At 71.9% G+C, this 40,763-nt stretch carries 35 protein-coding genes, 1 pseudogene and 1 riboswitch (1 of these 37 only partly in view); of the genes and pseudogenes, 17 read left to right on the forward strand and 19 right to left on the reverse strand.

The annotated features are described in order from the left end of the window. Window positions 1-944, forward strand: partial view of a DUF222 domain-containing protein gene (locus ACGFIQ_RS32415; protein ID WP_393249506.1) — the 3' portion only. The gene continues 307 nt to the left of window position 1, outside the view; only the last 944 of its 1,251 coding nucleotides appear in the window; its start codon lies off the left edge, out of view; the stop codon is at window positions 942-944. 171 nt (window positions 945-1,115) lie between these two features. On the opposite strand, the gene ACGFIQ_RS32420 is transcribed toward ACGFIQ_RS32415, so the two are convergent. Together ACGFIQ_RS32420 and ACGFIQ_RS32425 are read right to left on the reverse strand one after the other, a co-directional pair. Beyond that, window positions 1,116-1,946, reverse strand: coding sequence for an NAD-dependent epimerase/dehydratase family protein (locus tag ACGFIQ_RS32420; protein WP_393249508.1), 831 nt, complete (start codon window positions 1,944-1,946; stop codon window positions 1,116-1,118). Then, the gene (locus ACGFIQ_RS32425) at window positions 1,943-2,323 is read right to left on the reverse strand and encodes a nuclear transport factor 2 family protein (protein WP_393249510.1); all 381 of its coding nucleotides are present in this window, start codon (window positions 2,321-2,323) and stop codon (window positions 1,943-1,945) included. Before ACGFIQ_RS32425 ends, ACGFIQ_RS32420 begins: the two co-directional genes overlap by 4 nt. Window positions 2,324-2,458: 135 nt before the next feature. On the opposite strand from ACGFIQ_RS32425, the gene ACGFIQ_RS32430 reads away from it, so the two are divergent. Continuing rightward, window positions 2,459-3,034, forward strand: coding sequence for a TetR/AcrR family transcriptional regulator (locus tag ACGFIQ_RS32430; RefSeq protein WP_393249512.1), 576 nt, complete (start codon window positions 2,459-2,461; stop codon window positions 3,032-3,034). Window positions 3,035-3,082: 48 nt separating this feature from the next. Here the strand turns inward: ACGFIQ_RS32430 and ACGFIQ_RS32435 are convergent, their stop codons facing one another. After that, window positions 3,083-3,271, reverse strand: a complete 189-nt coding sequence (locus ACGFIQ_RS32435) for a hypothetical protein (RefSeq protein WP_393249514.1) — start codon at window positions 3,269-3,271, stop codon at window positions 3,083-3,085. Continuing rightward, window positions 3,250-3,915 (reverse strand): helix-turn-helix domain-containing protein, encoded by a 666-nt coding sequence (locus ACGFIQ_RS32440; protein ID WP_393249516.1) that lies wholly within the window; start codon window positions 3,913-3,915, stop codon window positions 3,250-3,252. Before ACGFIQ_RS32440 ends, ACGFIQ_RS32435 begins: the two co-directional genes overlap by 22 nt. A 376-nt stretch (window positions 3,916-4,291) precedes the next feature. Here ACGFIQ_RS32440 and ACGFIQ_RS32445 point away from each other — a divergent pair. Both ACGFIQ_RS32445 and glgB read left to right on the forward strand, forming a co-directional pair. Further along, a pseudogene (locus ACGFIQ_RS32445) lies at window positions 4,292-6,367 on the forward strand (maltotransferase domain-containing protein); the annotation flags it as partial. Between the two features lie 233 nt (window positions 6,368-6,600). Next, the gene (gene glgB / locus ACGFIQ_RS32450) at window positions 6,601-8,703 is read left to right on the forward strand and encodes a 1,4-alpha-glucan branching protein GlgB (RefSeq protein ID WP_393249518.1); all 2,103 of its coding nucleotides are present in this window, start codon (window positions 6,601-6,603) and stop codon (window positions 8,701-8,703) included. Window positions 8,704-8,724: 21 nt separating this feature from the next. Here the strand turns inward: glgB and ACGFIQ_RS32455 are convergent, their stop codons facing one another. Next, a complete protein-coding gene (locus ACGFIQ_RS32455) occupies window positions 8,725-9,765 on the reverse strand; it encodes an App1 family protein (protein WP_393249520.1) in 1,041 nt (346 codons plus the stop codon). Between the two features lie 208 nt (window positions 9,766-9,973). Between ACGFIQ_RS32455 and ACGFIQ_RS32460 the strand changes: the two genes are divergently transcribed. The 4 genes from ACGFIQ_RS32460 to ACGFIQ_RS32475 all read left to right on the forward strand — a co-directional run bounded on the left by ACGFIQ_RS32460 (window position 9,974) and on the right by ACGFIQ_RS32475 (window position 14,275). Further along, on the forward strand, window positions 9,974-11,593 hold the full coding sequence (locus tag ACGFIQ_RS32460) for an ArnT family glycosyltransferase (protein ID WP_393249522.1): 1,620 nt from the start codon (window positions 9,974-9,976) through the stop codon (window positions 11,591-11,593). 52 nt (window positions 11,594-11,645) lie between these two features. Next, window positions 11,646-12,443, forward strand: a complete 798-nt coding sequence (yaaA, locus tag ACGFIQ_RS32465) for a peroxide stress protein YaaA (RefSeq protein ID WP_393249524.1) — start codon at window positions 11,646-11,648, stop codon at window positions 12,441-12,443. A gap of 109 nt (window positions 12,444-12,552) precedes the next feature. Further along, window positions 12,553-13,215, forward strand: coding sequence for a hypothetical protein (locus ACGFIQ_RS32470; RefSeq protein WP_393249526.1), 663 nt, complete (start codon window positions 12,553-12,555; stop codon window positions 13,213-13,215). Window positions 13,216-13,312: 97 nt separating this feature from the next. Further along, complete coding sequence (locus ACGFIQ_RS32475) at window positions 13,313-14,275, forward strand: TAXI family TRAP transporter solute-binding subunit (protein WP_393249528.1); 963 nt, start codon at window positions 13,313-13,315, stop codon at window positions 14,273-14,275. A 9-nt stretch (window positions 14,276-14,284) separates the two neighbouring features. On the opposite strand, the gene ACGFIQ_RS32480 is transcribed toward ACGFIQ_RS32475, so the two are convergent. From ACGFIQ_RS32480 to ACGFIQ_RS32490, 3 genes are all read right to left on the reverse strand, one after another. Continuing rightward, window positions 14,285-15,751, reverse strand: coding sequence for an ATP-binding protein (locus ACGFIQ_RS32480; RefSeq protein WP_393249530.1), 1,467 nt, complete (start codon window positions 15,749-15,751; stop codon window positions 14,285-14,287). Window positions 15,752-15,760: 9 nt separating this feature from the next. Then, window positions 15,761-16,417, reverse strand: coding sequence for a response regulator transcription factor (locus ACGFIQ_RS32485; protein WP_393249532.1), 657 nt, complete (start codon window positions 16,415-16,417; stop codon window positions 15,761-15,763). Window positions 16,418-16,500: 83 nt separating this feature from the next. After that, window positions 16,501-16,812 (reverse strand): hypothetical protein, encoded by a 312-nt coding sequence (locus ACGFIQ_RS32490; RefSeq protein ID WP_393249534.1) that lies wholly within the window; start codon window positions 16,810-16,812, stop codon window positions 16,501-16,503. A gap of 113 nt (window positions 16,813-16,925) precedes the next feature. On the opposite strand from ACGFIQ_RS32490, the gene ACGFIQ_RS32495 reads away from it, so the two are divergent. Next, window positions 16,926-17,264 (forward strand): DUF952 domain-containing protein, encoded by a 339-nt coding sequence (locus ACGFIQ_RS32495; protein WP_393249536.1) that lies wholly within the window; start codon window positions 16,926-16,928, stop codon window positions 17,262-17,264. Window positions 17,265-17,398: 134 nt separating this feature from the next. On the opposite strand, the gene ACGFIQ_RS32500 is transcribed toward ACGFIQ_RS32495, so the two are convergent. The 3 genes from ACGFIQ_RS32500 to ACGFIQ_RS32510 form a co-directional block, all read right to left on the reverse strand. Beyond that, complete coding sequence (locus tag ACGFIQ_RS32500; protein WP_393249538.1) at window positions 17,399-19,162, reverse strand: CDP-glycerol glycerophosphotransferase family protein; 1,764 nt, start codon at window positions 19,160-19,162, stop codon at window positions 17,399-17,401. A gap of 229 nt (window positions 19,163-19,391) precedes the next feature. Next, entirely contained in the window at window positions 19,392-21,515 is a 2,124-nt protein-coding gene (locus ACGFIQ_RS32505) for a DUF6077 domain-containing protein (RefSeq protein ID WP_393249540.1), read from the reverse strand. 122 nt (window positions 21,516-21,637) lie between these two features. Beyond that, window positions 21,638-22,276, reverse strand: a complete 639-nt coding sequence (locus ACGFIQ_RS32510) for a TetR/AcrR family transcriptional regulator (RefSeq protein ID WP_393249542.1) — start codon at window positions 22,274-22,276, stop codon at window positions 21,638-21,640. A gap of 179 nt (window positions 22,277-22,455) precedes the next feature. Between ACGFIQ_RS32510 and ACGFIQ_RS32515 the strand changes: the two genes are divergently transcribed. The 4 genes from ACGFIQ_RS32515 to ACGFIQ_RS32530 all read left to right on the forward strand — a co-directional run bounded on the left by ACGFIQ_RS32515 (window position 22,456) and on the right by ACGFIQ_RS32530 (window position 27,535). Further along, window positions 22,456-23,349, forward strand: coding sequence for an ABC transporter permease (locus ACGFIQ_RS32515; RefSeq protein WP_393249544.1), 894 nt, complete (start codon window positions 22,456-22,458; stop codon window positions 23,347-23,349). Between the two features lie 34 nt (window positions 23,350-23,383). Next, complete coding sequence (locus ACGFIQ_RS32520; RefSeq protein ID WP_393249576.1) at window positions 23,384-24,160, forward strand: ABC transporter ATP-binding protein; 777 nt, start codon at window positions 23,384-23,386, stop codon at window positions 24,158-24,160. Window positions 24,161-24,294: 134 nt separating this feature from the next. Next, window positions 24,295-25,812, forward strand: coding sequence for a D-ribitol-5-phosphate cytidylyltransferase (locus ACGFIQ_RS32525; protein WP_393249546.1), 1,518 nt, complete (start codon window positions 24,295-24,297; stop codon window positions 25,810-25,812). 34 nt (window positions 25,813-25,846) lie between these two features. Then, window positions 25,847-27,535, forward strand: a complete 1,689-nt coding sequence (locus tag ACGFIQ_RS32530; protein WP_393249548.1) for a CDP-glycerol glycerophosphotransferase family protein — start codon at window positions 25,847-25,849, stop codon at window positions 27,533-27,535. 34 nt (window positions 27,536-27,569) lie between these two features. On the opposite strand, the gene ACGFIQ_RS32535 is transcribed toward ACGFIQ_RS32530, so the two are convergent. From ACGFIQ_RS32535 to ACGFIQ_RS32555, 5 genes are all read right to left on the reverse strand, one after another. Then, complete coding sequence (locus tag ACGFIQ_RS32535) at window positions 27,570-28,316, reverse strand: alpha/beta fold hydrolase (RefSeq protein ID WP_393249550.1); 747 nt, start codon at window positions 28,314-28,316, stop codon at window positions 27,570-27,572. Between the two features lie 132 nt (window positions 28,317-28,448). Then, on the reverse strand, window positions 28,449-29,291 hold the full coding sequence (locus tag ACGFIQ_RS32540; RefSeq protein ID WP_393249552.1) for a C39 family peptidase: 843 nt from the start codon (window positions 29,289-29,291) through the stop codon (window positions 28,449-28,451). 232 nt (window positions 29,292-29,523) lie between these two features. Beyond that, window positions 29,524-29,665, reverse strand: a riboswitch (cyclic di-AMP (ydaO/yuaA leader). 266 nt (window positions 29,666-29,931) lie between these two features. Next, window positions 29,932-30,720 (reverse strand): hypothetical protein, encoded by a 789-nt coding sequence (locus tag ACGFIQ_RS32545; RefSeq protein ID WP_393249554.1) that lies wholly within the window; start codon window positions 30,718-30,720, stop codon window positions 29,932-29,934. A gap of 134 nt (window positions 30,721-30,854) precedes the next feature. Further along, window positions 30,855-31,238 carry a hypothetical protein gene (locus ACGFIQ_RS32550; RefSeq protein ID WP_393249556.1) on the reverse strand — a complete coding sequence of 128 codons (384 nt, stop codon included), beginning with the start codon at window positions 31,236-31,238 and terminating at the stop codon, window positions 30,855-30,857. A 92-nt stretch (window positions 31,239-31,330) separates the two neighbouring features. Continuing rightward, complete coding sequence (locus ACGFIQ_RS32555) at window positions 31,331-32,545, reverse strand: acyltransferase family protein (RefSeq protein WP_393249558.1); 1,215 nt, start codon at window positions 32,543-32,545, stop codon at window positions 31,331-31,333. 277 nt (window positions 32,546-32,822) lie between these two features. Between ACGFIQ_RS32555 and ACGFIQ_RS32560 the strand changes: the two genes are divergently transcribed. Together ACGFIQ_RS32560 and pseI are read left to right on the forward strand one after the other, a co-directional pair. Next, window positions 32,823-33,986, forward strand: coding sequence for a glycosyltransferase family 2 protein (locus ACGFIQ_RS32560; protein WP_393249560.1), 1,164 nt, complete (start codon window positions 32,823-32,825; stop codon window positions 33,984-33,986). Between the two features lie 136 nt (window positions 33,987-34,122). Next, the gene (gene pseI, locus ACGFIQ_RS32565) at window positions 34,123-35,175 is read left to right on the forward strand and encodes a pseudaminic acid synthase (protein WP_393249562.1); all 1,053 of its coding nucleotides are present in this window, start codon (window positions 34,123-34,125) and stop codon (window positions 35,173-35,175) included. Between the two features lie 293 nt (window positions 35,176-35,468). Here pseI and ACGFIQ_RS32570 read toward each other — a convergent pair whose 3' ends face one another. Then, window positions 35,469-35,741 (reverse strand): hypothetical protein, encoded by a 273-nt coding sequence (locus tag ACGFIQ_RS32570; RefSeq protein ID WP_393245797.1) that lies wholly within the window; start codon window positions 35,739-35,741, stop codon window positions 35,469-35,471. A gap of 334 nt (window positions 35,742-36,075) precedes the next feature. Between ACGFIQ_RS32570 and ACGFIQ_RS32575 the strand changes: the two genes are divergently transcribed. Together ACGFIQ_RS32575 and ACGFIQ_RS32580 are read left to right on the forward strand one after the other, a co-directional pair. After that, window positions 36,076-36,372, forward strand: coding sequence for a Scr1 family TA system antitoxin-like transcriptional regulator (locus ACGFIQ_RS32575; protein WP_393249564.1), 297 nt, complete (start codon window positions 36,076-36,078; stop codon window positions 36,370-36,372). Beyond that, on the forward strand, window positions 36,363-36,554 hold the full coding sequence (locus ACGFIQ_RS32580; protein WP_393249566.1) for a DUF397 domain-containing protein: 192 nt from the start codon (window positions 36,363-36,365) through the stop codon (window positions 36,552-36,554). Before ACGFIQ_RS32575 ends, ACGFIQ_RS32580 begins: the two co-directional genes overlap by 10 nt. Window positions 36,555-36,913: 359 nt before the next feature. Here ACGFIQ_RS32580 and ACGFIQ_RS32585 read toward each other — a convergent pair whose 3' ends face one another. Continuing rightward, window positions 36,914-37,333: a hypothetical protein gene (locus tag ACGFIQ_RS32585; RefSeq protein WP_393249568.1), complete on the reverse strand. Its 420-nt coding sequence runs from the start codon at window positions 37,331-37,333 to the stop codon at window positions 36,914-36,916. Beyond that, window positions 37,330-40,763 (reverse strand): DUF6531 domain-containing protein (locus ACGFIQ_RS32590; RefSeq protein WP_393249570.1); only part of this gene is annotated, 3,434 nt, incomplete at its 5' end. The genes ACGFIQ_RS32585 and ACGFIQ_RS32590, both read right to left, overlap by 4 nt.

The raw sequence follows: 40,763 nt of genomic DNA on the forward strand, positions 1-40,763 counted from the left end.
TGGCCGGCGGGGCGGTCGACGTGGAGCAGGTCCGGGTCATCGCCACCACGGTCGAGACAGTCCACACCAACGCCGGCGCGGAGGCTGCCGACAAGGCCGTCGGCGTCCTCGTCGAGTGGGCGGCGCAGTTCGACGCCACCCTGCTACGCAAACTCGGCACCCGCATCCTCGACCACGTCGCCCCCGAGGTCGCCGACGCCGCCGCCGAAGCCGCACTGCGGGCACAGGAGTCACGGGCCGCCCGGGACCGGCACGTCACCATCAGCGAGCAGCCCGACGGCCGGCTACGCCTCACCGGCATCCTCGACACCGAGGCCGCCGCCACCCTGCGGGCCGCCATCGACCCACTGACCGCTCCCAGCGGCCCCGACGACACCCGCACCCCAGGCCAACGCCGCCACGACGCCCTCGGCGACGTGTGCCGGCTGGCCCTGCGCACCGGCGAGCTACCCGACAACGGCGGAGACGTCGCCCAGATCGTCGTCACCACCAGCTACGACGGGTTGACCCAGCAGTTGGGCACCGGCGCTCTCGACATCGGCGCACACCTCACCCCCGAGGCCGTGCGTCGGCTCGCCTGCGACGCGGCGGTCCTGCCGGCCGTCCTCGGTGGTTCCGGCCAACCCCTCGACGTCGGCCGACAACGCCGCCTCGTCACCGGGCCGCTACGACGGGCCCTGGTGCTCCGAGACCGGGGCTGCGCGTTCCCCGGCTGCGACCGCCCGCCCCGCTGGTGCGATGGTCACCACATCCGGCACTGGGCCGACGGCGGCGACACCAGCCTGGCCAACGCGGTGCTGCTCTGCGGCCACCACCACCGGCACCTCCACCACAGCGACTGGGTCGTCCAGCTCGGTGGCGACGGCCATCCGGAATTCATCCCACCGGCGTGGCTCGACCCCGACCAGATCCCCCGCCGCAACCACTACCACCGGCGTAACTAGGGCGCGTGTCAAGCCCCTGGCCGGCCTGTGGCGGGCCCGCCCGGACGGCGACCGGCCGCGTTGGAGATTGGTCCGGGTACAACACCGGGATCCGGGCCACTCTCCGCCTCGGAGGGCCGCCCGACGGCCGCGTCCCAAACTCTGGACAGGACACCGACAGCCGGCCGGGTGTCAGCCAGTGCGGTCGGCGCGGAGGCGGTCCCGGCAGAAGTCCCGGAAGGATCGTGGCGTACGACCTGTCACGTCTGCGACGGTCGACGTCGTCCGGTCCTCCGCGCCTGCCGCGATCGCCGTGTCCAGGCTCGCGAGGAAGCGGGCGAAGTCCGGCGGTATGCCGTTCGCGCTGTGGCGTTCGGCCAGTTCCGCCGCGTCGATCGCGCGGTGCCGGACCGGCCGGCCACCGACCTCGGTGAGGACGGCGGCGACAGCGTCGTAGCTCAGTGCCTCTGGTCCGGTGATGATGTGGTCGGTGTTGTGCGGCGTCGGGTCGGTGAGAGCCCGCACCGCCACCTCGGCGATGTCGGCAGGATCGACGAAGCCGACCCGGGCGGTGCCGGTGGCGCTGACGATCTCGCCATGGTCGCGGGCGCTCACGGCGTACGGCCGCTCACCCACGAAGTTCTCCATGAACCAGGACGGCCGCAGTACCGCCCATTCCGCGAACAGCTCACCGAGGCGTGCGTGCACCAGGCCCAGTCCGTGCTCGGCGGGCGGGACGGCCGAGGAGCTGAGCAGAACCACCCGGCGGACACCGGCGTCGCGTGCCCGATCGAGGAAGGGCAGCATGATCGGTGCCGGGTCGACCTCGCCGACCGGGGGAATGGCGTAGATCGCGCGCACGCCACCCAGAGCGTCCGGGTGGGTGGTCGGGTCGCGCCAGTCGAAGCGGACCCCTCCGGTGGCGGGGCGTCGGCTGGCGATCCGGGTGGGATGACCACGCTCGGCAAGCGTGGCGGCGACGATACGGCCGGTGGTCCCGGTGCCACCGATGACCAGGATCATGAGCGCACCAGGCCGCCACCGAGCAGCTCCTGTGCGGCGATCGGATCCCAGTAGTCGCGATAGTGCACGAGCCGCCCGTCCCGGATGGTCAGGACGGCGATGTAGCGCACATCGTACGGTCGACCCGTCGCGACGACGAAGCCGGCGGCGACGAACTCGACGACGATGACCTCGGGGTCCCTGGTCTCGTGCACGGTTCGATCGCGGATCTCGCGGACGTCGAGCAGGGCGGGGTAATTGATCAGGTACTCGTGCAGCTCGGCGCGTCCGGCCACCCGGCGCGGTTGGCCGGGCGGTGCGAACGGGAGCTCCAGCACCGCATCCTCGGCAAACAGCGCGATGAATCCGGCCATGTCCTTGGCGAGCAGCAGCTCCATGCCGCGATGGAACACGGCGGTGGGGTGGTCCGACATGATCGTCCTTTCGTCGTCCGGGACGGTCGCGATAAGATTCGGACCGCCGGTCCGCTTAAACTATACGGACCGCTAGTCCGTTTGGCGAGAGGGGGCCCGGTGCGGGCCGATGCGCTACGCAACAGGGAGTCGGTGCTAGCCGCCGCCGGGCGTCTCTTCGACGCCGCAGCCGACCCCGATCAGGTGTCGATGGACGACATCGCCACCGCAGCCGGCGTCGGCAAGGGCACCCTGTTCCGGCGCTTCGGCGACCGCATCGGGCTCATCCGCGCCCTCTACGAGCAACGGGGACTGCGGTTGCAGGCTGCGCTCCCGGTGTCACCCAAGCTCGCGGTGCCACCCACCCGGCCGGCGGCGGAGCAGGCCGTCGAACTGCTGCGGGCCATGCTGCGCTTCAAGCTCGACAACCGGGTGCTCACGCTGGCGCTGGAGAGCGCCGGGAGCGGCAGCCCGTACCGCAATGAGGCGTACGACCACTGGCACGCCCTGCTGGCCGGCCTCGTCGCGGAGGCACGCGGCCCGCAGACGGCGGACTACCTCGCCCACGCCCTGCTCGCCGCCGTCCGCAGCGACCTGGTAGAGCACCTGCGCGACTGGCCCGAAGCCCGGTGGCACGAGGGACTGACCGCACTTGTCGGCTCCGTCCTCGGGGACGACGGCCACCGCGCTGACTGATTCCCCCGGACCGGCACGCCACCATCCGCGCCGGCCAGGTGACGCCCGTCAGGCGACGCCGAGGGTGGTGGCGAGTTGGACGATGCCGGCGGGCGCGTCGGCGGACCGCCACACCACGGCGACCAGCTTTCGTACCGCCGGGCGGTCGTGCACCTCGCTGTGGGCGGTGCGTTCCGCGTCGAGCAGCGTCCGGCCAGCCCGAAGCATGTCGCCGGTCAGGGCGTATGCGCGGGCCACATCGAGGAGGTACGCGGCCCGGTGCTCGGGCGGCAGCCACCGCCACTCCTCGCCGGCCACCAGCCGCTCGTGCCGAGCTGTGGCCGTGGTGACGTCGCCCAGGGCCGCCTCGGCCACCACCCGCCCGGCCTCGACCACCGCCCGGCCAAACCCCGCACCGCCAAAACCCGCACCGCCCAAGCCAGCGCGTCAGTCGCGCCGGGGCGGGCGGCCTGCGCTTCACGGGCGGCCTGCGCTTCGCGCGCGGCGTCGAGCAGGCCGGGCAGCAGTGCCAGCAACGCCGGATACCGGGCGTGCCGATAACTCTGCTCGGCATGGTCCAGCCGGGCACACAACTCCTCAACCAACGGCGGTCGCTCCGTGCCCGGCAGGTGGTAGCGCGCCAGCGCCGTCCGGATCCCGTCCACCCCGGCGGCCACCGGAGTTGGCCGCACGGGCCGGGTGGCCAGCAGGACCTCCACGTCGATGCGCAGCGTCTCGGCGACCTCCCGGAGGTTGGACACCCGCTCCAACCGGCGTACCCCACGCTCGACCTTGTCCACCCAACTCTTCGACTTGCCGAGCCGGTCGGCGAACTGCTGCTGCGTCATGTTGCGCCGTACCCGCCACTGCGCGACCCGGCGACCCACCGGCAGCTCGTTCACCGCCGGCCCGTCGCGCTCACCGCAGCACCCCCACCACAAACAGCACGAGTACGACCACCGCGATCGCGATTCCGTAGGAGTACTGCCGCCGGGTGAGCGGCGCCCGCGTCGGCCGGGGCGGACCGGGCACCCGATCCCCGTCCGGCTGCGGAGGCCGCGCCCCAACAATCGGGTACGCGGGCGGCAGCGGCCCGTCCGACCCCGTTCGCCCCTCGCCAGCCTAGATCCACTCGGGTTTCAGGAAACCGCCGCATCCGGGTCGCGTCGATACCGCGGTTTCAAGGAACGCGTGTGGATCTTCGCGCGTGACCTCGGGGAGGGACGGACCGGCGGGCTTGGCCGCGCACGAACGGATCTCGGGCAGTAGGTTGGCGGGGTGACTGGACGGTTCCCGATCGAAGACGTCTCCCCCGTCGTCTCGTGCGGGCGGTACCCGGCCAAGGCGGTGGTCGACGAGCCGGTCCCGGTGTCGGCCCGCGCCTACCGGGAGGGGCACGACGCGCTGGGCTGCAACGTGGTGTGGGCTGGCCCGGCCGGCGCGAGCCGGCCGTTCACCCGGATGCGCCCCGGCGAGCCCGGCCAGGACCGCTGGCACGCCACCATCACACCGGACGCAGTGGGCGAGTGGACCTTCGCCGTCGAGGCGTTCCAGGACCCGTACCTGACCTGGCAGAACGCGGTGACCAAGAAGATCGCCGCTGGGCAGGGGCCGGAGGATCTGGCCAACGACCTGGCCGAGGGCGCCCGGGTGCTGACCGCCGCCCGCGGCCTCGTGCCGACCGTCGACCGGCCCCGGGTCGCCGACGCGCTCACCGCCCTCGTCGAGACCGACCTGCCGCTGCCGCAGCGGGTCGGCCCGGCGCTGGCCCTGGCCGACCTGCTCTGGGAGCACCCGGTGCGCGAGTTGGTCACCACAGGTGACACGTACTCGATCTGGGTGGACCGCAAGCGGGCCCTCTACTCGGCCTGGTACGAGTTCTTCCCCCGCTCGGAGGGGGCGACGCAGGACCGGTCCGGCACCTTCGCAACCGCCACCGAGCGGCTGCCGGGTGTCGCCGCGATGGGCTTCGACGTGCTCTACCTGCCGCCGATCCACCCGATCGGCCGGGTCAACCGCAAGGGCCGCAACAACGCGCTCACCGCCGGGCCGACCGACGTGGGCTCGCCGTGGGCCATCGGCGCCGCCGAGGGCGGCCACGACACGATCCACCCCGATCTGGGTACGCCGGCAGACTTCCGCGCCTTCGTCCAGGCGGCGGCGGCGCAGGGCCTGGAGGTGGCGATGGACCTGGCGTTGCAGTGCGCACCGGACCACCCGTGGGTCACCGAGCACCCGGAGTGGTTCACCACCCGGGCCGACGGCAGCATCGCGTACGCGGAGAACCCGCCGAAGAAGTACCAGGACATCTACCCGGTCAACTTCGACAACGACCCGGAGGGCATCCGGGCCGAGGTGCTGCGGGTGGTGCTGCACTGGGTGGGCGAGGGCATCCGGATCTTCCGGGTCGACAACCCGCACACCAAGCCGTTCGACTTCTGGCACTGGCTGATCGCCGAGGTGAAGTCCGTCGACCCGGACGTGCTGTTCCTGGCCGAGGCGTTCACCCGGCCGGCCATCATGCACGGGCTCGGCAAGATCGGCTTCACCCAGTCGTACACCTATTTCACCTGGCGCACGACTGCCGCGCAGATGCGGGAGTACTGCGAGGAGCTGGTCGCGTCGGCCGACCACATGCGGCCGAACTTCTGGCCGAACACACCGGACATCCTGCACGAGTCGTTGCAGCACGGCGGCCCGCCGATGTTCAAGATCCGGGCGGTGCTGGCCGCGCTGCTCTCCCCCTCCTGGGGCCTGTACGCGGGCTACGAGCTGTTCGAGCACGTGGCCCGGCCGGGCGCGGAGGAATACCTGGACAACGAGAAGTACGAGCTGCGCCCCCGCGACTGGGCCGGCGCCGAGGCCCAGGGCCGCTCGCTGGCGCCGTTCCTGGCCACCCTCAACCGGGTACGCCGCGACAACCCGGCCCTGCACCAGCTTCGCAACCTGGTCTTCCACGAGATCGACAACCCGGCGCTGCTGTGCTGGTCGAAGCACGACCCGGAGACCGGCAACACGGTCATCGTGATCTGCTCGTTCGACCCGCGTGAGGTGCAGTGGGGCAACACCACCCTCGACATGCCGGCGCTCGGCTTCGACTGGCACGAGCGGTTCACCGTGCACGACGAGCTGACCGGCACCAGCTACGACTGGGGTCAGCGCAACGCGGTGCGGCTCGACCCGTACCTGCAACCGGCGCACGTGCTGACCGTGCGTCGGCCGGCCCCGCCGACCGAGCCGCAGCCGGCGGGCGCCGAGCCGGCGGACCTCACCGTCGCCGAGGTGCCGGACGACCTCTCCGGCGGCACCGCGCCGACGACCCCGGTCCTGACGGCCAGCGCCAACCCGACAGCCAGCGCCACACCGACAGCCAGCGCCACACCGACAGCCGGTTCCGCGCCGGCCGCCAGCACCGCACCGACAGCCAGCACCGAGCCGGCGGCGGCCCCGCGCCCGGCGGCGACCCGCCCGTCCGACCCCCGCTCCGTGGCGGCCCGCGGATCCGCTGCCCGCTCGGCGGCGGCCCGTTCGGCAGCGCCCCGCCCGTCCGCCTCCGCACCGACCGACGCCGCCCCGAAGGACGACAGATGGACCAGCTGATCACCGGCGCGACGCACGACCCGCACGCGCTGCTCGGCGCGCACCCCGCCGACTCCTCGACGACGATCCGCACGATGCGCCGGGGCGCCGGGGACGTGGTGCTGCTCGTCGGCGACGAGCGGCACCCGATGAAGCGGGTGCACGACGTGGGCGTCTTCGAGGCCCAGGTCGACGGCACCGTGCTCGACTACCGGGTGGAGGTCGACGGCACCGCGTACGACGACCCGTACCGCTATCCGCCGACCCTCGGTGAGCTGGACCTGCACCTGATCCGGGAGGGCCGGCACGAGCGGCTGTGGGACGCGCTGGGCGCGCGGGTCTTCGACGAGGGTGTGGCGTTCAGCGTGTGGGCGCCCAACGCCCGTGGGGTGCGGGTGGTCGGCGACTTCACCGGCTGGGCCCCCGACGACGGCTGGCCGATGCGGTCACTCGGCTCCAGTGGCGTGTGGGAGCTGTTCGTCCCCAACGCCCGGGTCGGTGCCCGCTACAAGTACCGGGTGCTGGGTGCCGACGGGCAGTGGCGGGACAAGGCCGACCCCCTGGCCGCGTACGCCGAGGTGCCGCCGGCCACCGCCTCGGTGGTGCACCACTCGACGTACCTGTGGAACGACGCGGACTGGCTGGCCCGACGGGCCGAGCGGCAGCCGCACCAGGAGCCGATGAGCGTCTACGAGGTGCACCTCGGCTCGTGGCGGCCCGGGTTGGGCTACCGCGAGTTGGCCGATCAGCTCACCGCGTACGTGACCGAGCTGGGCTTCACGCACGTGGAGTTCCTGCCGGTGATGGAGCACCCGTTCGGTGGTTCGTGGGGCTACCAGGTCACCGGCTACTACGCGCCGACGTCCCGGTTCGGTGACCCGGACGACTTCCGGTACCTGGTGGACCGGCTGCACGCCGCCGGCGTCGGCGTGCTCCTGGACTGGGTGCCCGCGCACTTCCCGAAGGACGAGTGGGCCCTCGCGCGCTTCGACGGCACCCCGCTCTACGAGCACCCCGACCCGCGCCGCGGCGAGCACCCCGACTGGGGCACGTACGTGTTCGACTTCGGTCGCAACGAGGTGCGCAACTTCCTGGTCGCCAACGCGCTCTACTGGTGCGACCAGTTCCACGTCGACGGGCTGCGGGTGGACGCCGTCGCCTCGATGCTCTACCTGGACTACTCCCGGGAGCACGGGCAGTGGGCCCCGAACCAGTACGGCGGTCGGGAGAACCTGGAGGCCATCGCGCTCATGCAGGAGGTGAACGCGACGGTCTACAAACACCACGCCGGGGTCGTCATGATCGCCGAGGAGTCCACCGCCTGGCCCGGCGTCACCCGGTCGACGGCCGAGGGCGGGCTGGGCTTCGGGTTCAAGTGGAACATGGGCTGGATGCACGACACCCTGCTCTACACCTCGAAGGACCCGATCTACCGCCAGCACCACCACCACCAGCTCACCTTCTCCCTGGCGTACGCCTGGAGCGAGAACTACGTGCTGCCGATCAGCCACGACGAGGTGGTGCACGGCAAGGGCTCACTGGCCGGCAAGATGCCCGGCGACACCTGGCAGCGGCTGGCGAACGTGCGCGCGCTGCTGGCGTACATGTGGGCGCACCCGGGCAAGCAACTGCTCTTCATGGGCTCCGAGCTGGCCGACGACCGGGAGTGGAGCGAGGAACGCGGCCTCGACTGGTACCTGCTGCACGACCCGGCCCGCGCCGGCGTGCACCGCCTCGTCGCCGACCTCAACCGGGTCTACCGGGACACCCCGGCGCTGTGGGCACAGGACACCGACCCGGCCGGGTTCCGCTGGATCGCCGGCGACGACGTCGCCAACAACACCGTGTCGTTCGTCCGGATCGCCCCGGACGGCTCGACGCTGGTGTGCGTGGCGAACTTCTCCGCCCAGCCACTGCACGACTACCGGATCGGCCTGCCGGCCGGCGGCACGTGGACGGAGGTGCTCAACACCGACGCCCACCACTACGGCGGCTCCGGGGTGGGCAACCTGGGCCAGGTACGCGCCGAGGACGTGCCGTGGCACGGCATGGTCGCCTCGGCCGCCCTGCAGGTGCCGCCATTGGGTGCCGTCTGGCTCCGCCAGGGCTGACCGCCCGAGGGCTGCGCGGGGTCAGACCAGGTTGGCGTCGCGCAGCAGTTGCCACAGGCCGGCGCCGTCCGGCGCGGAGAGCCACTTCTGCCCCACCGGCCCCGACGACGGGCGGCCGGCCGGGGCGGGCAGGGTGCCGGCCAGCACCGACTGCGTCGGGGAGAGCCGGCGGATCGCCACCCCGGCGACGTTCTCCGGGTGGGCGGCGGCGAACTCCCGGTAGATCTCCTGGTCGTGCTGGCCGTCGTCGCCGACCAGCAGCCAGCGCACGTCGGGAAACTCCCGGGCCAGCCGGGCCAGGGTGACCCGCTTGTGTTCCATTCCGCTGCGGAACCAGCGGTCGGCGGTCGGGCCCCAGTCGGTGAGCAGCAGCGGCCCGGCCGGGTAGAGGTGGCGGGACAGGAACCGGGTCAGGGTGGGCGCCACGTTCCACGCGCCGGTGGAGAGGTAGAAGACCGGGGCGCCGGGGTGCGCGGTGACCAGCCGCTCGTAGAGCACGGCCATGCCGGGCACGGCCGCGCGGGCGTGCTCGTCGAGCACGAACGTGTTCCACGCCGCGAGCAGCGGCCGGGGCAGCGCGGTCACCATCACCGTGTCGTCGATGTCGGAGATGATGCCGAACTTGACCTCCGGGTCGAGGATGCGCACCGGCGCGTCGACCGGCTCGGCGTCCGGGACGCTGAGCCGGACCGTGCCCCAGCCGGGTGGCAGGTCGGCCTCGACGAGCGTGTCGACGAAGCCGCTGCGGTCGGCCTGCGTCTCGTGCCGTACCCCGCCGGCCTCGATGGTCACCGTGACGTGCTTGTTGGGCAGGGTGGTGAAGCTGCGCCAGCCGCGGACCTTGTCCAGTCGACCCCGCTGCCGGGTGTCCGGTCGGCCCAGCAACACCCGGCACATCACCCGCACCCAGCCCGGGGCGCCATAACCGGTGTACGCGACGATGTTGACCCGCCAGCCGGTGCGCCGCAGCCGGCGCTGGACGAGCTGGTGCACGGCGTCCTCGATCCGCGCAGCCCGGTGCAGGTTCGGAACGGCCAGCTGGCCGGCGGGAGTGGGTGGCACGCGCCAACCCTGCCACACCTCGGCAGACACGGCCACGCGAGCAGACTCCGGCCGCGCCGAACCCGCCCGGCCGGCCACCCGAGCCGATCCCGGCCGCGCCGAACCCGCCCGGCCGGCCACCCGAGCCGATCCCGGCTGCGCCGATCCGGCCCGGCCCGCCCGCCGTCCGTGAAACACTCCGGTCGGGACGACGACGGGGGCGTTGGTCGTGTCGCATCCAGAGCAGCACCGTGGGCGACGGCGCCCACGACTCGACCGACCGGCGCTCGTCGCGCTGCTGTTCGGGCTGGCCGGCGTCGGTTATCGGCTGGTCCTGACACTGTTCACGGTGCCGGTCTCGAACAGCGACGAGGCCACCTTCGGCCTCGCCGCGCTGCACATCGGGCAGGGCCGGGAACGCCCGGTCTTCCTGTACGGCCAGCACTACATGGGGATGTTGGAGTCGTACCTGGCCGCACCCCTGGTGGCGGTGGCCGGGCCGAGCTGGCCGGTGCTGCGGCTGCCGATGCTCGTGCTGTACGCGCTGTTCCTCTACCTGATCCACCGGCTGACCCGCCGGCTCTGCACACCCTGGTTCGCCACAGTCGTCGTCGGCCTGCTCGCGCTCGGCGGCGAGCGGGTGGTCCGCGACCAGCTCACCGTCGTCGGTGGCCGACCGGAGGTGAAGCCGGCGGTGCTGCTGATGCTGCTGATCACGGTGGGGTTGGCGGCCGGCACGGTGCGCCGTCGGCGGCTCGCCGTGGCGCTGTTCGGCCTGCTCGTCGGGCTGGCCGCCTGGTCGGACTGGCTGATCCTGCCGTACCTGGCGGTGGCCGGGCTCGCCCTGGTGTGGGCGGTGCGGCGGGAACTGCTCGGCTGGTCCGGCCTGCTGCTGGTGGCCGGGGTCGTGGTCGGGATCGCGCCGATGGTCCTCGACAACCTGCGCGCCGGGCCGGGTGAGGACTCGCTGACCGTGTTCCGGGAGGTCAGCACCAAGGCCGGGCCGTCGCCGCCGTGGTCCGACCGGATCCGCGGCGGTCTGCTGGAGGGCGTACCGCTGGCACACGGGCTCTGCCCGGTGGAGGGTTGTGGACGCTGGCAGCAGTGGTTCGGGGTGGCGTACCCGGTGCTGCTGGTGGTCGGCGCGGCGCTCGCGGCACTCGCGTACCGCCGGGCGGCCGTGGGGCCACGCGGGGAACGGGTCGGGCCGGTCGTGCAGCTCGCGCTTGTGGCCGGTGCGGCGTTGACCCTGTTGTCGTACGTGCGCAGTCCGCTCGCCGCGACCAGCCCACTGGACAACGCCCGTTACCTGTCGGTGCTGCAACTGTCGCTGCCGGCGGTGCTCTGGCCGCTCTGGGTGGCGGCGCTGACCGCCTGGCGGGGCACCAGCAGCGTGCTCGGCCGGGTCGCCGGCGCGCTGTCCGCCGCCGTGCTTGTCGCCCTGACCGCGACCACGCTGGTGATCACCGTGCTCTTCGCGACCACCGGCACCGCCGCGTCGCGCACCGAGGAGCGCCAGGCCCGGGAGTTGGCCGCCGCGCTGCGCGCCAACGGCCCCCACCAGGTGTACGGGGACTACTGGACCTGCAACCGACTGATCTTCAACACGGACGAGACGGTGATCTGCGCGGTCCTCGACGGTGACCTGTCCCCCGGGCAGAACCGCTACCGCCCGTACTGGCGGCAGGTGGGGCGGGCCGCACGGCCGGGCTACGTGGTGGAGGTCGACTCCCCGATGGACCGGCGGCTGCGCCGGCTGCTCGCCGACCGGGCCGACACCACACCGGTCCGGGAGGTCGGCGGCTATCGCGTGTACCACCCCGAGGCCCCGGTGCGGCCCTGGCGGTAACAGCGGGTCGTACGCTGGCCGGGCCGCCGTCCCGCCCATCGAGGAGACCCCGATGCTCATCCTGCTGCCGCCCTCGGAGGGCAAGGCCGACGCCGGCACCGGGCGGCGCTGGGCCCCGGAGCGACTCTCGCTGCCCGAGCTGAACCCGGCCCGCGAGCGGGTGCTGGACGCGCTGGTGACGCTGAGCGCCGGACCGGACGAGGCGACGGCGCGGGCGGCGCTCGGCCTCAGCGAGGGCCAGCGGGGCGAACTGCGCCGCAACGCCCGGCTGCGGGAGGCGGCCACCGCCCCGGCCGAGCGGCTCTACACCGGGGTGCTCTACGAGGCGCTGGAGCTGGCCTCGTTGCCGGTCGCGGCACAGCGGGCGGCCCGCCGGTCGATCCTGATCAGCTCCGGGCTGTGGGGCGCGGTGCGGCTGGCGGACCGGATCCCCCCGTACCGCTGCCCGATCGGTGCCCGCCTGCCGGGCGTCGGGGCGTTGTCGGCGTACTGGCGTCGGGAGCTGACACCGGCGGTGGACGCCGCCGCCGGCCGGGGCCCGGTGCTGGACCTGCGCTCCGGCGCGTACGCGGCCACCTGGACGCCGCGTGGGGAGCTGGCCGAACGGACCGTCACCGTGCGGGTGCTGCACGAGCGGGAGGTCGACGGCGTCCCGGTCCGCTCGGTGGTCAGCCACTTCAACAAGGCGACCAAGGGCCGGTTGGTCCGTGACCTGCTCGTCGCCGGTGCCCGACCGCGCTCCGCCAGAGAGTTGGTCGGCACGCTGCGGGAGTTGAAGCACACAGTCGAGGAGCAGGCCACCGCGCCCGGCCGCGTGCGGCAGGTCGACCTGGTGGTCGCCGACCTGTAGCGGAGGGGCGGCAGCCGCAAGATTTGCTCAAGGCTGGGCCGGAGGAGTTCCGTAACGGCGGCAAACCGGCCACGGTAGGGGAACCCAGACTCCGACGAGGGAGCCTTCGTTGACCCGCGAACCCGCCCTGCTCGACCGGCCGCGCTCGGCGGCGCCACCCCCGCTGGACTGGCTGACGCTGGGCGACGCGTTCGAGGCCGCCTGCCTGCTGCGCTGCACACCGTCGCCGACCGCCGCCCGGCCGAACGCGGCGCTCCCCGCGCACCTGCCGGGGGTGGAGTTCAACCGGGAGGACGCCGCGCAGCGGATGCGGCAGTTGCTCGCCCGGCTGGACATCCCGGTCACCCACGAGGTCGCCGTCGGGGGTCTGCGCCGCCGCTACGAGCTGCACCGGCTCTGGGTGCCCCAGGAGCAACGCGGCACGTACGCCCGGATGTTGGACGCGGGCTGGTGGCAGGGGCGGCGTGAGCTGCTCGGTGGGCCGCTCCCCGGCGCCTCGCCGGCACGCCGGCGGCTGGTGACCCGACTCGCGGCGGCGGCCTGGCGTTCCGCGCTGCTGGCGGCCGGCCGACACGTCCGCCGGCACATCCTCGGTGTGCGGCTCGGCGACCGGGAGTTGGCGGCGGTGCTGATCCGCGGCGCCGCCGTGCTCGACGTTCCGGCCCGGCTGAGCGCGGGCACCGGCTGTTTCCTGGTCAGCGTGGCCGACGGCCCGGACCGGACGCGGATCCTGAGCAACGCGAAGCTGGAGCCGGCCCGCCCGGCCTGCTGACCGGCGCGCGGGCCGCACCCGTCCGGCCCACCGCCCGTCCGACCCACCTCCCGTAGGGAGCTTGCGCGCACCGGTCCGACGGCGCACAGTGCATCGCGTGAGACGTACCTCATCCCGCCGGCCCCGGCGTCACCGGGCGAGGCTGGCGGCCCTGTTGACGGTGCTGCTGACCGCGTCCGCGAGCTCCGCCGGTTGCCAGGACGCCCCCACCGAGCCGATGTTGATCCGGATCGCCACCGGCAGCACCACCGCCGTCTACTACGCGTTCGGGCAGTCGCTGGCGGCCATCCTCAACCGGGAACTGCCCGACGTCGACGCCCGCGTGGTGGTCACCGCCGCCTCCGCGGAGAACGTCCAACTTGTCGAGTCCGGCCGGGCGGAGCTGGGCTTCACCCAGGCCGACGTCCTGCCCACCAGCACCGCGGGAAGCTCCTCGGTCCAGGCGGTCGCCCGGGTGTACGACGACCAGCTGCACCTGGTCACCACGGCTGGAGGGCCGGTGCGCACGCTCGACGACCTGCGCGGCCGGCGAGTCTCCGTCGGCGCACCCCGATCGGGCACCGAGATCACCGCGACCCGGCTGCTGGAGGTGGCCCGCCTCGACGGCGACGCGGTACGCCGTACGCGGCTCGGGCTGGACGACTCGGTAACGGCGCTGCGCTCCGGCCAGATCGACGCGTTCTTCTTCTCCGGCGGGCTGCCGGTGTGGGGCATCGAGAACCTGGCCCGGCAGCGTGCCACCCGGATCGTGGACCTCAGCGAATGGACCGAGCAGCTGAGCTCGTGCTACGGCCAGGTGTACGTCTCCCGGGACATCCCCCGCTCCGTGTACGGGGTGGACGCGGTGACCACGGTGGCCGACCCGAACTATCTGATCGTCAGCGCCAGCCTGCCGGAGCCGTTGGTCCGGGAGGTGACCCGCCTGCTGATGGACGGGCGGGCCGAGCTGGCCGCCGCGCATCCCGCGGCGGGGCGGATGAGCCCCCGCTCGGCGATCGTCACCGCGCCGCTGACGCTGCACCCCGGCGCCGCCGCCTGGTACCGGGAGGCCAAACCCTGACGCCGGGTGTTACCGCGTCAGGGTGGACCGCCGATCCGTGACCGGCACGTCGTCCACCGGCTCCGCCGCGGGCTCGGGCTCGGGCTCCGGCGCTGGCTCGGGCTCGGGCTCCGGCGCGGGGAACCACAGGGCGGCCACCAGCCCGCGCGTCTCCCCCGGGCGCATGGTGAGCCGACCGTCGGACGCGTCCACCAGCACGGCGGCGATGGTCAGGCCGAGCCCCGCGCCGTCCACGTTCTGCGCGTCCGGCGCCCGCCAGAACCGCTCGGTCGCCTGGCCGAGCTGACTCCCGGTCATGCCCGGGCCGGAGTCGCGCACCTCCAGGGCCACCCCGTCGTCGCGGCGGGCCACGGTCACCGTCACCGCCCCGCCGGCCCCGCTGAACTTCACCGCGTTGTCGATGAGCGCGTCCAGCGCCTGGTCGACGGCGGTCGGCACGGTCTGGGCGTACGCCGGGGCGTCGGTGGTGGTCAGCCGCAACGCGACGGAACGGTGCCGGGCCAGCGGCGCCCACGCGGCCACCCGGGACGCGGCCACCGCGGCGGCGTCCACGGTGACCCGCTCGTTCTCCTCCCGTTCGGCGCGGGCGAGGGTCAGCAGCGCGTCGAGGACCAACGCCAACCGGTCGGTCTCCTCCAGGGCCAGCCGGTGCTCGGATCGGCCCTCCGGGTCGGTGAGGCTGGGGCCCAGTTCCTCCACCCGCAGCCGCAGCGCGGTGAGCGGGTTGCGCAGCTGGTGGCTGGCGTGCGCGACGAAGGCACGCTGCCGGTCCATCACATCGGAGACCACGTCGGCCATGTGGTTGAAGCTGGCCGCCAGGCGACGTAGCTCCGGCGGGCCCGGACGCTGCTGCACCCGGGCACCCCGGTCGCCCTCGGCGATCTCGTGGGTGACCGCGTCCAGCTCGGTGACCGGGCGCAGCACCCAACCGGCCAACCCGAACGCGGTGAGCACGCAGGCCAGCACGGCGAGCAGGCCGGCCAGGGCGAGCAGCAGCCACCAGACGGTGACCGCCCGGCGGATCGGGTCGGCGGGGGTCACGATCAGCACCGCGCCGAGCACCTCACCACCGTCGTTGATCGGCACCGCCACCACCACCGGACCGGTCGTCCACGGCCACACCAGCTCGGGGGCGCTGGTCTGCTGCCCGGACAGCGCCATGTTCAGCACCGACGCGGCCCCCACACCGTGCTGCCAGCTCGGCGACGCGACAGATGTGCTCCCGTCCCGGTCGACGATCGCCGCACCGATCCCGTAGAGATCGTCGTAGCTGGTCAGCTCCGACTCGATCGGACCCGGCCCACCGTCGCGTAGCGCCGGCCCGGCCAGCGAGGCGAACCGGGTCGCGTCGGCGAGCCGGTCGGCACGGACCTGTTCGGTTTCGCGACTGGCCATGGTGACCGCCAACGGCGTCTCCAACGCGATGAGGACGAGCACCATCAGCAGCAGGTAGCTGATCACCAGTCGACGACGCATGTCCGCCCCTCACGCATCGCGCAGCCGGTAGCCGACGCCACGGACGGTCTCCACCAGCCGGGCGTCGCCGAGTTTGCCGCGCAGGGACCCGACGTGCACCTCGACGGTGTGCCGGTCGGCCCAGGTGGTGCCCCAGGCGTCCAGCAGGATGCGGTCGCGGGGCACCGCCACCCCCGGCTGGCGGGCCAGCGAGAGCAGCACGTCGAACTCCTTGCGGGTCAGCGTGACGACCCGGCCGTCCACGGTCACCGTCCGGGCGGTCACGTCGATGTGCACCGAACCGGCCTGGATGAGGTGCCGCTGCGGTGCGGCGTTCGCGGCCCGGCGCAGCACCGCCTCGATCCGGGCCTGCAACTCCACCATCGAGAACGGCTTGACGACGTAGTCGTCCGCGCCGAGACGCAGGCCCAGCACCCGGTCGCGTTCCTCACCCCGCGCGGTCACCGCGATGATGCCGAGCTGGCTGCTGCGCCGGCGCAACTCCCGGCACAGGTCGGTGCCGTCGCCGTCGGGCAGGGTCAGGTCGAGCAGCACCAGGTCGCACGGGGCGGCGGAGAGCGCGGCGGCGACGGTGGCGGCGTGCTCGACCTCGTACCCCCGGCGGGTGAGGGCGGAGGAGAGCGCGGCGGCCACCCGGCGGTCGTCCTCCACCAGCAGGATCCGCACCCGTGCCCCCGTCCGTCGCAGCGCTGTTCTGCGAATGGTGGCAGAAACGCGCACCCGGCGGAAAGCCGCGTGTCGGGTCGGGCCTACAGGCCGAAGACGTCGTCGGCGGTGGCGTCCCGGACGCCGTCGGTGAAACCGCGGAAACCCGGGTCGTCGTGGCTGGCCGGCACGCTGGTGACGGTGACCCCGCCCGCCTGGGTGACCGCGTCGACCAGGGGCGGATAGTCGATCTCGGCGTCGTTGAAGGCGTCGTCGTCCGCCTCGGCCAGGTTGATCACGTGTTGTACGTCATCGGACGGGGTGTCCGGGTCCTCGGCCCACTCACCACCGGCCCGGTAGCACTCGTCGTACAGCGCGCGCTGGCTGTCGGTCCAGTCGTCGTCGTAGCTCTGCATCGCCCATCCCTCCGCGGCCCTTGACCTGAGCATGCCCGGATCGGGGCGACGGGCGCGGCGGTACCGGGGAAAACCGGGCGAGCGTGCCGACGGCACCCCCGTAGGCTGCGACGGTGATCTACAAACTGTTGTCGAGCGCGGAATGGGACGACGCCCTCGCCGCGGGCGCCTTTCCCGGCTCCGCCGTGGACCGGCAGGACGGTTTCATCCACCTCTCCGGCGCCGACCAGGTGGTGGAGACGGCGCGACGGCACTTCGCCGGCGCGACCGGGTTGACCCTGCTGAGCGTGGCGGAGGACCGGCTGGGTGACACGCTGCGCTGGGAGCCGTCGCGCGGCGGGCAGCTCTTCCCGCACGTGTACGGCCCGCTGCCGGTCACGGCGGTCGTCGCGGCGCAGGCGTTGCCGGCGGACACTCCGGCCGCCGACGCGGTGGCCGCGCTGCTGGGCTGAGCCGGTCGCGCCCGGCCCGAGAGGTGTCGGGCCGGGCGCGCAACGCACAACGGAACTCAGCGGCACAGCCGCACACCGGGGCTCAGCGGCACAGCCGCACACCGGGGCTCAGCGGCACAGCCGCACACCGGGGCTCAGCGGCAGAGGCGGTCGATCTCCTCCTGAAACCGGTCCATCGGGTTCGCCTCGGCCGGGCCGAGCAGGTAGGTCTTCAGCTCGCGGCGGGCCTCGGTCATCGGGTCGTCGCCGGCCCGGGTCAGCGCCACGATCTTCTCCAACTCGCCGCAGTCCTTGGAGAGCAGGTACGCGGCCCGAGCCGTCGGGTACTCCCGGCGGAAGTCGTCGTCCGACAGGCCGGACGGGTTGGCCACCACGTACGGCCGCTGACTCTGCACGAAGTCGGAGACCACACTGGACACGTCGCTGATCAGCAGGTCGGTCTGGTTGAAGCAGTCGAACAGCGCCGGCGTGCGGCCGGTGACCACCAGGTGCGCGGTGCCGTCCAGGGAGGACGCGTTCGGGTCGCCACCGGCGGCGCGGATGGCCGCCACGACCCGGTCGTGCACCGCCCTGGCCGCCCTGGACCGCGACCCGGTGAGCGGGTGCGGCTTGTAGATCAGACGCAGCCGGGGCGTCGTGGCGAGCAGCCCCTTGACGATCCGCTCACCCATCAGCACCAGCGAGGTGTGGTACGGGTCGTCGTCGAGCCAGCCCTCCCAGGTGGGGGCGTAGAGCACGGTGAACGGCCGGTCCACGAACTCGGCGCCGAAGGTGTGCACGCCGGCGAGCTGCGGGCGGCCGATCTCGACGATGTCCGAGTCGAGCACGCCCACACCGGCGCGCGCGTAGCGCTCCCGGCCGGCCAGGCCGGCGACCCAGACCTCGTCGTACACCTTGCTGTAGGGGTTGACGCTGGCCTGCTTGTCGCTGTCGCCGTGCCCGACGAAGACGTGCTTCGTGCCCGGCTCACGGAGCATGTGGATGTTCGCGCCGACGTTCGCGGAGTAGAGCGCGGCGCGGATGCCGGTGAGGTCGAGGTTCATGAAGTCGACACCGGCCGGCACGCAGATCACCGGCAGCCGGGTGTCGGCCAACTCCAGGAACGCGTCCCGGTTGCGCAGCAGCACCACCGCGCGCTGCTGGAGCGCCTCGGTCGGGGCGAGCCACATGTTGGCCTGGTAGACGTCCTTGGCCGGCCCGGCGAAGTAGAGCGCCACCTCGGGCCGGTAGGTGTCCAGCCAGCGCTGCACGGCGGGCAGCAGCGGCCCCTCCCCCGTGCTCCGGCCCCGGCCGCGCAGCCAGGTCAGCGCGGTGATGGCGCCCACCAGGCCGGTCGCCACGACCGCCACCGCGGCGGCGGCGAAGAACGGCGTCGAGTCGTGCTGCACCGCGGCGGCCACGGCGGCCGGCACCAGCAGCAGGTTGAGCAGGGGCATCCGGTCACCGGTGACCGCCGCCACCCAGGCCGGCAGTTGCGGGGCGGAGCGCAGCTCACCCAGCTCGATGTTGCGCACCATGGCGGAGAGCGGGTTTCGACGCTCGATCATGATGGAGAGCGCCCCGGCGAAGACCGACACGACCCACACCGCGGCCGGCAGCGCCAGCAGCAGGGTCAGCTCACCGCCGCTGAGCCGCACCTCGGCGGCGACCAGCAGCACGGCCGCGAGGTCCCGGGTCAGCTGCCGGTACGACCAGTGCAGACCCACCTTCTCCAACAGCAGCAGCGATGGGGGTGACCAGCGGGCGACGGCGAACTCGCCGATGATGGCGGCCAACCCGGCGACGGCGAAGAGGCCGACCCAGCCGAATACGCCGCCGACGAGCATGACCAGGTAGGCCAGTACCAGTAGCGCACAGTGGGCGGCCACTCCGAGGCGTCCTGTCAACGTGCCGAACAAACGAGTTCGCTCCCTACGAGATTTCATTGCGGGCTGAGCCCGTGCTGGGTCGACGTCACTCCCCCGTGGCGCAGCGGGTCAACCGCGGCCGGCTGCGCGTGACTGCGACCTTAACGCGAGGGGACAGGCTGGTGTCGCTCGGGTATCCCGCACCATTTCGGGCAAAGTCCCGTGCTTCGGCGCACCCGACACCGCCTCGGCGTCGGATGCCCGGCACCGGGTGCGGTGCTCAGTCGGCCCGTCCGAAGCAGGTCATCGCCCCGGGTGCCGGGCGCGTGGCGAACTCCTGGTAGCCGAGCTGCGGGGCGGTGGCGCGGGCGTACTGGTTGCCGTTGTAGACGCAGATGGTGCCGACGTCCAGGCGGTCCAGCGCCGGCGTCAACTCGGCCGGCGACGGACTGGCCGTACCGTCGGCGAACTCGGCCAGCAGCAGCCGGTCCTTGGCGAACTGGGAGGTGAGGTCGTACTCGACGAGGTAGAAGTCGCGGGGCAGGACGACCCGGACCTCGCTTGTCACGATCGGCACTGTCCGCATGATCGTCTTCGGCGCGAGCAGCATGCCCTGCGGGCGGTCCAGTCCCTTGATCCAGAAGGCGATCTTCTGCCGTTGCTGCGGGAGCTTCCAGGTGGGGCGCGAGTGCGTGTCGACCCAACTCTTCGGCGACCACATCGGGGTGGCGAACAGCGCGAACGAGGCGACCAGCAGCACCGCGATCCCGCCGGCCGCCGCGCGGTTGAGGGCCGGTCTCGGTGTCGGCACGCGCACGGTGCTGAGCAGACCGATGAGCGTCGGCAGGGCGAGCAGCCACGGTACGCGCCAGAGCACCACCGAGATGCCACTCAACGCGCTCATCACCTCCAGCACGCCGGGCACGAACATCACGCTCAACGCCAGCGTGGCACCGGCGGCGAGCAACGCGGGCGTACGCCGACGGGCCAGCAGTGGGCCGCACCACAGCGCCAGGCCGCTGATCACGCCCACCACCCCGAACAGCAGCGTCCGCCGGTAGGTGTAGGCCGCGTCGAAGAAGGCGTCGTCCGCGCCCTCGGCGGTCATCCCGCCGAGCAGCAGGCGGGAGACCACGAGCGAGCCGATCGGGTACGCGAGGGCGGCGACGGCCGCGACGACGGCGGCCTTCCACCGGCCGACCAGCAGCATGGCGAAGCCGGCGGCGCCCACGAGCATCGGCAGGATGATCGCCGCGGTGTTGGTGAGGCCGATCGCGGTGATCGAGAGCGCCACGATGAGCACCAGGCTGCGCCGCGACCGGTTGTCGAACCATTCGGTCAGGTAGAGCCACATCAGCGGAATGACCGCCGAGACGAACATGCCCTTGCCCTCGTGCAGCCGCAGGAGGTGGAACGTGCCCAGCGCAGCGTCCGCGCCGGCGACGAGGTACAGGTACGCGATGGCCACGGTGAAGGCGAGCACCGGACGGCGCGGGGCCCACCGGTGCGTCAACCGCCAGAGTGCCAGCGCCGCGAGCACCGCCATGATCGGCAGCAGCACGTACCAGAGGGCCGAAGCGGCGTGGATGCCGACGACGTTGGCGAACGCACCGTCGAAGACCTCGATCGACGGGATCGGCGGCTGCGAGCCCATCGCCGGCAGCACGTTCTCGGAGAACAGGAAGTCGTTGAGCGGGATCAGGTCACGCTCGGCGATCCAGACCGACTTGCCGACGTAGTAGACGTCGTCGGGGGTGTTGCGGGCCAGGAAGAACGAGGAGATCCCGACCAGCCCGGAGATGACGAGCGCGTACGCCGACTGCCCCGCGGTCGGCGCCGGGGCGGCGGTGGTGGACGGCGGGCCGCCCAGCCAGGCCCGGCGGACCAGCAGCATCCCGCCGATCGCCGCGAGCAGGCCGGTCACCGCCGGGATCCACCACCAGACGGTGACCTTGGGCCCGGCGACAACACCGGCGGAGACGGCGGCCACTGCGGCGGCGACCGGCACCCCGATCAGCAGGCGGCGGTCGACGGCGGGCCGCGCGCCGCTCGGCTCGGCCGGTGCGCTGTCGGCCGACGCGGCCGGCTCGTCGCTCACGGCCGGGGTGCCGGCGAGCCGGCGGCGGGCACGCAGCAGGGCCACGACCGCGAGCACCGCGCAGGCCACCAGCCAGATCCGGAAGGTCACCGACGGGCGCAGGTCACCCAGGAAGGCCAGGTGGTACAGCACGGTGAAGAGCGCGAACGCCAGCACGGCACCATCGGTGAACAGCGCCGGGGCGACGGCCACGAGCGCGCGTACCCGGGACGTCGCCGCGCGGCGGCCGACCGGGGGCGGTGCCGGCTCCGGGGGTGTCGGGTCCGAATCGGCGGGCGCTACGGCGATGCTGTCGACGTTGGCCACGGGCGTCCTTACTCGTCAGACGGATGCGGGGGTCGGCGCGGTGCGGGCCGGGTGACACGGGGCAGCGTAGCGGAATCGGACAGCGGGACCGCCGCTGCGGGCGACGGAGTGTCGGAGGCTGGTCACCCCGATATCGGGGCTGCTCGGGGGCGGGATAGGGCGCCGTCGGCGCCGAGCCCGGCGGCCACGGATTCGACCAGGTTGTCGAGGTAGCTGTCGGTGAGTGGGAGGCGGGCGATGGCCAGCCGCCAGTAGAGCGGGCCCACGATGAGGTCGATCGCCGCGTCCGGGTCGGTGTCGGCGGGCAGTTCGCCGCGCTGCACGGCGTGGGTGACCAGGCGACCGCCGATCTCCTGCTGCCGGGCGTGCAACACCTGACGCAGGGTCGCGTCGATGCTGGGGTTGCGGGCCGCCTCGGCCAGCAGGTCCGGGATGATCTGCGACGCCAGCGGGTGGCGCAGCGCGTGCGCCACCGCCTGGAACAGCAGCGCCAGGTCACCGCGCAGGGTGCCGGTGTCCAGTGCCGGCAGCTTGCCGTGCGCCGCCGCGGCGACGATCTCCAGCACCAGGTCGAGCTTGGAGTTCCACCGTCGGTAGATCGCCGTCTTGCTGACGCCGGCGCGACGAGCCACCGCCTCGATGGAGAGCCGGCCGTAGCCGACCGCGGCCAACTCCTGCGTCAGCGCGCGCCGGATGGCCGTGGTGATTTCGCCACGGAGCACGGCCGCGCCGGCCGGGGCACGCCTCTTCTCGGTCGTCACCAGGAACTCTTATCGCAGGTCACGGTGCCCAGAGTAGCGCAACGACGATACGGTTGCGTCCCGACGTGTTTCGGACTACTGTCCACGCAGCGACGAGGCGGCGCCCCGCGCACATCTCCCACTAGGATCCCATCGTCGCGAGCTACCCCGTCTGCACGAAAGATCGGAGCGCCATTTCCATGGCCACCACCGCGCTGGTCGACCCCGACACGGGCCTGACCCAGGCGCAGCTGGCCGCTCGGCACGGGCTACGGGTCGCCGGTGAGCGCCCCAGCGTCGTCGAGTACAGCCGCCAACTATGGGCCTACCGGCACTTCATCGCCGCGTACGCCAACGCCAAGCTGGTCGCCTCGTACAGCAACGCCAAACTGGGCCAGCTCTGGCAGGTGCTCACCCCGCTGACCAACGCGGCGGTCTACTACCTGATCTTCGGGGTGGTGCTGGCACAGAACGACATGCCGAACTACATCGCCTACCTCACCACCGGGCTGTTCATCTTCAACTTCACCCAGAGCGCGGTCCTGGCCGGCACCCAGGCGATCAGCAGCAACCTGGGGCTGATCCGGGCGCTGCACTTCCCCCGCGCCAGCCTGCCGCTGTCCACGACATTGACGCAGTTCCAGCAACTGCTGGCGTCGATGGTGGTGCTGATCGGCATCGTGCTGGTCACCGGGGAACCGATCACGCTGGAGTGGCTGCTGCTGGTGCCGGCCCTGTTCCTCCAGGCGGTGTTCAACGCCGGCGTCGTCCTCGTGGTGGCGCGGTTGGGCAGCAAGTCGAGCGACCTGAAGCAGGTCATGCCGTTCATCATGCGCACCTGGATGTACGGCTCCGGCGTGCTCTACAGCGTCAGCCTCTTCGAGCGGCTGCCGAGCTGGGCGACGACGCTCGTGCAGTACAACCCGCTGCTCGTCTACATCGAGCTTGCGCGGTACACGCTGCTGGAGGAAGCACCGCTGCTCAACGAGTCGCTGGCCCAGCTCTGGCTGGTCGGCGCTGGGTGGGCACTGCTCGCCGGCCTGGGCGGTTTCATCTACTTCTGGCGCGGCGAACAGGAGTACGGCCGTGGTTGAGCACTTCGAGGCCCCCACCGAGGCGACCGCGACGATGACCGCGTCGCAGGAGCGCATCCCGACCGTCGTGGTCGACGACGCGCACATCATCTACCGGGTGCACCAGGGTGCCGGCGGTGGCACCACGCCGGTGGCCGCGCTGCGCCGGCTGGTCAAGCGCACACACGCCCCGAACATCCGGGAGGTGCACGCGGTCAAGGGAATCTCCTTCACCGCGTACCGGGGCGAGGCGATCGGGCTGATCGGCAGCAACGGCTCCGGCAAGTCCACCATCCTGCGGGCCATCGCCGGCCTGCTGCCGGTCAACCGGGGCGCGATCCACACCCAGGGGCAACCGTCGCTGCTGGGCGTGAACGCCGCCCTGCTCAACGACCTCTCCGGCGAGCGCAACGTCACCCTCGGTTGCCTGGCCATGGGCATGCACCCGGACGACGTGGCCCAGCAGGCCGCCGGGATCATCGAGTTCTCCGGGATCAACGAGCGGGGCGACTTCGCCAGCCTGCCGATGCGGACGTACTCCTCGGGCATGGCGGCCCGGCTGCGGTTCTCCATCGCCGCCGCGAAGAAGCACGACGTGCTGCTCATCGACGAGGCGCTCGCCACCGGCGACAAGGGCTTCCGCAAGCGCAGCGAGCAGCGGGTGCGCGAGCTGCGGGAGGGCGCGGGCACGGTGTTCCTCGTCAGCCACCAGCTCTCCTCGGTACGCGACACCTGCGAACGAACGATCTGGCTGGAATCGGGCGTCCTGCGGATGGACGGGCCCACCGACGAGGTCATCCGGGCCTACGAGGCGTACGCGAACAGCAAGTAGACCGCCGCATCGACACGGCACCACGGACCGCGTCGCCCGCATTGGGGCGGCGCGGTCCACGCGTTAAGGTTCATCCCGTCGCCACTCGGGCGGAACCTTCCGTTAACGCATCCGAAGAGAGTGAGGATCCGGCAATGACGCAGGACCAGACCACCGGCCCGGACGCCGTGGCGGAGACCCCGACGCCGTGGCGGCCCTCGCGGACGGTGGCCGTGGTTCTGGCCGGAGGCACCGGGACGCGGCTGGGCCTCGGCATCCCCAAGCAGCTGCTGAAGATCGCCGGCAAGCCGATCATCGAGCACACCCTGGCGGTCTTCGAGGCGGCACCGGAGATCGACGAGATCATCGTGCTGATGGCGACCGGCCACGTCGACGACGCCCGGCAGATCGTCGAGAAGGCCGGCCTGCGCAAGGTCACCAAGGTGATCGAGGGCGGTGACACCCGCAACGCCACCACCCGGATCGCACTGGACGCGGTCGGCCCGGCGGACTGCAACATCCTCTTCCACGACGCGGTACGCCCGCTGCTCAGTGGCCGGATCGTGCGCGAGTGCGTCAACGCGCTGTGGACCTACGACGCCGTGGACGTGGCCATCCCGTCCGCGGACACGATCATCCAGGTGGACGACAACGACTGCATCACCGACATCCCGGTGCGCTCCCGGCTGCGCCGCGGGCAGACCCCGCAGGCGTTCCGCTCCCCGACCATCCGCGAGGCGTACCGGATCGCCGAGGACGACCCCCACTTCGCCGCCACCGACGACTGCGGCGTGGTCCTGCGGTACCTGCCCGGCACCCCGATCAAGGTGATCGACGGCTCCGACGAGAACATCAAGGTCACCCACCCGGTCGACGTGCACCTGGCGGACAAGCTCTTCCAGCTCGCCGCGGCGCAGGCACCCCGGCTGACCGACCACCGCAGCTACTCCGAGGAGCTGACCGGCCGCACCATCGTGGTGTTCGGCGGCAGCTACGGCATCGGCCACGAGCTGGCGGAGCTGGCCCGACGCTACGGCGCACAGGTCTTCCCGTTCAGCCGTTCGGGCACCGGCACCCACGTGGAGCGGGCCGCGGACGTCGAGGCCGCGCTGACCACCGCCTTCGAGGCCACCGGCCGGATCGACCACGTGGTGGTCACCGCCGGGGTCCTGGAGAAGGGCGCCCTCGCCGAGATGGACGAGGAGACGATGGACCGGGTGCTCCAGGTCAACTTCGTCGGCCCGGTGACCATCGCCCGGCAGGCCCTGCCCTACCTCCAGCAGACCAAGGGCCAACTGCTGCTCTACACGTCCAGCTCCTACACCCGGGGGCGGGCCCGCTACGCGCTGTACTCGGCCACCAAGGCCGCGCTCGTCAACCTGACCCAGGCGCTCGCCGACGAGTGGGCCGACGTCGGCGTCCGCGTCAACTGCATCAACCCGGAGCGGACCGCCACGCCGATGCGCACGCGGGCCTTCGGCGAGGAGCCGGAGCACACCCTGCTCGCCGCGGAGGCCGTCGCCCAGTCGTCACTGGACGTGCTGATCTCCGACCTGACCGGCCAGGTCATCGACGTACGCCGGGCGCCCGGCGACGGGCCCACGCCGAGCGTGCCGGTCCAGACCGGGCCGAGTCAGGTCCAGGCGACGGCCGGCGCGACGCCGACGAGCTGACCCCGACCGGCGGCGGAACCACGAACGGAGCGACATGCGCGGCGACCTGGTCCGAAAGCTGGCCGCCCGGTGCCTGAGCACCGGCTTGGCGGTGCTGGCCTTTGTCGTGCTGGCGCTCACCGGCGCCACCGGCTGGGGGCTGGCGTTGGCCGTCGCCGCGCTGGCCGCCTCGGCCGCCGAGCAGCGGATCCGACCCACCGCCGACCTCGTCGCGGAGACGACGCTGATCGCCGCCGCGATCCTGGTCGGCTACTCCCGACGGCTGGACGACGGGCTCAGCCTCACCCTTGTCGCCACCGCCCTGGTCCTGCTGGGGCTGGTGCTGCTGGTGGGGCCTCTGCGTACCGCCGGCAACCTGGAGATCCGCGCGGCCAACCTGCCGGTCCGCGCCTGGACGCCGCTGGTCGCCGACCGGCTCGGCACCATCCTGCTCGGGTTGCTCGCCGTCCTGACGCTCGCCGCCGCGCTCACCCTGCCGGCCGGTGTGGCGTTGGCCGCGAGCCTGCTGGTCGGCGTCGGCACCGGTGTGGTCGCCCTGGACCTGGCCCGGCGGCGCTTGCGGCCGGGAGCCGGTGGCGGGCCGGTGGCTCGGGCGCTGCGCCGGCACCAGCCGGAGTTCCTGCTCTACTTCTCCGCGCCGCCCGGCTCGGAATACCAGGTCACCATGTGGCTGCCGTACCTGCAACGGATCGGCCGGCCGTTCCTGGTCGTGCTGCGCGAGCCGGAGTTCCTGGCCCCGATCGCCGCGGCCACCGACGCGCCGGTGGTCTACTGCCCCACCCTGCGGGCGATGGACGAGGCGCTCGTGCCGAGCCTGCGGGCGGCGTTCTACGTCAACCACGGCGCGAAGAACAGCCACTGCATCCGCTTCACCCAGCTCACCCACGTGCAACTGCACCACGGCGACAGCGACAAGGCGCCGAGCGCCAACCCGGTGTCGGGGATCTTCGACCGGATCTTCGTGGCCGGGCCGGCGGCGATCGACAGGTACGCCCGTGCCGGCGTGCGGATCCCGGCGGACAAGTTCGTGGTGGTGGGCCGCCCGCAGGTCGAGTCGATCCAGGTACGCCCGGAGCCGGCCCGGGGGTTGGCGCATCCGACTGTGCTGTACACGCCGACGTGGACCGGGCACCACGCCGACGCCGACTACTGCTCGCTGCCGGTGGCCGAGGGGCTGCTGCGGCGGCTGCTGGAGCGCGGCGCGACAGTGATCCTGCGGGCCCACCCGTACACGGCGCAGAACCCGGCCTCGGCCCGTCAGTTGGGCCGGCTGACCGAGCTGCTGGTCGCCGATCGGGCCAGCAGCGGTCGCCCGCACGTGGTCGGTGCGGCGGCCCGCGAGCTGAGCCTGACCGAGTGCGTGAACTCCTCGGACGCGCTGGTCTCGGACGTGTCCGGGGTCATCTCGGACTACCTCTACTCCAGCAAGCCGTACGCGGTCACCGACATGGGTGACGAGGGCGACCGGTTCACCGAACGTTTCCCGCTGGCCGCGTCGGGTTACGTGCTGCGTCGGGACATGTCCAACCTGGACGGTGTGCTGACCGCGCTGCTGGACACCGATCCGCTGGCCGCGGAACGCTGGACCACCCGCCGGCGTTACCTGGGTGACTTCCCCGCCGAGTCGTACGCCGAGGCGTTCCTGACCGCCGCCCGTCGGGAGTTGGCGGCGACGGAGGCCGACCCGGCGGAACGTTCGCCGCAGCTCTCCCCCCTCGCCTGACCGGGACTGTCGGCCCAGGGACGCTCGGGGAACCTCAGCGGTACGCGTCCAGCAGCGCCAGCACGGCCGCCGGGTCCTGCACGTGCGCGTTGTGTCCGAGGCCGGGCAGCGTGGCGACAGGTACGCCGTACTCCTTGAGCTGTGCGTCGGTGACCATCGGGTCGTGCTCGCCGCGCGCCAGCAGCACCGGGGCGTCGGTCGCCGCCAGCAGCGCACCGAGGTCGGGCTCGCCGACGGCGAAGGCGTGGGGATCCATGGCGAGACGCCACCTGCCGTCGACCTGACGAAGGCCGGCGTCCACCACCGGGTGGTCCGGCGGGAGCAGGCCGGCCAGCCCGGAGACGCGCAGGTAGCGGCGGGCCGCCTCATTGCGGCTGGCGAACCAGCTCACCGGGCGGGCGGCGAGCTCGGCGGCGCGGTCCAGCTCGGCGGGTGACCAGAGCGCCTTGATGCCGAACCCGACCACGGCGTCCACAGGCATCCCGGCGTCCCGCGCGGCCAACGCGAGGCCGACCACGCCGCCCAGCGAGTGCCCGAGCACGACGAGCCGGTCGTCGGGGGCGAGTGCCTGCGCGATCCGCTGGGCGAGACCGGCGAAGGAGTACGACGGCAGCGGCGGTGCCCAGCCGTGGCCGGCGAGGTCCGGTGCCAGCCACCGGCCGGGCCAGTGTCGTTCCAGGTGCGGCGCCCAGGGCAGCCACACGTCACCGGTCGTCCCCATGCCGTGCAACAGCAGCAGGACCGGCCGTCGACCGGCGTGACCACCCGACTCATCCACCACGGCCGCAGTCTCGCACGGTTCGCTGTCCCGGACGAGAGTCGTCGACGGGGGCGTACCCGGGCCAGCGGGAGAGACGCCGCGGGCGTCGGCCCCTTGTGGGGGACGACGCCCGCGGCTGTCGGGGTGCCCGGGTCAGGCGGAGTAGCCCCGGCTGGTGATCCAGTTGGCCAGGTCGATGGTGGTGATCCAGTACGACGGGTCGGCCGGGTTCGCCGAGTCGGCGATCCGCACGGTGCGACCGTTGTCCTTGTAACCCACGACGGCGACGTAGTGACCGCCACCGTAGGAGTGCCAGCCGCCGTCGGTGTCGGTGGCGTCGCCGACGACGTTGGCCACCACGCCCCGGCCGTCGGTGATGGCCCGGACGACGTCGGCCTGGAGCCGGTCCATCTGTGCCGGGCTGGGCGCGCCGGGGAACATCCGGGTCCGGTACGGGGAACCCTTCACCTCGGCGTTGAGCGCCCGGGTGGTGTCCTCGGCCGAGTTGGTGCCCATCTCGGTGGTGCCCAGTTCGGCGGCGAGTTCTTCCTGGGTGCGGTCGATCCCGCTGGCGCTGAGCGCGTTGCGGGTGGCCGCCGGGCCGCAGTTGTAGTACGTGTTCTGCGCCTCGTACTCGTAGTCGAGCACCTTGGTCGCGGGCGGCTTCGGCGGTGTCGGCTTACGGGTCAGATCCGGGTTGCTGCTGGCCTTGGCGGCGGGCGCCGCGGCGCTGGTGGCCGGGGCGGCACTGGACGGCGCGGCGCTGGCCAGCGGGGACGCGTCGCCGTGGGAGGTGGTGGTGGTGTCGCTGCGCATCTCGGCGACCGTGGTCGCGGTGCGCTGAGCGGCCGGGGCGTCGTCGGCGACGGTGAGCAGGGTGCCGGTGGTGGCGGCGAGCACCAGGGCCGCGGCGGTGGCGGCGACGATCTGGTACGGGCGCTCGGTCGCGATGCGGCGGAGCTGGCGCTGCATGGTGTGCTTCACGGGGTCCTCCACGGATCGGGGGGAGAGCGGCACACCGGGGCGCGACCGGTGTCCGGGCAGGCGCCAGCGCGCGGACCGTGGTCCGCGGATGGTGAACCGCTCAGGGGAACGCCCGGCACGGCCGGGCGGGAGAGGCGATGACCCGGGGGTCAGCTCACCGTCACTGGACGGATGAGCGGGGGCACCGCTGCGCCGTGGAGGCGAGGGAACAGCCGAGGGGTGGAAAGGTGCTGCACGAGTTTGGAACTCCTTCCGACACCGCCTACCGGGTTAGCTGACGGATTCGGGCGGGAAGATCGCCCTACCGCGGGCCGTGGCTCGCGGATTCACCCCGGACTTACTGATGGGTCCCCGGTTCGTTGATCACGATTGAGCGGGTCGGCGCGGCGTCGCCTCTTGCGATCGGTTACCGCACCGGACGGGACGACACTACTGGCCCATCCACACCCTGCCAAGCCGGCCTCACCTGCGTAAACCTCAATTGGTGCCACAATTTCTGCGCGTATTGCCGATGACGTGACTCGATGGGACAACCGGTTACGGCGACGCCTACGGTCGACAACCGGACAGGCCGCCGACAATGCGGCCACGATCCCGGGAAAAATCGAGCCGATCGTGCCGGACGCCCGATTCGCAAATCCCGTGACCGGGCTCACATAACGGATCGGGCGCGAAGGGCACGGGCCGGGAGCCGGCGTGCCACGACGGCGGGCCGGGGCACCCCGCGCACCAGCCGGCGCACGGGTGCCGGGCTGGGCCGCAACCGGGCAACCGCCGCGGCCGCCTCTGCGGCGAGGGTGCGCGCCGAGGAGGCGGCCAGGTCCGCATCCCGCCAGGCGGCCCGCTCCGCCGTGGCCGCGGCCTGGTAGTCGGCCAGCCTCGCGTCCCGGATCACCCGGCTGAGCAGTGCCTCCTGCTCGACCGGGTGCCGCCGGGGATCCCAGCCGCGCCGACGCCCGAAGACGTCACCGAGCTGCGCCATCGTCAGGTCGCCCCGCCAGTACGCCGCCGTCGCCGCACGGTGCAGGTAGCGCTCCCGGGACGCGTACTCGGCGGGGGTGCGGGGGGTGTCCGGGCTGGGCAGCGCCCCGGACCCCGCGAAGCGACGCGCGGCGGCGTCCGCCTCGTCGTACCGCGTCCAGGCCCGTTCCACCTGGTCCTGAGCCGTCAGCCAGGCATCCCGTCGCCGCCCGGCCGTCCTGGCCGCGCCGGCCGCGGCGACTGTCACCTCCTCGGCGTACCGGTGCCTGTCGACGGTGTCGGCCGCGGCCACCTCACGGGCGGTCGGGACGGGCGGCGGCGGGTCGTCGGTGAGCCGGTCCCGTTCGGGCCGGGCGACCAGCACGGCGAGTACGCCGAGCGCCAGCAGGAACAGGGCCGACCAGATGGCAGCGGCCTGCGGCACCTCGGTTACGAACTGGTAGAAAACGACTGTCTCCATGGGCGGCACCTCGCGGAGGAAGCAGAGCGATGGGAGCCCCACCGGCCGCCCGGCCACGGCGGGCCAGGGATCGGCGGGGTGCGGAGCTGGTGGGTCGACAGGGCGCGGCGACGGGACGGCGTGTCCCGGAGGGCTCAGCGCCCGGGTGGTCCCCGGGGCGGCCAGCTGTGCAGACCGTCGACGAGCGGCAGCCGGTCGGACCCGCTCGCGCACACCGGCAGCACGCCGATCGCGATGGCGCCCAGGCCGCCGGGGAGAGCCGGTGGCGCGTCGACCGACCAGGCCGGGAAGGTCTCCTCGGCGACATCCGCGGTCGGCGCGGCGCTCACGCCCGACGCGGCGCTCACGCCCGACGCGGCGCTCACGCCCGACGCGGCGGTCGGGTGCGACGGTGGCACGGCGGCCGAGGCCGGACCTGCGCCGAGCGCCAGGGCCGCGACGACGGCGAGGCTGGTCAGCACCCGTGTCGCCCAGCGCGCCACCCACCACAGCGGACAGGTGAACGCGACCGGAAGCACGTCCCCACGCTACCGTCGCACCGGCGCCTGCCGCATCGACCACGGGCGTGTCGGCGCACGCCGCGCCGACACGCTGACCTGGGTGGACGGTGTCAGCGGGTGTCCGCGTACGTTGATCGACTGTCGGTCTGGTCGGGCCCACCGGTGCGGCCGGTCCGGTCGGCGTCGGCGGCCTGGGTCGCGGCTGTGCGTTGTCCGGGCACGGACACCTGTCGGGCCGGACGGCGCGGTGCGAGCCGGCGCATCATCGGGGTCTCGACGAAGCGGTGCAGCAACCCGGCGAGGATCAGGTTCACCAGCAGGAAACCGAGCACCACGGCCGGGCCGCGCCAGCCCGGGAAGCCGGTCCCCCAGTCACCGCTGAAGCGCAGCACGCTGGTCATCACCAGCACGTGGACCAGGTAGAAGGCGAACGAGACCTCGCCGAGCCAGACCAGCGGCCGGGACCGCCACGGCGACCGCCGGCCGCGCACGTCCGCGTCCGCCGCGGCGGCGATCACCAGCAGGTACGCGACCGCGAGCAGCGTGGTCCACAGCTCCGCGGGGATCCACTGTGCGGCCACCGCCCAGACGCCCACGAAGATCAGGCTGGCCCAGGCCAGCCCCGGGCCACGCCAGAGACCCCGGCGCATCAGCTCGGCCGCCACCGCGCCCAACCAGAACTCCAGCGACCGTACCGGCGGGAAGATCTGGGTGAACCACCACCGGCTCACCTCCGGCACCAGGTGCTGGGCCGGCCAGAGCGCGAGGATCAGCAGGGGCAGCGCGACGATCAGCACCACGAGCAGCTTCGGCCGGGCCCGGCGCAGGAACGGCAGCACCAGCGGCAGACACAGGTAGAAGAAGAACTCGCAGGACAGCGACCAGCTCACGGTGTTGATGCTGTAGAACCAGCCCGGCCGGGGGTCCCAGGCCTGCAACAGCAGCACGTTCTCCAACGCGGCCGCCGGCAGGACCGGGTCGGCGAACCACCAGGCGACAAGCACCGTCGCCCCGAACAGCACCAGGTGGTTGGGGTAGATCTTGGCAACCCGCCGCCGCCAGAAGGTGCGCCGGGAGTCGCCCTCGCGCGCCGACCAGACCAGCACGAACCCACTGAGGATGAAGAAGAACTGCACCCCGGACAGGCCGAGGCTGAACAGCTTGTCGACCACGGCCTTGTAGTCCGGTTCGGCGATGATCCGCATGGTGCCCGCGTGGAAACCGAAGACCAGCAACGCGGCGATCCACCGCAGCCCGGTCAGCGAGGGCAGCCGGGCCGGCGCGTGGCCGGGCCGGGCCGTGGACACCGCGTCGACGCTCGTCATGCGGGGATACCGAGGCTTGGCAGGGTCACCAGCACGTTCGTATCCTCCTCGGCGCGGCGTGGACGACGCGACGGCGACGCCCGCGACGACCCGGCAGGGCCGCACCCGGGGCACCCTACCGGGTCACTCCCGGGTGAACCGGACGCGTCCCGCCCGCCGCGGGCCCGGTCCCGCCGGTCGTCGTTAACCTCCCGCTGGGCGGGAGTTCAGCGACTCCACCATCGTCGGCCACTTCCGGTTCCGGGACCGGTCACCCGGGTCGTCGAACCTGGCGGGCGTGGTCAATGAGCCGACGCACGCACCGCTGCTGAGTATCGTCGTGCCCGTCTACGGCGTCGAGGCGTACCTGTACCAGTGCCTCGAGTCGATCCGGGCCGGCATTCCGGCGGGTGAGTCGGACGCGGTCGAGGTGGTCGCGGTCGACGACGCCTCCCCGGACGGCTGCGGCGACATGCTCCGCTCGTACGCCGCCGACCACGACGGGGTCCGGGTGGTGCACCTGAGCAGCAACGTGGGTCTGGGCCTGGCCCGCAACGCCGGGCTGGACGTGGCCGCCGGCCGGTACGTCTGGTTCGTCGACAGCGACGACTGGTTGCCGCCCGGCACGATCGCGGCGGTGCTGGACCGGCTGCGCCACCACCAGCCCGACGTGCTGATGCTGGACCACCTGCGGGTGCACGAGGACGGCCGGCGGGAGATCGACGCGAGCAGCCACCTGCTGCGCGGCATTCCCGGCGTGACCCGTCTGGACGACCAGCCGCGGCTGCTGCGGGTGCAGCACACCGCCTGGAACAAGGTGGTCCGCCGGGACTTCCTGGACCAGTTGGAGCTGCGGTTCTTCCCCGGCTGGTACGAGGACATCCCGTTCAGCCACCCGCTGCTGATCGGCGCGGAGAAGATCTCCGTGCTGGACCGGATCTGCTATCTGTACCGGCAGGGCCGCCAGGGTGCGATCACGTCCACCCGCAGTGGCCGGCACTTCGACGCGTTCGACCAGTACGAGCGCCTGTTGGACTGGGTCGCCCGCCGGCACCCGGACGAGGGGTTGCAGGCCGAACTGTTCCAGTTGATGATCAACCACTACCTGGTGGTGGTGGGCAACGACGACCGGCTGCACCCACACCTGCGGCGGGACTTCTTCCACCGGGCCGCCGAGCACTACCGCCGGTACCTGCCCACCGGCGGCTACCCGCTGCCGTCGGGCGTGACCGGGCTCAAGCACCGCCTCGTCGGGCGCGGCGACTGGTTGGCGTACTCGGCACTGCGCCAGGCCCACCGGGTCGCCGGCCGCCTGCGCCGCAGTGCACCCGCGGGTGCCGGCGCGGCCGGTGCGGTAAGCGCCGACGACGACCCGGGGCGAGGGGCGGACGTCGCCACGACGCGCGACGTCGGCACGGTGACGGATCGGCGTGACGCGTTCGCCGGGGGCCGCCTGCCGTGACCGCGCCCACCACACACCACGCCGGGAGCCGGGTCGGCTCCCGGCGCACTGGTCTTCCAGGTCGTCCGCCCGCCGGGTGGACGACGACAGCAGCACCACCGCACGCGGGTGCGGGCAAACCTGAGCAGAGGTCGGAATGACGGCGACAATCAAGATCGGACCGCACCTGGTCGGTGCCGGGGAGCGACCGTTCGTGGTCGCCGAGATGTCCGGCAACCACAACGGCGATCTGGGCCGCGCGCTGGCCATCGTCGACGCGGTGGCCGACAGCGGGGCGCACGCCCTGAAGCTCCAGACGTACCGGCCGGACACCATCACCATCGACGTCGACACCCCGGCGTTCCGGATCTCCAGCGGGCACGAGTTGTGGGGCGGGGAGAACCTCTACCGCCTCTACGAGCGGGCGCACACCCCGTACGAGTGGCACGCCCCGATCTTCGGACGGGCCCGCGAGCGTGGCCTGACCGTCTTCTCGTCACCGTTCGACGCGACGGCGGTGGAACTGCTGGAGTCGCTGGACGCGCCCGCGTACAAGATCGCTTCTTCGGAGCTTGTCGACCTGCCGCTGATCCGACTCGTGGCCAGCACCGGCAAGCCGATGGTGATCTCCACGGGGATGGCGACGGTCGCCGAGATCGACGCCGCGGTGCGCACCGCCCGTGCCGGCGGCGCGGCGGGCATCGTCCTGCTGGCCTGCACCGCCTCCTACCCGGCGCCGCCGGCCGACAGCAACCTGCGCCGGTTGCCGGTGCTGGCCGGTGCGTTCGACGTGCCGGTCGGGCTGTCCGACCACACGCCCGGCATCGGGGTGGCGGTCGCCTCGGTGGCGCTCGGCGCCTGCTTCATCGAGAAGCACGTCACGCTGGACCGGGCCGACGGCGGCGTGGACTCGGACTTCTCGCTGAACCCGGCGGAGCTGACCGCACTTGTCGCCGAGTCCGGCCGGGCGTACGCGGCGCTGGGTGGCACCGCGATCGGCCCGACCCCGGCCGAACGGGAGGGGCTGCGGTTCCGCCGGTCGCTCTTCGTGGTCGAGGACGTCCGCGCCGGTGACCAGGTGACCGTGCACAACGTCCGGTCGATCCGACCGGCCGGCGGCCTGCCCCCCGTGGAGATCGACCAGGTCCTGGGCCGCACCTTCACCACCGACGTCCCCCGCGGCACCCCACTGAGCTGGGACCTGATCTGACCCGGCTCGGCTCGGCTCGGCTCGGCTCGGCTCGGCTCGGCTCGGCTCGGCTCGGCTCGGCTCGGCTCGGCTCGGCTCGGCTCGGCGATCTTGCACTTTCTGTCCCGGCGAAAGGTGCGAAAGTCGCGATTCGGCGTCACAAAGTGCAAGATCGCGGAGCGGGAAGGCCACAGGACTGCGCCGCGAGGGGCGGGAAGGCTGCGGGAGGTCGGGTTGACCCGGAGGTGACGGGCTGCTGGGCCCCAAGCAGCAGAAAACCCCAGCCTCACACCGAGGCTGGGGCTCCCCTGCGTCTAGCCAACCTTGAGCGGTTTCCTGGCTGGAGGCTTGCGCCCGGCGGGGGTTGGCCTCGGTGGTGAAGGTGGCACGTACGTCACGTGCTCGGGCATCAGGAACAGGGAGCGTCGGGCTATCGCGTCGCCCTTGTCGTCGAGCTGGTAGCAGTCAACCCAGCACCAACCGTCGTAGGTGATCCAGTCGAGTTTCCTGATGACTCGGACGGTGATGGGGATCATGAACTGAACGCTTGCGGCCCGGTCGAGCCGGAGCAGGTCACCGGCCTTCATCCGACCTTCCTCGCCCGCCAGACCTTCAGAGTCCTGCCTGCTTCGCTCAGCCTGGGGCAGAAGCCGACGGGCGTGCAGCTAGGGCAACGTCTGCGGTTGTGACGGTCGACGACGAACCCCGCCATGATCACGGTAAAGGGCGGTTCGGGCCGATACTCCTCAAGCATCGTGCCGCCCGTCTCGCTGGTTGCGACGCTTGAGCACGTGCCGTCTGCTGCTGACCTCGTCCGGCTGTTCCCGTGGCACGGGAGGAACGCACGCTACGGGCTGATAGGCAGAGCGCTCCACAACGTCGATCGGTTCGGATGGTCGCTGAAACCACTTCCAACGGCGCATGAAGCTGCCTCCCGCAATCATGGCTGCGGCGGCGGCCGAGCTGCCGAACGTGCGAATCCATGTCGTGCCCGAAGACACTGGGCTCTACCCTGGCCTGCAAGGTGGGTTCATCCTGGCGAGGATGCCGGACGGCTCCACGCTCGGGCACATCGACAATCAGGTGCGTTCACAGACAGTCAGCGGCGGGCCGGAGATTGCTACGCTACGGGCGACGTGGGAGACGATCCTCCGGGCCGCTCTGCCTCGAAGGCTGTCTCTGGGCATGATCAAGGAAGCGGCAAAAGCATGGACATGACCAACGCCCGGTGGCGCAAGTCCTCACGGTCTGGCACCAACGGCGGTAACTGCGTCGAGGTGGCCGACAACCTCCCTGATGTCGTCGGTGTGCGAGACAGCAAGGACATCACGGGACCGGCTCTGATGTTCGGCCCGGCCCAGTGGCAAACTTTCATCGGCAGCCTCAGGGCTGACGCCTGAGCTGACCGCGCTCCGCAGAGGTCGACCTTCCAGGGTGTCCCATCTCCTGAGCAACCCTCTGCCAGGTGCCGAGCTGAGGTTTGAGGGTTTCGGCACGCCTGTCGACTTCGGCAGGTTCGATCTTGCCGAACGGTCGGCTCTGGGTGCGCTGGCGTGGTGCGATGCCGCTTCCGATGCTGAGGACTCCGCGCCGAGTCGGCAGGCTGCCGATCAGCAACGGGTCAGGTCGGAGATCCAGTCACGGGTCTGCTCACCAATCCGTCTCGGCTGGCTGCCCCTGAGCCGACATCAGCACCACGATCGCCAGGCGCAACTTCACCGGGTCCTGCGCGGTGGAGAAGACAAGGCACTAGCTTTCGTCAAGGTTTTCCGGTCGCCAGCCAGAGAGCATCGACAACGCGCAAGTCCACAGAACGAATAAAAACACGACGCCCAGCAGCATGGTCGATTAAATCCGCTACCAGACGGTCGGCGTGCTGGCGAGCAGCGTGGTCGGAAAAAGCCCATTCAGGTATCCAGAAGAGGTCGCCGGGGCCTCCTCCCAAAGCCTCGTCGAGGCGATCGAGAGCATCGGTGGCTACCTGACTGAACTGGTAGAGACGATCGTCCGGAAAATCGGCGTCGGTTCGCTCGGCAATAACCCGGAAATGCCAGACCGCATCCACGGCAGCGAGTCTGGCGAAGCCCTCCAGCGGCCCGTCGTACCACTCGAGAACGATGGCCCGGTCGACCACCACCTCCGCCACCGACATGCCCGCCAACTGCTGAGCAGCATTCATCGTGTCCGTCCGAAGAGTTGATTGAAGGCTCGCGCCACATCCGACGTGACCGGTTTGGGCAGTTCCAAGGTGTGGTGATCGGGATCGTTTCTCGTCGGCGTGGGATGAACATTGAACCCAGCGTCTTCGATTTGTTGACGGGTTGCCGTCATCGCGTCGTCTGGGTTGGCCGAAAGCCGAAGGTTGGACTGTGGGGTGGTTACTGACACCCCATGTGGGAACCGTCCGGTCGCCTCGGCCGCTTCGGCCTGCTTTGCCAAGCGCCCAGTGCTCTCCCAATTTGTGCCCCGCCTGACGAACGCGTCGTATGGCGCGAGCCCAAGCGGGTCGAACCTCTGCAGCGGGTTCGATACGTACGCGTGGGGATCGGGTCCCGCGTCGAGGCCGAGAGGATCGATGGAGGCGTAGCGACCGCTGTCGGGCTCGTAATACCGGAAACAGTTGTACGAGGCACCGGTTTCTGGGTCGTGGATCTGCCCGGGAAAACGCAGCGGACAGTCTGTGCCCGTGGCACTGCCATGGGTCGGGATTCCCCAGATGGTGGTGCGCTGCCGCCAGGCGACGTCGCCGTCCGGGCTGACGAGTTCGGTGGGCGTGCCGACCAGGTCGGTGACGATCGCGTAGAAGCGGCGGTCCACCTCGTCCTGATCGGCGAAGCCGTCGGTCTGGGAGATCGGGGTGAATGTACCGGGGGCGTATTCCCAGGTGCTGGTCTTGTCGCCGTCGTCGCCACGACGGGTCTGCTCGATCAGGCGGGGGCCGTCCCAGACGAAGTCGACCTGCTCGACCACGCCGCCGTCGGCGTCGAGGCGCTGCTTGGCGATCCGGCGGCCGAGCGCGTCGTACCGGTAGCGCCAGCGGGTGCCGTCCGGGGTGGTGACGGCGATCAGCCGGTCCTCACTGTCCCAGGTGTATCGCCAGTTCGAAGGCTTGGTCGAACGTTCCTTGCGTTGCCGCAGCGTCATCCGGCCGGCCGCGTCGTACTCGTAACGCACGCCCCCGGCCCGCGTGATCAGCGTGCCGGTGTACTCCCGCTCACCCCGGGCCGCGCCGGCGTCATTCGCACCGGGCCAGGCCGCGCTGGCGATGGTGCCGGCTTCGTTATAGGCGTACCGCTCGGTCCACTCGGCGGCGTGCACGGCGGTGATCCGGCCTGCGCTGTCCAGCTCCAGCTGGCGTTCGCCGGTGAGGTGGTCGGCGATATCGGTCAGATAACCGTCGGCGCGGTACCGGTAGGCCCGGTGGGCGACGAGGTCCGGGACTGCGGCTGGCCCCGCCGGACTCGCCGTGAGGATCTGGGAGAGCAGTCGGTGGTTGGCGTCCCAGCTCTGGGTCAGGGCAAGGCCGCCGACCGTCCGTCTGGTCTCCCGCCCGGCCGCGTCGTGGGTGAAGCTGACTGTCGCGCCGCCGGTGCGCAGAGCGACCGGCCCGTGCCCGGCGTCGTACTCCCAGGTGCTTTCCACGCCCGACGGGGTCCGCCGCTGGGTCTGTCGGCCGAGCAGGTCGTAGGACGAGGTGACCACCTGCCCGTCTCGGATCTCGGCGAGCACCCGACCCAACGGGTCCCGCTCGAGCCGGAGATCAACCTCCGGTGAGACTGCGTGCAGGAGCCGGCCAGCCGGGTCGTATCCGTAGGTGGTGGTGCCCTCGGTGGTGCGTTTCTGCACGACGTTGCCCAGCGGGTCGCGGACCAGCTCGATGCTCTGCCCGGCGCCGTTGGCCCGGGTCACGGCCTGACCGGCGGCATCGTGCGTGTACGCCTGGGTGCGGCCGTTGAAGTCGGTCTCGGCGACCAGCCGCCCGGCCGGGTCGTAGTCGTAGCGCCAAACCAGCCCTTGCGGGTTCGTGACCGTGGTGAGGCGCAGCTCGGTGTCGTAGGCGAACGCCAACCGGGCGCCGTCTGGGCCGGTGCGCGCCGCGGGCAGGTCGAAGTGCCCGATCTCGAACTCGGTGGTTGCTCCGGTCTGGTCGGTGTGGGTGACCAGGTTGCCTTCCGGGTCGTAGGTCCACTCCTCGCTCGCCCCGTCCGGGGTGCGCCGCCACGCCAGCCGCCCCTCGGTGGTCCAGCCGAGGCGGGTGGTGCCGCCGAGCGGGTCGCTCACCTCGACAACCCGTCCGGCGGAGTCCCGCCGGGAACGTGTCGTCGCGCCGGTGGGATCGGTGACCGAGCTGATCAGCCCGGTCGGGTCGGCGGTCACCCCCGAGGTGTTGCCCAGGGCGTCGGTCACCTCGGCAAGGTGGCCCGCCTCGTCGTACGCGTAGCGGGTGATCGCGCCGACCGGGTCGGTGATCACGGTCAGGTTGCCGCGTTCGTCGTACTCACGCCGCCAGATCGCACCGTCGACGTCGGTGACCACAACCGGCTGACCCAGATCGTTGTACGACGCCGTCGCGCGGGTGTCGTCCGGGCGGGTGACCTCGACCAGGTTGCCGTCGTCATCGTAGGACCAACGAGTCGTCCGCCCCAGCGCATCGGTCTCGGACAACTTCCGATCAAACCGATCCCAGACCGTCGTGGTGACGTTACCCAACGCATCCGTGACCCGTTCGGCCTGCCGCAACTCGTTGAGCGCGTAGACGCTCGCGTGGCCCAGCGAGTCGACAACAGTGGTGGTCCGGGCTTCGGTGTCGTAGCGCAGCAGACCCGTCAGATACCCGCCGGTGCCGGCGGTGGCGACGCAGCGGCCGTCCTCGTCATAGGTGTAGCGGTACTCGGTGCCGTTACGATCCGCCCACCGGGTGACCCGCCCGTCGATGTCGTAGTCGAACCGCAGCGGCAACCCGGAGGAGTTGACCACCTCGGTCAGATCACCGGCCTCGTTATAGCCGAACCGGACCACCTCGGTGTCGGTGTCGTCCCCGGCGAGGTCGAAGCCGACGATCCGGTTCTCCTGCGTGCGCACCCGGACCCGGTAACCACCGGAGTGCAGCAGCTCGGCGGGTGCTCCGCTGTCGTCGTGCCGCACATCGACCCGGTGACCATTGCGGTCCGACAACGCGACAAGAGGAAGCTGGCCCGCCAGGCTCCCCGGCACCGGCCCGAAGTGCCACGTCCACCCCGATGCCGGATTGGTGACCTGGTAGGTGCCACCCTCCGGGTCCTGCACCAACGGCCAACGCGGCCCCTCCGTCGGCAGCCGGTCGACACGACCGTCCGCGCCGACCGGGTAGATCAACGTCATCCCGTCGGCCGTGGCGACGTACACGCCGGTGTCGTCGACCTCGATGCGCTGATCCAGCGTGGAGGCCCACGACCGGCCGAACCAACTCCCCATCCGATACGACGACAGATGCGTCCGCGACAACAGCACCGGCAACGCACCAGGCAACTCGACGTCAGTCTGGGTGAGCACCATGTCACCACAGGCGATGTCGATCGGGTCCAGCCGGGCCAACCGCTTGATCGCCTCGATGCCATTGGCCCGCGGGT

It is taken from the genome of Micromonospora sp. NPDC048898, from assembly GCF_043198035.1.
In the GTDB taxonomy this organism is placed as follows: Bacteria; Actinomycetota; Actinomycetes; order Mycobacteriales; family Micromonosporaceae; genus Micromonospora.

Bases quoted from the DNA above. Each gene is read 5' to 3' on its own strand.
- ACGFIQ_RS32420 (WP_393249508.1), bottom strand. From the start codon at position 1,946: ATGATCCTGGTCATCGGTGGCACCGGGACCACCGGCCGTATCGTCGCC.
- ACGFIQ_RS32425 (WP_393249510.1), bottom strand. From the start codon at position 2,323: ATGGAGCTGCTGCTCGCCAAGGACATGGCCGGATTCATCGCGCTGTTT.
- glgB (WP_393249518.1), top strand. From the start codon at position 6,601: ATGGACCAGCTGATCACCGGCGCGACGCACGACCCGCACGCGCTGCTC.
- yaaA (WP_393249524.1), top strand. From the start codon at position 11,646: ATGCTCATCCTGCTGCCGCCCTCGGAGGGCAAGGCCGACGCCGGCACC.
- ACGFIQ_RS32480 (WP_393249530.1), bottom strand. From the start codon at position 15,751: ATGCGTCGTCGACTGGTGATCAGCTACCTGCTGCTGATGGTGCTCGTC.
- ACGFIQ_RS32490 (WP_393249534.1), bottom strand. From the start codon at position 16,812: ATGCAGAGCTACGACGACGACTGGACCGACAGCCAGCGCGCGCTGTAC.
- ACGFIQ_RS32515 (WP_393249544.1), top strand. From the start codon at position 22,456: ATGGCCACCACCGCGCTGGTCGACCCCGACACGGGCCTGACCCAGGCG.
- ACGFIQ_RS32520 (WP_393249576.1), top strand. From the start codon at position 23,384: ATGACCGCGTCGCAGGAGCGCATCCCGACCGTCGTGGTCGACGACGCG.
- ACGFIQ_RS32525 (WP_393249546.1), top strand. From the start codon at position 24,295: ATGACGCAGGACCAGACCACCGGCCCGGACGCCGTGGCGGAGACCCCG.
- ACGFIQ_RS32530 (WP_393249548.1), top strand. From the start codon at position 25,847: ATGCGCGGCGACCTGGTCCGAAAGCTGGCCGCCCGGTGCCTGAGCACC.
- ACGFIQ_RS32545 (WP_393249554.1), bottom strand. From the start codon at position 30,720: ATGGAGACAGTCGTTTTCTACCAGTTCGTAACCGAGGTGCCGCAGGCC.
- ACGFIQ_RS32555 (WP_393249558.1), bottom strand. From the start codon at position 32,545: ATGACGAGCGTCGACGCGGTGTCCACGGCCCGGCCCGGCCACGCGCCG.
- pseI (WP_393249562.1), top strand. From the start codon at position 34,123: ATGACGGCGACAATCAAGATCGGACCGCACCTGGTCGGTGCCGGGGAG.
- ACGFIQ_RS32570 (WP_393245797.1), bottom strand. From the start codon at position 35,741: ATGAAGGCCGGTGACCTGCTCCGGCTCGACCGGGCCGCAAGCGTTCAG.
- ACGFIQ_RS32575 (WP_393249564.1), top strand. From the start codon at position 36,076: ATGAAGCTGCCTCCCGCAATCATGGCTGCGGCGGCGGCCGAGCTGCCG.
- ACGFIQ_RS32580 (WP_393249566.1), top strand. From the start codon at position 36,363: ATGGACATGACCAACGCCCGGTGGCGCAAGTCCTCACGGTCTGGCACC.
- ACGFIQ_RS32585 (WP_393249568.1), bottom strand. From the start codon at position 37,333: ATGAATGCTGCTCAGCAGTTGGCGGGCATGTCGGTGGCGGAGGTGGTG.